The 52769-nt window shown below is 70.9% G+C and carries 46 protein-coding genes (1 of these 46 running past the window's edge); 22 read left to right on the top strand and 24 right to left on the bottom strand.

Features of this window, described 5'->3' with window-relative positions; all coding sequences use genetic code 11:
* Positions 1 to 43: 43 nt before the first annotated feature.
* Positions 44 to 1096 carry a CHRD domain-containing protein gene (locus tag ACPA54_RS30365; protein ID WP_423534596.1) on the bottom strand — a complete coding sequence of 351 codons (1053 nt, stop codon included), beginning with the start codon at positions 1094 to 1096 and terminating at the stop codon, positions 44 to 46.
* Positions 1097 to 1245: 149 nt separating this feature from the next.
* On the opposite strand from ACPA54_RS30365, the gene ACPA54_RS30360 reads away from it, so the two are divergent.
* Both ACPA54_RS30360 and ACPA54_RS30355 read left to right on the top strand, forming a co-directional pair.
* The gene (locus ACPA54_RS30360; RefSeq protein WP_423534595.1) at positions 1246 to 1902 is read left to right on the top strand and encodes a sigma-70 family RNA polymerase sigma factor; all 657 of its coding nucleotides are present in this window, start codon (positions 1246 to 1248) and stop codon (positions 1900 to 1902) included.
* The gene (locus ACPA54_RS30355; protein ID WP_423534594.1) at positions 1899 to 2747 is read left to right on the top strand and encodes an anti-sigma factor family protein; all 849 of its coding nucleotides are present in this window, start codon (positions 1899 to 1901) and stop codon (positions 2745 to 2747) included. The genes ACPA54_RS30360 and ACPA54_RS30355 overlap by 4 nt, the downstream gene beginning before the upstream one ends.
* Positions 2748 to 2761: 14 nt before the next feature.
* Here the strand turns inward: ACPA54_RS30355 and ACPA54_RS30350 are convergent, their stop codons facing one another.
* Positions 2762 to 3667 carry an AraC family transcriptional regulator gene (locus ACPA54_RS30350; RefSeq protein WP_423534593.1) on the bottom strand — a complete coding sequence of 302 codons (906 nt, stop codon included), beginning with the start codon at positions 3665 to 3667 and terminating at the stop codon, positions 2762 to 2764.
* A 143-nt stretch (positions 3668 to 3810) separates the two neighbouring features.
* Between ACPA54_RS30350 and ACPA54_RS30345 the strand changes: the two genes are divergently transcribed.
* The 4 genes from ACPA54_RS30345 to ACPA54_RS30330 all read left to right on the top strand — a co-directional run bounded on the left by ACPA54_RS30345 (position 3811) and on the right by ACPA54_RS30330 (position 10484).
* A complete protein-coding gene (locus ACPA54_RS30345) occupies positions 3811 to 4146 on the top strand; it encodes a putative quinol monooxygenase (protein WP_423534592.1) in 336 nt (111 codons plus the stop codon).
* Positions 4147 to 4237: 91 nt separating this feature from the next.
* Positions 4238 to 5221 (top strand): alpha/beta hydrolase, encoded by a 984-nt coding sequence (locus tag ACPA54_RS30340; protein WP_423534591.1) that lies wholly within the window; start codon positions 4238 to 4240, stop codon positions 5219 to 5221.
* Between the two features lie 61 nt (positions 5222 to 5282).
* A complete protein-coding gene (locus tag ACPA54_RS30335; protein WP_423534590.1) occupies positions 5283 to 6044 on the top strand; it encodes an SDR family NAD(P)-dependent oxidoreductase in 762 nt (253 codons plus the stop codon).
* A gap of 1575 nt (positions 6045 to 7619) precedes the next feature.
* Complete coding sequence (locus ACPA54_RS30330; RefSeq protein ID WP_423534589.1) at positions 7620 to 10484, top strand: hypothetical protein; 2865 nt, start codon at positions 7620 to 7622, stop codon at positions 10482 to 10484.
* 192 nt (positions 10485 to 10676) lie between these two features.
* Here ACPA54_RS30330 and ACPA54_RS30325 read toward each other — a convergent pair whose 3' ends face one another.
* From ACPA54_RS30325 to ACPA54_RS30295, 7 genes are all read right to left on the bottom strand, one after another.
* Positions 10677 to 11900, bottom strand: a complete 1224-nt coding sequence (locus ACPA54_RS30325; RefSeq protein ID WP_423534588.1) for a Gfo/Idh/MocA family protein — start codon at positions 11898 to 11900, stop codon at positions 10677 to 10679.
* Between the two features lie 77 nt (positions 11901 to 11977).
* Entirely contained in the window at positions 11978 to 13033 is a 1056-nt protein-coding gene (locus ACPA54_RS30320) for a substrate-binding domain-containing protein (RefSeq protein ID WP_423534587.1), read from the bottom strand.
* Between the two features lie 114 nt (positions 13034 to 13147).
* The gene (locus ACPA54_RS30315) at positions 13148 to 14278 is read right to left on the bottom strand and encodes an ABC transporter permease (RefSeq protein ID WP_423534586.1); all 1131 of its coding nucleotides are present in this window, start codon (positions 14276 to 14278) and stop codon (positions 13148 to 13150) included.
* The gene (locus ACPA54_RS30310; RefSeq protein ID WP_423534585.1) at positions 14275 to 15819 is read right to left on the bottom strand and encodes a sugar ABC transporter ATP-binding protein; all 1545 of its coding nucleotides are present in this window, start codon (positions 15817 to 15819) and stop codon (positions 14275 to 14277) included. Before ACPA54_RS30310 ends, ACPA54_RS30315 begins: the two co-directional genes overlap by 4 nt.
* A gap of 181 nt (positions 15820 to 16000) precedes the next feature.
* Positions 16001 to 17020 (bottom strand): sugar phosphate isomerase/epimerase family protein, encoded by a 1020-nt coding sequence (locus ACPA54_RS30305; protein WP_423534584.1) that lies wholly within the window; start codon positions 17018 to 17020, stop codon positions 16001 to 16003.
* Between the two features lie 127 nt (positions 17021 to 17147).
* On the bottom strand, positions 17148 to 18332 hold the full coding sequence (locus tag ACPA54_RS30300) for an ROK family transcriptional regulator (protein WP_423534637.1): 1185 nt from the start codon (positions 18330 to 18332) through the stop codon (positions 17148 to 17150).
* 122 nt (positions 18333 to 18454) lie between these two features.
* Positions 18455 to 18826: a TetR/AcrR family transcriptional regulator gene (locus ACPA54_RS30295; RefSeq protein WP_423534636.1), complete on the bottom strand. Its 372-nt coding sequence runs from the start codon at positions 18824 to 18826 to the stop codon at positions 18455 to 18457.
* 56 nt (positions 18827 to 18882) lie between these two features.
* Here ACPA54_RS30295 and ACPA54_RS30290 point away from each other — a divergent pair, with 56 nt between their 5' ends.
* Entirely contained in the window at positions 18883 to 19188 is a 306-nt protein-coding gene (locus ACPA54_RS30290) for an IS3 family transposase (protein ID WP_423534635.1), read from the top strand.
* Positions 19189 to 19574: 386 nt separating this feature from the next.
* A complete protein-coding gene (locus ACPA54_RS30285; RefSeq protein ID WP_423534583.1) occupies positions 19575 to 20540 on the top strand; it encodes a universal stress protein in 966 nt (321 codons plus the stop codon).
* Positions 20541 to 20720: 180 nt separating this feature from the next.
* On the opposite strand, the gene ACPA54_RS30280 is transcribed toward ACPA54_RS30285, so the two are convergent.
* Entirely contained in the window at positions 20721 to 22484 is a 1764-nt protein-coding gene (locus ACPA54_RS30280; RefSeq protein ID WP_423534582.1) for a GAF domain-containing sensor histidine kinase, read from the bottom strand.
* 425 nt (positions 22485 to 22909) lie between these two features.
* The gene (locus ACPA54_RS30275) at positions 22910 to 25240 is read right to left on the bottom strand and encodes a heavy metal translocating P-type ATPase (protein WP_423534581.1); all 2331 of its coding nucleotides are present in this window, start codon (positions 25238 to 25240) and stop codon (positions 22910 to 22912) included.
* A gap of 288 nt (positions 25241 to 25528) precedes the next feature.
* Here ACPA54_RS30275 and ACPA54_RS30270 point away from each other — a divergent pair, with 288 nt between their 5' ends.
* On the top strand, positions 25529 to 26011 hold the full coding sequence (locus tag ACPA54_RS30270; protein ID WP_423534580.1) for a DUF2231 domain-containing protein: 483 nt from the start codon (positions 25529 to 25531) through the stop codon (positions 26009 to 26011).
* 116 nt (positions 26012 to 26127) lie between these two features.
* Here the strand turns inward: ACPA54_RS30270 and ACPA54_RS30265 are convergent, their stop codons facing one another.
* The gene (locus ACPA54_RS30265; protein WP_423534579.1) at positions 26128 to 26355 is read right to left on the bottom strand and encodes a DUF1918 domain-containing protein; all 228 of its coding nucleotides are present in this window, start codon (positions 26353 to 26355) and stop codon (positions 26128 to 26130) included.
* A gap of 419 nt (positions 26356 to 26774) precedes the next feature.
* A complete protein-coding gene (locus ACPA54_RS30260) occupies positions 26775 to 27638 on the bottom strand; it encodes a universal stress protein (RefSeq protein WP_423534578.1) in 864 nt (287 codons plus the stop codon).
* 674 nt (positions 27639 to 28312) lie between these two features.
* On the opposite strand from ACPA54_RS30260, the gene ACPA54_RS30255 reads away from it, so the two are divergent.
* The gene (locus tag ACPA54_RS30255) at positions 28313 to 29191 is read left to right on the top strand and encodes a universal stress protein (protein WP_423534577.1); all 879 of its coding nucleotides are present in this window, start codon (positions 28313 to 28315) and stop codon (positions 29189 to 29191) included.
* Between the two features lie 300 nt (positions 29192 to 29491).
* Entirely contained in the window at positions 29492 to 30025 is a 534-nt protein-coding gene (locus ACPA54_RS30250) for a flavodoxin family protein (protein ID WP_423534576.1), read from the top strand.
* A 71-nt stretch (positions 30026 to 30096) separates the two neighbouring features.
* Here the strand turns inward: ACPA54_RS30250 and ACPA54_RS30245 are convergent, their stop codons facing one another.
* Both ACPA54_RS30245 and ACPA54_RS30240 read right to left on the bottom strand, forming a co-directional pair.
* Positions 30097 to 31566, bottom strand: a complete 1470-nt coding sequence (locus ACPA54_RS30245) for a sensor histidine kinase (protein ID WP_423534575.1) — start codon at positions 31564 to 31566, stop codon at positions 30097 to 30099.
* Entirely contained in the window at positions 31563 to 32333 is a 771-nt protein-coding gene (locus tag ACPA54_RS30240; protein ID WP_423534574.1) for a response regulator transcription factor, read from the bottom strand. Before ACPA54_RS30240 ends, ACPA54_RS30245 begins: the two co-directional genes overlap by 4 nt.
* 169 nt (positions 32334 to 32502) lie before the next feature.
* On the opposite strand from ACPA54_RS30240, the gene ACPA54_RS30235 reads away from it, so the two are divergent.
* The 6 genes from ACPA54_RS30235 to ACPA54_RS30210 all read left to right on the top strand — a co-directional run bounded on the left by ACPA54_RS30235 (position 32503) and on the right by ACPA54_RS30210 (position 37823).
* Positions 32503 to 33894, top strand: coding sequence for a ferredoxin reductase family protein (locus tag ACPA54_RS30235; RefSeq protein ID WP_423534573.1), 1392 nt, complete (start codon positions 32503 to 32505; stop codon positions 33892 to 33894).
* Positions 33895 to 33932: 38 nt separating this feature from the next.
* The gene (locus ACPA54_RS30230) at positions 33933 to 34400 is read left to right on the top strand and encodes an FMN-binding protein (RefSeq protein WP_423534572.1); all 468 of its coding nucleotides are present in this window, start codon (positions 33933 to 33935) and stop codon (positions 34398 to 34400) included.
* Positions 34393 to 35169 (top strand): FAD:protein FMN transferase, encoded by a 777-nt coding sequence (locus ACPA54_RS30225; RefSeq protein WP_423534571.1) that lies wholly within the window; start codon positions 34393 to 34395, stop codon positions 35167 to 35169. The genes ACPA54_RS30230 and ACPA54_RS30225 overlap by 8 nt, the downstream gene beginning before the upstream one ends.
* 29 nt (positions 35170 to 35198) lie before the next feature.
* Positions 35199 to 36263: a PI-PLC domain-containing protein gene (locus tag ACPA54_RS30220; RefSeq protein WP_423534570.1), complete on the top strand. Its 1065-nt coding sequence runs from the start codon at positions 35199 to 35201 to the stop codon at positions 36261 to 36263.
* Positions 36264 to 36484: 221 nt separating this feature from the next.
* Positions 36485 to 36781, top strand: a complete 297-nt coding sequence (locus ACPA54_RS30215) for an SHOCT domain-containing protein (protein WP_423534569.1) — start codon at positions 36485 to 36487, stop codon at positions 36779 to 36781.
* Positions 36782 to 36905: 124 nt separating this feature from the next.
* The gene (locus tag ACPA54_RS30210; protein ID WP_423534568.1) at positions 36906 to 37823 is read left to right on the top strand and encodes a universal stress protein; all 918 of its coding nucleotides are present in this window, start codon (positions 36906 to 36908) and stop codon (positions 37821 to 37823) included.
* Between the two features lie 34 nt (positions 37824 to 37857).
* Here the strand turns inward: ACPA54_RS30210 and ACPA54_RS30205 are convergent, their stop codons facing one another.
* The 6 genes from ACPA54_RS30205 to ACPA54_RS30180 form a co-directional block, all read right to left on the bottom strand.
* Positions 37858 to 38001, bottom strand: coding sequence for a hypothetical protein (locus tag ACPA54_RS30205; RefSeq protein WP_423534567.1), 144 nt, complete (start codon positions 37999 to 38001; stop codon positions 37858 to 37860).
* Positions 37998 to 38966, bottom strand: a complete 969-nt coding sequence (locus ACPA54_RS30200) for a universal stress protein (protein ID WP_423534566.1) — start codon at positions 38964 to 38966, stop codon at positions 37998 to 38000. The genes ACPA54_RS30205 and ACPA54_RS30200 overlap by 4 nt, the downstream gene beginning before the upstream one ends.
* A 34-nt stretch (positions 38967 to 39000) precedes the next feature.
* Positions 39001 to 39990, bottom strand: coding sequence for an Acg family FMN-binding oxidoreductase (locus ACPA54_RS30195; protein WP_423534565.1), 990 nt, complete (start codon positions 39988 to 39990; stop codon positions 39001 to 39003).
* Between the two features lie 150 nt (positions 39991 to 40140).
* Positions 40141 to 41184: a zinc-dependent alcohol dehydrogenase family protein gene (locus ACPA54_RS30190; RefSeq protein WP_423534564.1), complete on the bottom strand. Its 1044-nt coding sequence runs from the start codon at positions 41182 to 41184 to the stop codon at positions 40141 to 40143.
* A 133-nt stretch (positions 41185 to 41317) separates the two neighbouring features.
* Complete coding sequence (locus ACPA54_RS30185; protein WP_423534563.1) at positions 41318 to 41977, bottom strand: response regulator; 660 nt, start codon at positions 41975 to 41977, stop codon at positions 41318 to 41320.
* A 57-nt stretch (positions 41978 to 42034) separates the two neighbouring features.
* Positions 42035 to 42490, bottom strand: a complete 456-nt coding sequence (locus ACPA54_RS30180) for a CBS domain-containing protein (RefSeq protein ID WP_423534562.1) — start codon at positions 42488 to 42490, stop codon at positions 42035 to 42037.
* Between the two features lie 339 nt (positions 42491 to 42829).
* Here ACPA54_RS30180 and ACPA54_RS30175 point away from each other — a divergent pair, with 339 nt between their 5' ends.
* Together ACPA54_RS30175 and ACPA54_RS30170 are read left to right on the top strand one after the other, a co-directional pair.
* Positions 42830 to 43441 (top strand): hypothetical protein, encoded by a 612-nt coding sequence (locus ACPA54_RS30175; RefSeq protein WP_423534561.1) that lies wholly within the window; start codon positions 42830 to 42832, stop codon positions 43439 to 43441.
* A gap of 578 nt (positions 43442 to 44019) precedes the next feature.
* Positions 44020 to 44211 carry a hypothetical protein gene (locus tag ACPA54_RS30170; protein WP_423534560.1) on the top strand — a complete coding sequence of 64 codons (192 nt, stop codon included), beginning with the start codon at positions 44020 to 44022 and terminating at the stop codon, positions 44209 to 44211.
* A 63-nt stretch (positions 44212 to 44274) separates the two neighbouring features.
* Here the strand turns inward: ACPA54_RS30170 and ACPA54_RS30165 are convergent, their stop codons facing one another.
* Complete coding sequence (locus tag ACPA54_RS30165) at positions 44275 to 44784, bottom strand: CBS domain-containing protein (RefSeq protein WP_423534559.1); 510 nt, start codon at positions 44782 to 44784, stop codon at positions 44275 to 44277.
* A 459-nt stretch (positions 44785 to 45243) separates the two neighbouring features.
* Here ACPA54_RS30165 and ACPA54_RS30160 point away from each other — a divergent pair, with 459 nt between their 5' ends.
* Complete coding sequence (locus tag ACPA54_RS30160; RefSeq protein WP_423534558.1) at positions 45244 to 47034, top strand: glycoside hydrolase family 3 protein; 1791 nt, start codon at positions 45244 to 45246, stop codon at positions 47032 to 47034.
* Positions 47035 to 47355: 321 nt separating this feature from the next.
* On the opposite strand, the gene ACPA54_RS30155 is transcribed toward ACPA54_RS30160, so the two are convergent.
* On the bottom strand, positions 47356 to 48009 hold the full coding sequence (locus tag ACPA54_RS30155) for a TetR/AcrR family transcriptional regulator C-terminal domain-containing protein (RefSeq protein ID WP_423534557.1): 654 nt from the start codon (positions 48007 to 48009) through the stop codon (positions 47356 to 47358).
* A 376-nt stretch (positions 48010 to 48385) separates the two neighbouring features.
* Positions 48386 to 49612, bottom strand: a complete 1227-nt coding sequence (locus tag ACPA54_RS30150; RefSeq protein WP_423534556.1) for a family 1 glycosylhydrolase — start codon at positions 49610 to 49612, stop codon at positions 48386 to 48388.
* A gap of 682 nt (positions 49613 to 50294) precedes the next feature.
* Between ACPA54_RS30150 and ACPA54_RS30145 the strand changes: the two genes are divergently transcribed.
* Together ACPA54_RS30145 and ACPA54_RS30140 are read left to right on the top strand one after the other, a co-directional pair.
* Positions 50295 to 51824, top strand: coding sequence for an ABC transporter substrate-binding protein (locus tag ACPA54_RS30145; protein WP_423534555.1), 1530 nt, complete (start codon positions 50295 to 50297; stop codon positions 51822 to 51824).
* Between the two features lie 30 nt (positions 51825 to 51854).
* Positions 51855 to 52769, top strand: the 5' portion of a protein-coding gene (locus ACPA54_RS30140; protein WP_423534554.1) for an ABC transporter permease. Its footprint extends 33 nt past the window's final position; 915 of the gene's 948 nt are visible here — the first part of the coding sequence; its start codon is at positions 51855 to 51857; the stop codon falls past the right edge of the window.

Genomic DNA, 52769 nt, shown 5'->3' with positions numbered 1-52769 from the left:
GGGCCGGATCCTCACAGGCCGGTCCACCGCCGCGACGTCGCGGTCAGCCGAGTTGGCCGCGGACCGCGCCGCCCGGGAACTCGCCGGTGTGGATGTTGGTGTAGAAGCCGGACGGGTTCGCGGTCAGCGCACTCACGACCTCGGGCTTGATGTTCTCGGCCGTCCCGGCCAAGCCGGTGATCGACTGGGGCAGGCCCTTGTCGGCGGCGAAGAGCATGGCGACGACATCGCCGTTCGTGCCGACCGGCGCCTGGTGCACGTGGCCGAGGGTCGGCGGCGCGACGTTCTTCCAACGGAACGCGTAGTCGACGCAGTTGCCCCACGGGCGGATCGACGTCACCGCGCTGCCGTCCCGGTCGTTGACCGGCTTGTTCTCCTTGTTCGGAACCTCCTGCGCCCCGGTCGCGTTCGCGGTGACGGTGTTGTCGGGCTTTCCGGTCTTCAGGACGGAGTTCAGGTCGAACGGCTGGTCGAGCTTGGCCAGTTGGCCACGGACCGCGCCGCCGGGGAACTCGCCGGTGTGGATGTTGAAATACCAGTTCCCGGGGTTGTTCTTGATGCGGTCGAGCAGTCCTTGGTCGGCCACCGCGACACTCCCCGTCGCCGCGTGTGAGGTGTCGGGCAGCGGTGCGGCGAAGAACGGCACGACCACCGCACCGTTCGCGCCCTGCTTCCCTTGGTGGATGTGCGCGGCGGTCGGGGCCGCCATGCCTTCCCAAGTAATTGCGAAGGCCACCTGGTTGCCCTTGATGCGGACGTACGCCGTGCCCTTCGCGTCCTTGTCGCCGACCGCTTTGCCGTCGTTGCCCGGCACTTCCTCGGCCCCGGAGAGGTGGGCCACGAAGAACGCCTCGTCCCCGCTCACCGGCTCCTCCGCTCCGGAGTTCCTGGCCTGGTCGGCAGGCGCCTGGCCGGCGTCATGACCGCCGTGGTCCATCGACGGGGCACTGGTGCCCGGGGTGTTGGCGGCGACGGGGGCATTCTGCGGGGCCGTGCCCGACGACTTCCCGTCGCCCGACGACCCACATGCGGTCAAACCGGCCATCAGGGTCGCGGTGAGGGCGATTGCGGGCAGGGTGAACCTACGTTTGGCCATGAGGGGGCTCCCGAGTCGAGGGCGCCGCGTCGGCGGCGCGTTGTCGCCTCCCCGTACGGACCGCTCCCGTGCGAGGGTTCAACGACCGCGAAATTTCTTCCGTAGGCTTCCGAACCACGTGCGAGCCAACGAAACGAGGACACGGAGTCATGAAGATCTTCTCCGCCCGGGGCGGCCGGTCGCGGGGCCGCCGCCCGGGCGATTTAGCGGAAGAGCCTTCAACCGCTTCGGATATCCCGGCCGCGCGGACAGCGCCGGAGTCCTCGGCGCCGGAGTCCTCGGCGCCGAAGCCGGCCCACGCGCCCGACGTCGTCGAAGTGCTCTACCGGCGCTACGCGGTACCCCTGCTGTCCTTCTGTCTCAAGCAGACGGGAGGCGACCGTCAGTGGGCCGAGGACGTCGTGCAGGAGACGTTCGTCCGGGCCTGGCGCAATGCCGACCGGATCGATTCCGACGAAGAAGACCGGTCGACGATGCCGTGGTTGGCAACGGTCGCCCGGCCTATCGTGATCGACGACCGCAGAGCCAGAAGTGCCCGCCCGCAGGAAGTGAACCCGGAGCCGTTGGAGTACGTACCAGCAGACGACCAGGTCGAGCCGCTGCTGCGTAGCATGGTGGTGGCCGACGCGCTGCAGTCGCTGTCGGAAGCGCACCGCGAGGTATTGGTGGAGACCGTGTTGCGCGACCGCAGCGTCAATCAGGCGGCCGAGGCCCTCGGTATCCCGGTCGGCACGGTCAAGTCCCGTGTGTACTACGCCGTGCGGGCGCTCAAGCTGGCACTTGAGGAGAGGGGGGTGGAGTCATGAGTGCACCCGTCGACCACACGGACGTCGGCGCCTACGCCCTCGGCCTCCTCGAGGCGGCGGACGTCGAGGCATTCGAGGAGCACCTGGCATCCTGCCCCCGCTGCCAGGCAGAACTCGACGAACTGGGCGGCATGCGCGCTCTGTTCGCGGATGTCGACGCCGACGCTTTCACGGCACCACCGACATCGCCGTCTTCGGTCGGGGACGGCAGCCGGTTTCGCGTGGCACCCGCATCCGCACCCGCATCCGCATCCAAGGACCGCCGGGAGTCGACCGCGGACGCTCCGACGACGGCCACCCCCACGCCCTTGACCGACCTCGACGGGCGCCGTTCGGCGAGGAACCGCACCCGCCGCCGCGCCGCGATCGGCCTCGCCGCGGCCGCGGCAGCCGCCGCACTCGTCATCGCCGGCATCGGAATCGGCGGCGGCTTCGACGACTCCCGCTCCACGCCGGCACAGGCCCAGTCGCCCGACCACGTCATGCCTACCTCCCCATCCGGACAGCTTCTGCTCACCGGTGAGCGGCACCCCGCCGACGGCTCCGCGGCGGGGCTCGACGGAGCCAACGGCTACATCGCCGTGGAAAGCAAAGGCTGGGGAAGCCACGTCGGCCTGGAACTCAGCGGCGTACGCGGACCGTTGCGCTGCTCGTTGATCGCGGTGGCCAAGGACGGCCGCCGTGAGGAGATCGGGAGCTGGTCCGTCCCGGACAAGGGCTACGGCGTTCCGTCGAACCCGACCCCGTTGACCTTCCACGGCGGGACCTCACTGCCGAAGGACGCACTCGACCACGTGGAGGTCCGTGCGGAGGACGGGCGCACGCTCCTGACCATCCCGGTCTGACCGGCGGTCCTGCGTCAGGAAAGGACGCCTGCCGGGCGGCGCGCGACCTCCCGCAGCCGGACGGCGTCCCGGCTCGGAGGCATGCCGAACTGGCGGCGGTACTCGCGGCTGAACTGGGACGGGTTGTCGTAGCCGACGCGTTGCCCGACTCCGGTGACGTCACCGGGATGCGTGGCGAGCAGCAACCGGGCCTCCTGAAGCCGGATCTGCTTCTGGAACTGGATCGGGCTCATAGCCGTCACCGCCTGGAAGTTGCGGTAGAACGCCGAAGCGCTCATGCCGGACAGACGAGCCACGTCCTCGACCCGGAACGGCTGGGCATAGTGCTCGCGAATCCAGCGTACGGCGCGCGAGACGTGGCTGAGGCTGCTGTCGGCCAAGCCCAACTGACGCACGGTCTCGCCCTGTTCCCCGGTGATCACCCGCCACAGGATCTCGCGTTTGACCAGCGGGGCGAGAACGGCGCGGTCGCGGGGTTCGTCGAGCAGGCGCAGCAGCCGGACCACCGCGTCGAGCAGCGTCGGCGAGGCGTCGCTCACGGCAATTCCCGAAGGGGCCTTGGCGCCGCCGCGAGGTGTGTCTCCGGGGCCGGCCTGCAACAGCAGTTCGGCGACCGCGGACGGTTCGAGCACGAGACCGAAGCCCAGTGCCGGATGCTCGGGCTCGACCTGGAGGAACTGCCCCGTGACAGGAAGATCGACGGAGGCGACCAGGTACTGCCCGGGCCCGTACTCGTACACCCGGTCGCCCAGGGCGAGCCGCTTGGCGCCTTGGGCGATGACCGCCAGCACCGTGCCGGACATGGCGGGCGCCGACGGCTCCGCCAGGTCGACCTTCGAGACGAGGACGCCGTCGATGGCGGTGGTCCAGTCGGGACGTGCGTGCCGGTCCAACAGGAAGCGAAGCTCGGCGAGGCTCATGCGCCCATTGCAGCATCAGCCCTCGCCCGACTCTCGCCTACACGAGGATTGTGCACGTACGCGCGAGCATCGTTCTAACGTTTCCGCAGGTCAGGGCGCTTGACTGGAATCACTTCACGCCACCGCTCCGGAAGAGGGATTCCATGAACGTCAACCCCGTCAAATCCGTCGGGTACGGCTTCAACGCCACCCTGACCGCCAAGCCCGGCATGGGCAGCCACCTCGTCGACCTCCTGCTGACGGGCCTCGACGAAGGCCGCCCGGGTGCGGACGAACACTGCATCGTCTACATCGTTTCCCGATCCGCATCCGACCCCGATGTCGTCCAGGTCACCGAGGGCTGGACCAGCGAGGTGGACCACCACCGGATCTTCGCCGGTGAGGCCGCCCAGGCCATCGTGGCGCAGGTCGCCGGACTGCTGGCCGAGGAGTCCGCGTACACCGACTACGTCCCGGTGCGCGGCAAGGCCGCCTTCTGACCCTGCCGGGTCCGCGCACATCTGTCTGCCGGCGGCCTCGGCGCTCGTCGACCCGGCCGCGCCCACTCCCCCACCCGCGAAAGGCACCTCCATGACCTCCGCACGCCCCGCTCTCGACCCCGAACTGCACGCGTTGCTCGCCGACATGCCGCTGATGTCCACGCTCGACACGGAACTGCTCGGGCAACTGCGCCCGCATTCCTCGACGCCGGTCGAGCCCCTGCTCGCCGGCCGGCAGATCGAGCGGCTCGACGCCATCGTGCCCGCAAAAGACGGCGCCCCGATCGCCTTGTCGGTCTTCCGTCCTTCCCACCCCGCCCCCGCCTCCGACCGCATCGGCTCCACCGTTCCCTGCATCTACTGGATGCACGGTGGCGGCATGGTCATGGGCGACCGCTTCTCCCAGATCGACATTCCCCTGGAGTGGCTCGACCGGTTCGGCGCGGTCGTCGTCTCGGTCGACTACCGGCTGGCACCGGAGTCCACGGGCACCACGCCCGTGGAGGACTGCTACCGCGGGCTGCTCTGGGTCGCCGAGCACGCCGCCGAGCTGGGCATCGACCCGGCCCGGATCGTCGTCGCCGGCGCCAGCGCGGGCGGCGGCCTCGCCGCAGGCGTCACCTTGCTGGCCCGCGACCTCGGCACCCCGGCGATCGCCGCGCAGGTACTCGTCTGCCCCATGCTCGACCACCGCAACTCCACGACGTCCAGCCGCCAGTACGCGCACACGCCGGGCGTCTGGACCCGCGAGATGAACGCCTTCGGATGGCGATGCCTCCTCGGCGACCTCACGGACGGTGAGGTCCCCGCGTACGTGTCCCCCGCACTGGCCGACGACCTGTCCGGACTGCCGACCGCCTACATCGACACCGGCTCCGCCGAAGTCTTCCGCGACGAGGACACCGACTACGCCACCCGCATCTGGGCAGCCGGCGGACAGGCCGAACTTCACGTCTGGGCAGGCGGCTTCCACGGCTTCGACGCCCTGTACCCCCAGGCGCGCCTGTCGGTCACGGCCCGCCGCACCCGCACCGACTGGCTGGCCCGCGTCTTGCACCCGGACGCCGCCGCATAGCCCTCGATCCGACATGAACGCCCCAAAGCTTCGCAAAACGAACACACCCAGGAGAAACACCATGAAGGTCGCCATCGTCACGGGAGCCAGCTCCGGCATCGGACAAAGCGCCGCGATCGAGATCGCCAAGCGCGGTAGCGGAGTAATCCTGACCTACGGCACCAACCGGCAAGGCGGGCTGGACACTGTCGCCACGATCGAGAAAGAGGGCGGCACCGCCGTGGCGCTGCCGCTGGACCTCGGCGCATCAGGCACCTTCACGCCCTTCCGCGACATGGTGGCCGCCGCGCTGCGCGCCACGTGGCAGCGTGACAGCTTCGACCACCTGGTAAACAACGCCGGCTTCGCACAGACGTCGTTGATTGAGGACACCACCGAGGAGTCGTTCGACCATCTCATGCGGGTGCTGCTCAAAGGACCGTACTTCCTGACCCAAAAGCTCCTGCCTCTGATGACCGACGGCGGCGCCATCGTCAACACAAGCAGCAGCTCGGCAACGGCCACGACCGGTCTGGAGCGCGGCTACGCGGCCTACGCCACGATGAAGGGCGGCGTGAACGTGCTCACCCGCTACATGGCCAAAGAATTCAGCCCCCGCGGCATCCGCGTCAACGCCGTCTCTCCCGGGTCCACCCGCACGCGAATCGGCGACGACGCCTTCGCCCGCTTCCCCGAAGTCATCCCGGCTCTCGCCGGGAGGACCGCGCTTGGCCGCGTCGGCGAACCCGACGACATCGGTTCGATGATCGCCACACTGCTTTCCGACGAAAGCCGCTGGGTCACCGCCCAGAACATCGAAGTCTCGGGCGGCTACGACCTCTAGCGGACACGCCGGCCGCGCCTGCGCCGGCTTCGGAGCGGCGACACCAGGGCGGCCCCTGCGCTGTTCGCAGGCCGTGGATGGTGACCCGGCAACGTCCCGGCAGGGCGCGGATTGGCCTGGAAGCGCCGCGCCCGCACCACCGGATCGACTGCGCACCCCCGAGCCCCAGGGACGGGATGGAGCCCGCTTGCCGGCACAGCAAAGGGAGAGAGCCTACGATGGCCGAAGCCAGCAGCCGTTATCGATGCCGTGGCGCGGCCTCCGGACACAGTTCCGCCCGGAGCGTGGTAGACAGCGTCCTGGTGCGTCTCCTCGACGAACTGCCGGAACCGGAATGAGGTAGCGGCCGTCCGAGACAACCTGAAACGGCTGGGCGGCACTGAGCCGTGCCGTCGTCGACAGGAACGGGTCGCCTTCGTCGGCGGGCACCGGCTTGCCCACCGGCTCAACGCGGCCGCCCTTCGGCACCTGAACGCGCAAGCCGGCGATCAAGGCCGCTACCTCGTCAGCCGACCGTCCTACGGGGGCCGGCTCGTCGACGCCGGGTCGGACCGAACCCTGCCTGGGGGCCCGCCACTGCCCCCGCGCCTGACGCCTGGGCGTCGCCCCGACGAACGGCCGCATCGTCACCTGGCTGTTCCGACGGCGCCTCGCCGGCCAGAGCATGGTCCGCTTCACCCGCGCACGGAACGTCGGCGGCGCGGGCGAGGCGGTCGCGTAGTCGCGTCAGCCGGTCGATCTCCGCGTCGAGCGCTGCCAGACGGCGGAGCACGGCAGCCCCCGCGGGTGACCTCGCCGGCGCTCGTGCGGCCGCCGACGGTTCGGCGGGGCCGTCGGATGCCGCTGCGGTGGCGCGGCAACGCCGTTCCGGGTCTTCCGCGAGCAGCTCCAACCGCGAGACGAAGCCGCGTGTTCGGCCGATTCCTCGCCACCGCCCCCGCCCCCCCGTTCCGGCGCGAGTCGCGCCGCGCCGTTCGCGACCACGCGCGGCCACCGTCTCCCACCGCGCTCCCGAAGGAGCTGTCACGCGAGCCGGTGGCAGTCGAACACTCTGACGCCGGTCCTGCGGCCTTTATGCGGCTGATCGGTAGTCGTTGAGCAGCCTTCCGAGGACCCTGCGATGGCGGATGCGGTCGCTCGCGGCCGGGAACGCGACCACGGCCGGGTCGTCGTTCAGGCCCGCAAGTCCAGCCCGTCGCCTTGATGGCTGCGGCGCCGGCTTTCGACCAGTCACTCGGCGGCCAACTTCTCGGCTATCCCGCGCACCCAGGCGTCGATCCCGTTCCAGTCCCGAAGTCGCCGAACCGGGCGCCGAATAGGCGGATCAACGGGGATCCGCCCAGGCGCGGCCCGGCCCCACGGCTGAAGGAAGGCGTCGGAATCCGCCCGATGATGCCGGAAGCCGTCGGAAGCCGTCCGGCCTCGGACGGCAGCGGGCAGGCATCCCCGCGCCGAGGCGCGCGGAGGCGTAGGGGTCGGGGTTCGCGCCCCGTGTGCGCCCTGCCGCGGTTGCCGGGGACTTGGCTAGCCTGGTGGGTCTGGCCGGAGGGGAGACCGGCCGGGAGGGGGATCCGCATGCGCGACGAACACCGGACCTGGCTGGCCACGATCGCCGACCTGCTCGAAGCCTTCGAGGGAAAGCCGAGCGAGGCGCGGTTCACGGACATTATGGGCCAACTCACCGCCCTCATCTCGGAGATCGAGAAGACCGGGTACGACGGCATCGAGCTGACGATCCTGCGCCTGATGCGGACGATCCTGGCCGACGAAGCTCCCGTCCTGTTCGCCGGGGCGGGTGCCGTGGTCGCCGCGGCCAAGGCGGAGTGTCGGGAACAGGTCGGCGTGATGCGTGAGTTGGTGAAGCGGCAGCCGCGCGCCGCGTTCAGCCCTGACCCCGAGGTGCGCCCCTCGTCGCCGTCCACTATCGCCACCAACACTTACCACCACGAGGGCGACTACTTCTGGCGTGCCGAAGAACCCGACAGTCGGCGCAAGTACCAGCAGCTCACCCGCGTGCTCGCCCTCATGCGCGAAGAGGGCGCGGTCTTCCTCGACCTCGGCCGTTCCGGGGCGCTGACCCGGCCCGAGCTCACGCTGCTGTGCAACGTGGCCTACCGGTACTACATGTCCAACCACTTCCTGGCCGAGCTGATCTGCAATCTCGAAGTGCTGTCGGCGAACCGGCCGCCGATGTACGCGCGGCTCATCGTCACCCAGCACCGCACGCGGGTGCACATCTCCTTCGAGGCACGCAAGGTGCCGGCCGTGGTCACCACCGGCGTGACCATCGAGCACATCACCCTGCAACTCCAGCAGGACTTCGGAATCGGGGCCGTCACGACCGCCGCGGGCGGCGTGTGGACGGTCGAGCAGCTCATGGAGATCCGCGCGGCGTTCAGCCGCATCCCGCTGTGGGATCGGGGCTCTCTGCGCAACCTCGTCCTGCTGCGCCGCAAGCTGCCCGCCACCGACGCCTTGGATGCCACCAAGACGGCGGCCAGCTACAACGGTTCGACGCACACCCTGACGGTGCTGGACCACTGCTTCCAGGACCTCAAGGCGTTCGTCGGGGGCGGGCTCGACGCCATCCCCTACACCCACATGACCGTCCTCCACGAGATCGGGCACTCCCTGGAAGTCTGGTTCCAGACGGACAAGATCCCGAACGCGGAGCGCATCAAGTCGCTGGAGGCGGAGGTCGCCCGTATCCGGAAGCGCATGGCCGAACTGGGCGAGTTCCTCAACGACAAGAGGCTGACCGGCGCCAAGCGCGACGAAGTCCAGGCCGAGTACGACGCACTCGCACGGCAGTTGCCGGACACCGAGGTCACCTGCGCCCTCACCATCGCCCGCAGCTTGCACGGCAACGGATGCCTGACCGAGTTCATTCTCAAGGTCCAAGAGCTCGGCCTCCAGCCCATCACGCGCTACTCGTGGGGTGAATGGCCTTCCAAACCCTACGAGTTCTGGGCCGAGTGCTACTCGATCTTCCTCGCGGACCCCGCCGCTCTCGAATATGTCTCCCCGCCGCTGTACCAGTGGTTCCGCTCGGGTCGCTACCGGATCGGCGGACAGGCGGCGCAGCTGGTCGGCGTCGAGCCGGCGGCCCTGACCGGGCCCCAGATCGCCGCGATCCAAGGCGTGCAGACTGCCCTGGACGCGTTCTGCTACGAACTGGAGAAGGCGGGTGGTCCGTCACCCGAGTTCATCGCCCGGCTGCGGGCCCGATATGCCGCGATGGCACCCAAGTTCGACGAGCTCGGCAAGCAACTCGCCGGCATGCAGGCGGACGTCATCGAACGCGTCGTCATGGAGAAGGCGATGGACGCACTGGCCGACGAGATCGCCGCCCGCCTCGACCCCGACGCGGCGCCCGTCGCCGACCTCGCCGTGCTCAAGGCCGCCGCCGAACGAGAGCGTGCCGCACTCGCCGCGCTGCTCAAGCCGCCGCCGCAGCCCGCCCCCGCGCCGGCGAAGCGCCTCGGCGCACGAAGCTGCATCATCACCCTGGAGCCCGGCGGGGGCAGCGTCGCGGTCGCCCCGGGGAACGCGGCATCCGGGCAGCCGCTGGCGGCACTGACGGACTGCCTGATCACCCTGCGCGAACGGGGCTTTCGCGCGGTGCGGTTCCGCGGCTGCGGCGCCCTGTCCAAGGCGGAGCTCGCGTGGCTGTGCAACGCGGCACGCCGCATCTTCGCGGAGAGCGGCGCACGGCTGGGGATGGTGGTCGATGCCACCGTCACCGGCTCCGGGCCGGGCGCCACGGTGTACTACGTACGGGTCACCTTCAGCACCAAGGGCATCCTGGTGCTGCGCCTGGTCGGCACCCGGTCGGCGGCCGGTGCGGCGGCGGCGCGGATGACGGCGGACCAGGCGCGGGAACTGCTGCAGAAGCAGTACGGGATCTCCGAGATCACCGGTGTTGACGGCGCGCAGTGGACCGCGGCCGAACTCGTCCAGGTCTGCGACGCGTTCGCACGCGTGCCGGCCGACGACCGCCCCGCACTCCGCGGCTGCCGCCTGGTCCGCAAGCACGTCCCGAACGCCCAGGCCGAGGACGCCGCCGTGGAACGCCGCCGCCGCGGCAACTTCCAACCGGACACCCGCAGCATCGTGTTCCTCGACTCGGTCTTCACCGACGACCAGGGCTTCGTCGGCGACATCGACGACCCGCGCCCGCGCAGCCACTTCCACATCGTGCGCCTGGTCGCCTATGCGGTGCTGCACCGCAGCGGCGCCGGCGTGCTGACGACCTTCGCCGGCAAGGTGGCGGAACTCGAACTCCGGCACCTCACCGACGAGTCGCAGGACGCGGGCAACGCCGACATGGCGGACTTCTTCGCGGAGGCTTACTCCCTCCGCCTCAACGAACTCCCAGTCCTGCAGTGGTTCTCCCAGGCCCTCGCCGAATGGATGGAACGCGAGGAGTACCACTGGTAGCCCCACCCCTTGGCGGTCCCGTCGTTTCCGGCCGCAGGCGCGTCCGCGTGTGCGGCCGGTCCAGTACTGCAACGGGGTGTGCTCTGTCAGGTTGGGAGCGGGTGTCGTCGTCGTTTGTGGTGGCTGGTGCGACGAGCAGCGCCGGGTGGTCGGCCGTTGACGACTCAACCCCGCACGCGTTTGCGGTGGCAGTCAGGCCGCCACCGGCGTCCACAAGCTGCCGTTGGCCGCGCTGGTCTCCACCGCCGCAAGCACTCGCTGGACCCGCAGGCCGTCGTCGAAGGACGGCTCGGGCGCCGTACCGGACGCAATGGCCTCGATCAGGTCGCGGGCCTGGTGGGTGAAGCTGTGCTCGTAGCCGAGGCCGTGCCCAGGCGGCCACCAGGCGGCGGTGTACGGGTGGGTGGGCTCGGTGACCGGGATGCGGCGGAACCCGGCGGTGGCCGGCAAATCCTCGTGGTCGTGGAACCACAGCTCGTTCATGGCCTCGAAGTCAAACGCCACGCTGCCGCGCGAGCCGTTGAGTTCGATGCTGAGCGCGTTCTTGCGGCCGCTGGCGAACCGGGTGGCCTCGAACGTCGCGAGTGCGCCGCCGGTGGTCCGGGCCAGAAAGATGGCCGCATCGTCGACCGTCACCGTGCCGGTACCGGTACCGCTACCCGTACCCCCGCCCTCGCCGGCCCGGCCCCCGATGCCTGTGGCCGCCACACCCAGCGGGCGTTCGCGGACGAACGTCTCGGTGATCGCACTGACTCCGGTGATGTGGTCACCCGTCAGGAACTCGGCCAGGTCGATGATATGCGCGCCAATGTCACCGAGTGCGCCGGAGCCCGCCTGCTCCCGCACGAGGCGCCACACCAGCGGGTGCTGGGGATCGACGATCCAGTCCTGAAGGTAGCGAGCGCGGACATGGCGGATCGTGCCGAGCCGGCCCTCGGCGACGAGTGACCGGGCCAGCGACAGCGCCGGAACCCGCCGGTAGTTGAAACCGACCATCGCCAGTACGCCGTGCCCGGCCGCCTTCGCCGCCGCCCGTGCCATTGCTTCGGCCTGGGCGGGTGAGTTCGCCAGCGGCTTCTCGCACAACACGTGCTTGCCCGCCTCCAATGCGGCGATGGCGATCTCCGCGTGCGAGGACCCCTGCGTGCAGATGTCGATCAGCGCGATGTCGTCGCGGTCCAGGAGTTCGCGCCAATCGGTGCTCGCCTCGGCCCAGCCGAGACGGGCCGCGGCGGCCTCGACGCGGGTCGCGTCCCGGCCGGCCACGACACGCATCTCCGGCCGCAGCGGCAGGTCGAAGAAGGCGTCCACGGAGCGCCATGCGTGGGAGTGGACCCGGCCCATGAACGCGTGGCCGACCATGCCGATGCCCAGCGGCGGGCGCGCGGTTCGGGAGCTTTGGGGAAGTGACGACATGGGTGCCTTTCGGTTCGGGACGCCTGCGTGCGACGCACGCGGCGGCGGTCGGAACGCCGATCGCCGCCGCGGGTGGGCTACGAGAACGCCGTGGGCAGATAGCGGTCGACGTTCTCCTTGGTGACCACCGCCGAGTAGGTGGTGATCGACGCGGGCACCTCCAATTCGGCGAGGTCGCCGGGGGCCTTCGCCTGCCCGATCATGCGCGCCAGGATGATCGCCGACGACGCCATGCTCGGCGGGTACAACACGGTGGCCTTGAGCGGCGTGTTGTCCGCTTTGATGTCCTCCATGGCCTTCTTCGACCCCGCGCCGCCGACCATCAGGAACTCGTTGTCCCGGCCGGCCTGTTTGATCGCCGCCATGACGCCGATGCCCTGGTCGTCGTCGTGATTCCACAACGCGTCGATCTTGCCGTTGGCCTGCAACAACTGCGCCGTCACGCGCTGCCCGACCGCCGCGGTGAAGTCCGCGGCTTGGCGTGCGGCCACCTTCATGCCGGCCGCCTCCAGCGCGTCACGGAAACCCTGGCTGCGCTGCTGCGTCAGCTCCAGGTTGTCGATGCCGGCCACCTCGACCACGACCGGGTTCGCCTTGCCGGCCTGCTTCATGCGCGACGCGATGTAGGTGCCGGCGTTGACGCCCATGCCGTAGTTGTCGCCGCCGATCCAGGTGCGGTACGACAGCGCGTTCGCGAAGACGCGGTCCAGGTTGACGACGGGAATGCCGCCTTCCATCGCCCGCCGTGCCACCGCGGTGAGCGCCTTGCCGTCGTAGGGCAGGATCACCAGCACGTCGACCTTGGCGTCGATCAGCGTCTGTACCTGCTGGATCTGCTGGTTGACGTCGTTGGTGCCTTCGGTGGCCTTGAGTGTGACGTCGGCGAACTGCTTGGCCTGTGCCTTGGCGTTGAGGCTGACCGCGCCTGTCCAGCCGTGGTCGGCGGCGGGCGCCGAGAAGCCGATCGTGACGGGCTTGCCGGGCGCCTCGGGGCTGCCCGAGCCGGATGCTGGTGCCTTGACCTGCGGGCCGGTGTCGTTGTCCGACGAGTTGCCGGTACAGCCCGTGAGGAGGGCGCCCGCGCCGAGCGCGGCGCCGCCGAGCAGGAAGCCTCTGCGATGGAGCTGGGACATGGGTGACTCCCGAAGGGATGAAGGTTGGGGACCGGGCGGGGTTGCGCCGAACGACGAGGGCCGGGTGTGCGGGTCGGGCGGTACGGTCGCCGCCGGCCCGCAGGTCTGGGTGTCCTATGCGGGCAGGCGGCGGATGCCGCCCCAGCGCTGGATCAGCAGCACCGCGAGGATGATCAGGCCCTTGGCGATCTGCTGGATCGGCGAGGCGAGGTTGTTGAGGATGAACAGGTCCTGGATGGTGGTGAACACCAGGACGCCGAGGATCGACCCCACGACCGACCCGAAGCCGCCGGTGAGCAGCGTCCCGCCGATCACCACGGCGGCTATCGCGTCGAGTTCGTAGAGTTGGCCGTGCGTGCTCGCGCCGGTGTTCGCCTGCGCGGTGAGCATGATCGACGCGATGCCGCAGCACAGCCCGGAAACGACGTACAGCAGGCAGGTGTGCAGGCGGACGTTGATGCCCGCCAACCTGGCCGCCTCCGGGTTGCCGCCGACCGCGAACGTCCGGCGGCCGAACGTGGTGCGGTTGAGCACGATCCAGCCCACCACCACGACGACCAGGAACAGGTACACGTGCATCGGGATGCCGAAGTACTTGTCCTCGGCGATCCGCAGGAAGCCGTCGACTTTCACCAGTTGCGACTTGCGGTCGGAGATCTGCTCGGCGAGGCCGCGTGCCGACACGCTCACCGCGAGGGTGACGATGAAAGCCACCAGCCCGCCGAACGCGATCAGCACCCCGTTGAGCAGGCCGCATACGACGCCCACCACGATCGCGGTGAACAGCATGCCGAACAGGCCGGTGTCCTGGGTCGCGACGGTCGTCGACCACACCGACGAGAGCGCGATCAGCGCGCCCACCGACAGGTCGATGCCGCCGCCGATGATGACGAAAGTCATGCCCACGGTGATCACGCCGACGACGGCCGCGAGGGACAGGATCGTCACCATGTTGCTGCTGGTCGCGAAGCGGTCCCCCTTGGTGGTCAGGCCGATGACGAACAGCAGGGCCAGTGCGACCAGCAGCGCGATGTGCTGCCGGGCGCCTGACGCGCCGGCGTGCGCGAACAAGAAGCCGAGCGGGCCGCGCCGGGCCCCGCCCACGTCGCGTTCGGCATCGTCCGCCGAGGCCGGCGGGAGCGGCTTCGGCGGGAGCGGCTTCGGCGGGTCGGTGGTCGCGTCGGCCGCGGGGTCCTCGGTTGCCGGGAGGTTGGTTGCGGGGTCGTCCCGTACGTCGCGGTTCACAGGCTGCTGCCTTCCATGACCAGGTCCAGTACGCGGTGTTCGTCCAACTCGCCCGCGGGGGCGCGCTCGATGATGCGGCCGTCCCGGATCACCAGCACTCGGTCGGACAAGCCCAGGACCTCGGGTATCTCGCTGGAGACGACCACGATCGCGATGCCGCTGTCGGCGAGCGTGCGCATCTGTGCGTACAGCTCGCTGCGGGCCCCGATGTCGACGCCACGCGTGGGCTCGTCCAGCAGCAGGAGCCGACAACCGTGCAGCAACCAGCGGGCCAGCACCGCCTTTTGCTGGTTACCTCCGGACAGCGTGCGGATCGGGCGGTGTGGGTCGGCCGGCCGGATGTCGAGGGCCGCGGCTTGCCGCCGGGCGTCCTCGGTCTCGCGGCGCCGGTCGAACCAACCGAACCGGGCATAGCGGCTCAGCGACGCGACGGTGATGTTGCGTCCGACCGTGTCGAGCATCAACAGGCCCTGTGACTTGCGCTCTTCGGGAGCCAGGCCCATGCCGCGCCGGACCGCCGCGTGGGTGCTGCCGGGGCGCAGCGGCATACCGTCCAGGAGCACGCGACCCGAAGTCGGCCGGATGGCACCGTAGATCGCCGCCAGGATCTCCGACCGCCCGGAGCCCACCAACCCGGCGAGGCCGACGACTTCCCCGGCGTGCACCGAGAAGGACACATTGTCGAAGCGGCCACGCAGGGACAGGTTCTCGACGCGCAGGATCTCGGCGGATTGGTCCGCTTGGGGCGGCTTGTCACGGGCAGCGCGCGGCGCGAAGGCGTACTCGATGCGGCGCCCGGTCATCAGGGCGACCAGCTCCTTCGTGGGCGTCTCGCGTGCGGGCAGGCCGGATGCGGCCGTCCGGCCGTCTTTAAGCACCGTGACGCGGTCGCCGATCTCGCGGATCTCGTCCAGACGGTGGGAGATGTAGACGACGGCCACCCCGGCGGAGGTGAGTTCCCGCACCGTGCGGAACAGGCTCTCCACCTCGTCGTGGGCGAGTGCCGCGGACGGCTCGTCCATCACGATCAGCCGTGCGTCGTGGGACAGTGCCCTGGCCATGCTGACGATCTGCCGCCCGGACGCGGGCAGCCGCCCGACCGGGGTGGTCGGCGGGATCTCGCCGTGGCCCAAGCGGGCGAGCAGTGCGGTGGTGGCCCGGTTGGTCTCGCCGCGCCGGGTGAGCCCGAACCGGGCACGTTCGTGGCCGAGGAAGACGTTCTCCGCCACGGACAAGCCGTCCACCAGGTCGAGTTCCTGATAGATCGTGGAGATGCCGAGCCGGATCGCGGCGGTCGGGTTGCCGGGCCGCACCGGCTCGCCGTGCCATTCGAGCACCCCCTCGTCGGGCCGGTGCGCGCCGGCGAGGATCTTGATCAGCGTCGACTTCCCGGCGCCGTTCTGCCCGAGCAGGCAGTGCACCTCGGCCTCGCGCACCTCCAGCGAGACACCGTCCAGCGCACGCACTCCCGGGAATTGCTTGACGATCTCACGCATGGCCAGCAGTGGCGGAGCGGGTGGGGCGGAGGAGGCCGTGGGCATGGAGGCTCCTTCTCACGAGCGGTGGCGACGGCCGTGCGGGGGCGGTGGAGCGGGGCCGAAAAGATGCGCGTTGTGAGGGGCGCGGTGCGATGGGCGCGGTGTTCTCTGCGGGGCGCGGTGTGATGGGGCGAGGGCGCGCGGTCCGCGGGCGTGGAGGCGGCCTGTGCGGGCGGTGCGGCGGTCAGGAGTCGCGGCGGTCCGAGGCGAAGGCGCTGTCGAAGGAGGCCGAAGGCGGCTCGATCGCGGCGAGACGGCGGACGAACGCGAGCGCCTCGGCTGCGCCGTACAGCCGGTCCATGCCGGCGTCCTCCCACTCGACCGAGATGGGTCCCGTGTAGCCGATGGTGTTCAGCGCGCGGAAGCAGTCCTGCCACGGCACGTCGCCGAAGCCGGTGGAGACGAAGTCCCAGCCGCGGCGCGGGTCGCCCCACGGGAGGTGGGAGCCGAGCCGCCCGCGGCGCCCGTCGCCGGTGCGCACCCGGGCGTCCTTGCAGTCCACGTGGTAGATGCGGTCGCGGAAGTCCAGCAGGAAGGCGGCCGGGTCGAGGTCCTGCCAGATGAAGTGCGAGGGGTCCCAGTTCAGTCCGAATGCCGGACGGTTGCCGACGGCTTCCAGCGTCCGCACGGTGGTCCAGTAGTCGTACGCGATCTCGCTGGGGTGGACCTCGCACGCGAAGCGCACATCGACCTCGTCGAAGACGTCCAGGATGGGGTTCCACCGGTTGGCGAAGTCGCGGTAGCCGGCCTCGATCATCGACTCGGGGACGGGCGGGAACATGGCGACGGTGTGCCAGACGGACGAGCCTGTGAACCCGACGACAGTACGCACTCCCAGCCTTGCGGCGGCTCGTGCGGTGTCCTTGAGTTCCTGCGCGGCACGCGTGCGCACCCCCTCGGGCGAACCGTCGCCCCAGACGCGGGCGGGCAGGATCGCCTCGTGCCGCGCGTCGATCACCGCGTCGCAAACTGCCTGCCCCACAAGGTGGTTCGAGATCGCCCACACCTTGAGGCCGTACTTGTCGAGAACCGCCAGACGCCCGACGACGTAGTCGTCGTCCTCGAGGGCTCTGCGTACGTCGAAGTGATCGCCCCAGCAGGCGATTTCCAGGCCGTCGTAGCCCCAGCCGGATGCGAGGCGGCAGACTTCCTCGAACGGCAGGTCGGCCCACTGGCCGGTGAACAGCGTGATCGGTCGCGCCATCGTGCCTTCTCCCTGGTCCGGGCCCGGAGCTGCAACGGGCCGTGTCGGGTGGGGTCGTGCGGATCGCGTGGTGCTTGTGGGCTGTCGGGTGGGTGCTGTGGTGGCGCTCGTACGGTCGAGAGGGCTGTCAGGGGGCCGAGAAGACGTGGTCACTGATGCCACGTGTGGCACCGATGACCCCGGCGCTGTCGCTCAGCTCGGACAGGACGATGGGCAGGTTGCCGGTCGCGAGCGGCAGCGACTGGCGGTAGACGACGCTGCGGATCTCCGCGAGCAACGGGTGCCCGAGCAGGCTCGGCACGCTTCCGCCGAGCACGATCAGTCCCGGGTTGAAGAAGCTCACCAGGCCGGCCAGGACCTGGCCGACACGCTGGCCACCGGCGCGTACCAGGCGCATCGCGGCGGCGTCGCCCGCCATCATGGCCTGCGCGACGTCCTCGACACCCACCTTGCCGGCCTCCGCGAGCCGCGCGGCGAGGTAGGGGGATTTGCCCGAGCGGGCGGCGGAGGTGGCGTCGCGCTTGAGTGCCGTGCCACCGAAGAACGCCTCCAGGCACCCGACGTTGCCGCACGCGCACGTGGGTCCGCTGGTGGCGACGCGGATGTGCCCGATGTCGCCGGCGCTGCCCGAAGCGCCGCGGTACACGCTGCCGTCCACCACGATGCCGCAGCCGATACCCGTGCCGATCTTGATGAACAGGAAGTCGTCCACCGAGCGGGCCGAACCGGCGTGCTGCTCGCCGACGGCCATGATGTTGACGTCGTTGTCGACCTGAACCGGGCAACCGAGTTCGCGGCTCAGTGCCTCGCGTACCGGGTAGCGGTCCCAGCCCGGCATGATGGGCGGCGCCACCGGGACACCCTCGCGGAAGCTCACCGGACCGGGTACGCCCAGCCCCACGCCGTGGATCTGTGGCAACAGGCCCTGGTCACGCACCTTGGCCACCAGCGTGAGGGCGAGACCGAGTACCGCGTCTGGGCCCTGCCGCACGTCGCAGGGTTCCTGCAGCCGTCCCAGGACGCTGAGTTCGCCGTCGGTGACGGCGACGGCGATCGACGTCGCGCCGATGTCGATCCCGACGAACCGCAGCGACGGAGACAGGCACACGATGCCGGACCGTCGGCCGCCGCGCGACGCCGCGAGCCCCGCGTTCTGGATCAGCCCGAGTTCGGTGAGCCGGTCCAACTCGACGGCGACCTTGGACCGCGACATGTGCACCAGGTCGCCCAACTCGGCGCGCGACCGTGGGCCGCCGTCCCGCAGGAGTTCGAGGAGCCGCGTCTGGTGCGCGTTCTCCGGCCGGGTCGTCACGCGCATCGCATCGGCCTCCGCAATACCCGCCCCATCGCGCACCAGTCCCCCATGAGTTGCCTCGGACGACCGAACGCCGCCCCAGTCATGCCAAGTGCGATCAGGCGCGAATCTAGCCACTTTCACTCCTGAGTGGAAGAAGTTTCAGCACATAGACTCAGAGATTCTTTTCTTCCAGGACAAAGTCCGGCGCGGGGGTAGTCGGTGTCCTGGATGTCGGCCCTGGTCTGAGCGGCCCAGTCCATCGAGACGTGATGCGGGATCTGGTCCTTGGAGACGAAACACCGGTACACGATGTCGGGGGTCGTTCCCGAGCGAGCCGCGATGTCGCGGACGGTGGTGGCCGCACAGCCGCGTTCCGCCGCGAGACCACGCACGGCGGCGGCGATCGTGTCGCGGCGGCGCTGCTCGGCCGGCCCGAAGGGGTGGGCAACGGTTAGGCTCCGGTTTGCGGTCGACGGTTTGAACACCCTGCTGCGGCAGGACGTGGACATCCTCAAGCGGGCCACGGCTTTCTTCGCGCAAGAGACCCGGTGACGGTGCACCCGTCATCGAGGCAGAGAAAACCGCAGGCCACAGCGTCAAATATGGCTGTGAACTGCTCAAGGCCTCCCGAGCCGCCTACTACCGCCGCCGCACCGCGGCCCCCGGTCCGCGCGCTGTCCGCGACGCCGAACTGACCGAACGCATCGCCGCCGCCCATCGGGCTTCACGCGGCAGCTGCGGCGCCCCGCGCGTCCACGCGGTCCCGGTCCGCGGCGACGCCCGGGCCGGGCGCCGCCGCGTCGCCCGCCTGATGCGCCAGGCCGCGCCGCGTCGGACGCGTGCTCGCGCAGTTCGTATGCCAGGTGGGTGAACGTGTGGCCCGGTGTGGCTATGACCGCCACATGCAGCCGGTCCCCGACCGCGACCACATCACCGTCGCGCACCAGTACACGCCCGAACGCCACGTCCTCGTCCGCGTTCACGTGATAGGCCGCGCCGGTGGCCTGCGCGAACGCGAAGCCACCGGTCACGGAGTCATTGTGGATGCAGGTCTCGAAGAGGTGCGTGATCGTCACCCCGGCGCCAACCGCAACGCCGCTGTACACCTCCGCGCGTGGAGGAGCGCAGTTCCGCGAGCAAGCCATCAATTCCCCTCATGGGGACCAACGGCCCTGTCGTTTGCCGCTCCGCCGGTAGACGCTGTCGGTGAGACGTCTCCTCGAACCCGGGTGGATTCCTCCAAGAGAGGTGCCGACCATGACCGGAACCGTCACCGGACGTCCCGTGGTCGCCGGAGTGGACAACAGCGAATCAGCACGCACCGCCGTTCTCTGGGCTGCCGACGAGGCGATGCTGCGGGGCCGCGGCCTGCGGCTGATCCGAGCGCTCGACTGGCCGGCGGGCGCGCCCCGGCCGGACGAACCGTACCGGCGCGAAAATGCTCCGCGGCACCGCGGAAGCCACCGTGCGCACGCCACCTCATGGTCCGTGCAAACCTACGAAGACCCCGACCGGACTCCGCCGGTGCACGGCTGGGGCGGCCGCTTCCGCGATGCGGCGGAAGCCGTCGTGGTCGAAGCAGGGGCGCTCGCCGCCGCGCGGCATCCGCAACTCGAGATCATCGAAAGCCTGGTGGACGGCAAACCGGTCGACGTTCTGAGGGCCGAATCGGAGCATGCCGCCATGCTCGTGCTCGGGTCGCGGCGGCTCTCGTCGCTCACCGAGATGCTCACGACGGGAAGCATCGCCGCTCCGGTCGCCGCCCACGCACTGTGTCCTGTGGCCGTTGTCCGGGAGCGTGAGCACGATTCATCGGTCAGCCCCTCGGTCGTCGTCGGCGTCGACGGCTCCGCGCGGTCCGAAGCCGCCATTGCCTACGCCTTCGACGACGCGTCACGCCGAGGCGCATTCCTGACCGCGGTATTGGTCGTCCGGACCACCGGTCCGCACGTCTCCGAGCGCGCCACCGCCGACGGCGAAGTGCGGCTCGCGGAGAGCCTCGCCGGGTGGAAGGCCAAATATCCGGACGTCACGGTACGTCCGCAGGTCACCACAGGCCACACGGTCAAGGCTCTCGTGGACAAGTCGGAGCACGCGCTCAGCCTGGTCGTCGGCACCCGGGGCTTCGGCGGATTCCGCGGCATGGTGCTCGGTTCGGTAAGCCACGGCTTGATCCATCACGCCAGATGCCCATTGGTCGTGGTTCCCAGCGGCGACGCCTGAGGGCGACGAGGCGGGTAACGCATGCCTCCCCGAAGGGCTGCTGCCGACCATCACCTGACGGGTCGCCGCATCACCCACCTGTCACCAGGCCGGTCGACGATCCGATCAGCTCTTCGAACTCCCGGAGTGACGCCGCACCTCCGACGACGCCCAGGCTCTCACGAGCACGGGCCCGTCCCATTAGTTCTCCGTCGCGCCTGCCTCTCCCAGGTCCCGGCTCGGCGCCCCCGTGCTGCCCGAGGTTCGCGGAACGGTCCAGGTGAGCACGGTACCCGGACCGCCATCGGTCGGCGCGATCCGGAAGGTTCCGCCGAGTTCCCGGGCGCGGGCGTCCAGATTGGCCAGGCCGCTGCGTCGATCGGGAGGCACCGAGATCCCGACTCCGTCGTCCTCGACGGTGAGGCGCAAGTGCGTGGCGGTCACTTGGACGGCGACCTCCACGTGTGCGGCGCGGGCGTGGCGGGCGGCGTTGGACAGTCCTTCGCGGAGGACTGCCAGGGCGTGATCCGCGAGATCCTCGGGCACAGCGGTGTCGAGCGGGCCTTCCAGGCGCACCACCGGCGCGAACCCGAGGTTCTGTGCGGCCTCGTCGGCGAGGCGCAGGATGCTGCCGCGGAGTCCTGTGGAACGCGTGCGATCGCGGTTCTTGAGGGTGAAGATGGTCGACCGGATGAGCCGGATGGTCTCGTCCAGATCGTCGACGGTGTGCATGACGACGTCTTGGACGTCGGGGTTGTCGACGAGCCGGGCGACGCCTTGCAGCGTCATTCCGGCCGCGAAGAGCCGCTGGATGGCGACGTCGTGCAGATCGTGGGCGATGCGGTCGCGTTCCCGGAACGCCGCGATGAGTTCGCTGTCGCGACGGCGCTCCGCGATCTCCAACGCCAGCCCGGCGTGTCCGGCGAACCCGCAGACCATCCCCACAGTGGCGTCGGCGAAGCCGGTCCGGCCGGTGTGCGCGATCACCTGGAGCACTCCGCGGACGTGGTCGCTCGTACCCAGGGGCAGCATGAACGCCGGCCCCATGGTGGCCGACACATTCTTCTGGGCAGCGTGCACACGTGGGTCGGTGGAAAGATCTCCGACGACGACCGTCTCCCCGGACGCGTAGACCTTGCCTGCCAGGGATTCGCCGCTCGGCAGAACCAAGCCGCGGACCAGGTCCGCATCGGCGTCGTCGACGGCATCCACAGCCTCGACGACAAGGTCCTCGCTGCCGGGAACCGGCACGACCACGGTCACCAGGTCGGCCTCGGCCATCCTGCGCACCATCGTGGTGAAAGCGCGCAGCACCGCGGCGGGGTCGTCGCCGGACAAGAGGCTGCGGGTCAGCTCCGCCGATGCGGCCAGCCACCGCTCGCGGCGTCGTGCTTCCTCGTACAGCCGCGCGTTGTCGATCGCCACCCCGGCCGCGACCGCGAGCGTCCGCAGCAGCGCTTCGTCGTCCTCGTCGAAGTCGACGGCGCCGCGTTTCTCCGTGAGGTACAGATTCCCGAACACTCTGTCGCCCACCCGCACCGGAGCTCCCAGGAAGGACCGCATCGGCGGGTGGTCCGGCGGAAACCCGAACGACTCCGGGTGGGCGGTCAGGTCGTGCAGGCGCAACGGGTGCGGCTCGCGGATCAGCAGTCCCAGGATCCCGCGGCCGGAGGGGTAGGGACCGACCGCTCGGATGGTGTCCTCGTCCATGCCTACCGTGAGGAACCTGGCGATCTCGTCTTCCTCACCGATCACTCCCAGGGCCCCGTAGCGGGCGTCCACCAGGGACACGGCGGACTCGACGATCTTGCGCAGCACCGCTTCCAGCTCCAGATCGCCGCCGACGGTCAGCACCGCCTCGAGCAGCAGGTGAATCCGGTCCCGCGAGCCGCGGACTCGCTCGATGTGCGTCTGCAGCTCGTCCAACCGCATCCGCGGCACCGGCACGTCGCCTTCCGCAGTCACGGACCGCCCCGCCTGGTCCTCTTGCTCTTCGCTTTGCATCGCGCAGTCCTACGTGCCCGGATCAGCCCCGCACTCCGGCGCCTTGCGTTCCCGTCCCGGCGAGGGCGTCTCACGAGCCTTCGCCCGGCTTCCTTCTCAGCCTGCACCCGGACGGTCCACCCCACCCAATGATGCGACGGAGAGTGACTGGGGGGCATCGGGAGGTGTGGGGCGCGGCATACGGTGCCTGGCTCCACACCTCTGCCGAGCGTGCGCTGGACATCGATGTCGACATAGCCGAAGGGGAAGTCGTGGGGGCCGCGGATCGGCAGCCGGTAAATCACGGCGGCCGAGCAGCCCCACGCTCGCCCGCACGCGCCGACAGGACCCGGGACCGGGTTCGGCGTTGTCTGCCGTCCGTAACTGAAGACTTTCTCCGAGCCGTCTCACGGGGCGAGGGAGAAGTAGTTCTCTTCTTCCTGGGTGAAGTGGAGGCGCAGCACGGTGTTCAGGCCGTAGAGGCACGCGCGCAGGTCGTCGAGTTGTTCGGGGGCCAAGCCGCCGTCGTTGTGGGCCAGTTGCAGGTGTGTGGCGATTCGGTGGGAGAGGCGTTCGATCTCGGTGTGGGCGCGGCTCATGGTGGCGGTGGCCTCGGGGCCGCCGAGGGTGGGCGCCAGGGCCGGGTAGAGCTGGTGTTCCTCGGCGTACTCGTGCGGGAGCAGCCGTTCGGTCAGGAGTCGGTGTGTCTCCTCGACGGCGGCGAGGGCCTCGGGGCCGGGGCTGTCGGAGAGGCGGTCGGCGGCGTCGTGTACGGATTCGAGGACGTCTTGGAGGTCGTCGTGTTCGGCGGCGAAGCGGTGGATGAGTGCTTCCGCGGCTGGGGTGACGGCCGGCCGGGCGTTCCGGTCGGCGCGCAGAGCGCGCAAGGCGTTGAGGATGACGGCGACGTCGATGCCTTCCTGGAGGAGTGCACCTGCGGCGGGCGGGAGCAGGCCGACGGCGGCCGCGGCCATGGCGGCCAGGGACATCAGCATGCCGCCGGCTGCGCTTTGGACCGCGATGCGGCGGGCGCGTCGGGCGATGGTGACGGCGTCGGCGAGGCGGTCGAGCCGGTCGGCGGTCAGGACGATGTCGGCGGCTTCGGAGGACGCGGTGGAGCCGCGGGCGCCCATGGCGACGCCGATGTCGGCGGCGGCGAGAGCGGGGGCGTCGTTGACGCCGTCGCCGACCATCACGGTGACGGCTTGTTCGCGTTCGGCGCGTACGGCGGCAACCTTGTCGGCCGGGCCGAGGCCGGCCCGTACGTCGTCGAGGCCGAGGACCGCGGCGACTTCGTGGGCCGGGGCGGCGCGGTCCCCGGTGAGCATCAGCAGGCGCCGGATGCCGACCGCCCGCAGATGGCGCAAGGTGCGCGGGGCGTCGTGGCGCAGGGGGTCGCGCAGCAGGACGGCGCCTGCCGGGTGCCCGTCGACGGTGAGCCACGCGACGGCCGCGCCGTCGAGGAGGGCGCGGTTGTCGACGGCTTTGGCCCAGGTCGGCCGGGTATCGGAGGTGCCGAGGCGGCCGATCGAGATGCGTTGCCCGTCCACGGTGCCGGTGGCCCCTCGGCCGGGTTCTTCGGTGACGTCCGTCGGGACCGACAGCTCCAGTTTGCGTTCCCGGGCGGTGTCGACGATGGCCTGCGCCAGGACGTGGGGCGAGTACTGGTCGAGCGAGGCCGCCAGGCGGAGGACCTCCGCGGGTTTGGCGTCGGGGGCGGCGATCACGTCGAGGACGCGGGGGCGCCCGCGCGTCAGAGTGCCGGTTTTGTCGAGCAGGAGGGTGCGGGCCCGGCCGAGATTCTCCAGGGCGCCGCCGTCGCGGATGACCACGCCGAGGCGGGATGCCCGCGACAGACCGGAGACGATCGCGACGGGCGCGGCCAGCAGGAGCGGGCACGGCGTCGCGACCACGAGGACCGCGACCGCGCGCACCGCGGAGCCGCTGATCGCCCAGGCCAGACCGGCTGCGGCGAGGGACACGGGCAGGAACCAGGCCGCATACCGGTCCGCGAGCCGCACGACCGGTGCGGACTCGGCCCCGGCCTGCCGGGCCAGCCGCACGATGCCCGCGTACGTGCTGTCGTGTTCGCTCGCGGTGGCGCGGAGTTCGAAGGCACCGCCGGCGTTGACCACGCCGCTGCGTACCGTTTCGTCGCGGACCCTCTCGACGTGGAGGGGCTCGCCGGTGAGCACCGACTCGTCGAGGACTGCCGCGGCGCTTTCCACGCGGCCGTCGACGGGGACGACTTCACCAGGACCGACGACGAGCAGGTCGCCGACGGCGACCTCGCGCAGCAGCACCGTGGCCACCCCGGACTCGGTGCGGCGGCGGGCCGAGCGCGGCGCGTGTTCCAGCAAGGCACGCAGGTCGTGCGAGGCGCGCTGCTGAGCCGCGGCCTCCAAAGTGCGGCCGGTCGCGAGCATGAGCGCGATCAGGGCGCCGGCCAGGTACTCGCCCACGGCAAGGGTGCCGCCGAGCGCGAGTACCGCGATCAGGTCCACACCCGCGTGCCTGCGCCGCAGGGCCGCCAGCACCCAGCCCACCGCGGGCACGATGGCGGACACGGTCCCCAAGGCCCAGAACAACTCCGCGAGGCCGCGGGCGCCGGTGAGCCAGGCGATGCCCCCGCCGACCAAGGCGGCCGCGGTTGCGGCCAAGAGGACAGGTTCGAGCCGCAGGGCCACAATTGCGCCGGTCAAGCGGTGCAATCGTGCGGGGCGAGTCGAGCGGTTCATGGCACCTCGGCCAAGGTCGGCGCGGAGACAGCCGGAGCGGTCCTCTCTCCAGCACAGCGCGCAGCCGCCCCGGACGGCAGAGTCATCCGGCCCTGGTCGGGGTGGTTCGTCCCGAGGGCACAAGTGCGCCACGCATCAGGCCGCTTGATCAGCCAAGCCACGAAAGGCAAAGGGCGGGGCCGGACGGGCGCCGGTCTTCAGACGAAGCTGAGAGCTTCCTGTGCCAGGCTCCCGGCCTGATCGACGCGTGACAAACGCGTGACACCAACCCCGCTGGAGAAGCTCCCCATGAGCCTGATCAACGGCCTGCCCGCGCACGTTCTGCTCGTGCACTTCGTCGTCGTGCTCGTCCCGCTGACCGCTCTCGCCCTCACCGTCGGTGCCGTCTGGCCGAGCGCGGCCAAGCGCATGGGCATCGTGCTGCCGGCGCTGGCCCTCGTCACGCTCGTGAGCGTCCCCCTCACCAAAGAGTCCGGAGAATGGCTGGAACAGCACGTCGACGGCAATGAGTTGGTGCGCCGTCACGCCGAACTCGCCGACGGTCTGCTCCCCTGGGTCGGCGGCCTGTTCGTTCTGGCGCTCGCCGTCTGGTGGGCGGTCCGCCGCGCCGGCTCAGCCGAAACCTCGCGCAGCGCAGACCGGTTCGCGATGCCGCTGCGCGCCGCGACCGTGGCACTGTCGCTCGTCGTGTCCGTGGGAGCCGTCGTGGACGTCTACCGCATAGGCGACTCGGGTGCGAAGGCCGCCTGGAACGACAGTTTCTCGAAGTAAGCGGGCTGGCACCGACCGCCAAATCGTGCGGAACGGGCACCCGGCGGTCGGCCCGCGTCTTCGACTGTCCGCGTGCTCCGACGCCTGTCCGGCTCTGCCCACTTCGGCGATGATGATCACCCGAGGCCGTGGGAGGTGCGGGCGTCGCGCGTCAGCGCTTCGTACATCTCCACATGGGTTTCGGGGCCGGGGAAGAACAGGGTCTGGCGGTCGTCGTCGGTCCAGCGCACCAGGTAGGGCGGCGTGCCGTCCGGGTGTCGGACTTCCACCACCTCGCCGATGCGGCGCGGCCCGCCGAGGTGGACGGACTCGACGACAACCCAGTCACCAACCTTCGCGCGCATCACGTCACCGCCTTCACGAGCTCGGAATCCGGTTTCGGTCCACCGCTCTCTCCGCCGCCCCGGTTTCGCCTGCGCCGCGGTCGGTCAGTTTCGCGCCGGAGGCACCCGTACCGGGAGGCGTGCGTCATCCAGAGCTGCCAAACGCCAAGCAAACCTCGCTCCGCGGCCTTCGGCCAGGGCCTTTCGCCCCTGCCGACGGATCACGAGGGCTCGCCTGTCGGCGAAACGGTCTTCCGTTGCCGTCACGGCCACCGTGGTTGCGGCCGCCGCTGCGTTCGCGCAACCCGCCCACGCCGCCTCGCTCCTTGACGGCATCTGCCGGTTCGCGGCGTTCAAGGACGACACATGCCCGGTATGCCCCAGACTGCACAGGAACAACGGCGCCCGGGACTCGTGGTGACGCAGGCACCCGACTGGTCCTACCGGTACGGCACGACCGCAACCGGGCCACGGGCATGCAGCAGTACGGCGTGGGCCACCGGCCCCAGGCGCAGACCGAGGGCGGTGCCCGTCACGCGGCGCCCAACGACGGTCAGGCCTGCCGTGGTCGAAGCGTGCACGAGAGCACCCGCCGCGCTCTCGGGCAGCAGTTCCCGGCTGACCCGGACGTGCGGATACTCCGCGGCCCGTCCCGCGGTCGCCTCGGCGAGCCCGCGCTCGGCGGCGGCTCGGACGTCGGCGGCGGTGAAAACCGGACCTGCACCGTCCGGCGACCACGCCTCGGGGCGCCAGCCGTACACGACCCGCAACACGCTGCCGGGATGGAGCGCTGCCTCGGCGAAGGCGAAATCGAGGACCTCGGCCGCGGGACGCAGCGCGTCGACACCGACGACGACAGGCCCCTCCGCCTCCGCCGGTGCGCCGCGAACGACGACGACCGGGCAGCGGGAGACGGCAGCCGCGGTCAAACCGGTCGAACCGAGCAGCAGGCTCCGGAAGCCGCCCCGACCACGCGACCCGAGCACCAGCATCGCCGCGGTCTCGCTTTCGGCCGCCACCGCGGCACCGGCGACGTCGAGGTGGTCCACGACCGCGACGTCCAGATCAGGCACGCAGGACAGCGCACGTGCACGCGCCTCCGCCAGCAGGCCGCGGGCATGCTCGTGTCCCGCGGCCCGCCCGTCTCCGGGCAACGGCAGCCAGGCATACGCGACACGAAGCGCGAGCCCGTGCCGGCGCGCTTCCAGAGCAGCCCAGCGGAGCGCCGTGTCCGCCCCCTCGGAACCGTCGACGGCCGCGGTGATATGCGCATGCTGCCGCTGTCCGACGTCGCTCGATGCCATAGGACTCACCTCGTACTCCAGGGGTGACTCGCGCTCCGCCGCGGCAGGCGCCCTTGGTGCCGACGGCCGGGAAAGCCACGTCGCCGACCAGCTCTTCCCGCCGCCACAACGTCCTGCACCAAACCGCGCTCCGGGGATTCCCAGGCCGCCCCGCGCAACGCGGCGCCGGCGCCGCTCGGGCTGCCCACGCTCACCACGAGCCGGCCGTTCCGGTACCCGGACAAGCGCTCACAGGGCACTCCCCACATCTCGGAGCCCCCTTCGTCGCGCATCGCCGCTCCCCAGCATCTGCACAGCTGTCCATCCACAGCCGACGGGAGATATCCGTGACCACCCCCGCTTCCACCCTGCGACGCGGGTGCGGCTGCCGCCACCGGGCGAGAGGCCGGGCGGACCGGCAGGCTTGAGGATCCGCCCGGCGGCGGACTGGGGCCGTTCCAAGCATTCGCGCGCTGCGGCCCCGCATCCCGCAGCCGCTTTCATGCCATCCGGCCGACGTCGGCGGCCGTCGTGCTTGCCCATGCCTGTCCGTCGGGCCGCGGTGGTGCCGCCTGTGCAGAAGCACGTCCTCGTGCGGCGCATGCGAGCGCGAAGCGCACGACAGCTCGTTCCCGGCGGGATTGACCGCGGAAACGTGCGGGTACGCGCCCCCGCACGTCATCCGGGAGAACACGATGAACGACCACCGGACCGGACCCGCGGACATCCTCGTCGGCTTCGATGCCTCCGCCGGCGCCCAGCGCGCGCTCTCGTGGGCCGTCGACCACGCCGAAAGGACGGGCGACCGCGTCGAGCTGATGATGGCCGTGCCCGAAGGCAGCGGCCGCCATCAGACCCGGTACGCCGACATCCACGCCGCGGCCGAGGGAATCGTCGACATCGCGCTCACCAACCTACGCGCCGACAGACACGGCTTCGAGGCCCATGGTTCCGTCCGCTACGGGGCCGCCGCCGACGTGCTGATCGAGGCGTCGCGGCAGGCAGGCCTCCTCGTGGTGGGCCGACGCGGGCACGGCGAGGTAACGGACGCGCTGCTCGGGTCTGTGTCGATGCGGGTCTGCGCGCACGCCCTCTGCCCGGTCGTGGTGATCCCGCCGGGCTGGGCAGCGCAACCCGGCGGCACCGTGGTGGTCGGTGTCGCCGACGCCGACGACCGCCCGGCCGTCGCCTTCGCCGCGGACTACGCCCAGGCACTCGCCGGCGACCTGCTGGCTGTGCACACCTGGAACCTGCCCGTGTCGGGCTTCTCCCCGGAACTGATGATCCCCCTGGTCAACGACGCATCCGACATGACCGTCGCCCGCGACCGGGAACTCGACGACGCACTGGCCCCGGTACGCGAGCGGAAACCGGGACTGCCGGTCGCCACCTCCGTGGTCGAAGGGATCCCGGCACGCCGCCTCACCGAAGCCGCGCGCCACGCGGCACTTCTGGTGGTCGCCGCGCACCGCGAACGCGGCCGCTACCCCCTCCGCATCGCACCCACCGTGCACGCGGTCCTCCACCACGCACCGTGCCCCGTCGCCGTCGTCCCGATCGCGGGTACCCCGTGACCCCGCCGTACTTCCCGCACCACCGGGAAGACGGTGGCGAGAACGTCAGGCCCGCGCGGCGACCGCGGACGCCGCCCGGCGCGAACGGCTCCCTGGCATCCACCAACTGTGGGTCGGCACCGCCGGCGCCCACCGGCCGAACGGCTGGGGCGACCAAACGGGGAGGCCGTTCGGCCCATCCGTGCGATCCGTCGGCCGTGCAGACTGGATGTATCAGCCACAGGACGGAGCCTGCCCTGCTCGGCCGATGGCCATCCGGTACGCCGACACAGGGCCGGCCGGAAAGGGAGACGAGTCGTCATGCGCGTCGTGATCGTGTACGAGAGCCTCTTCGGCAACACCCGTCGGATCGCCGAAGCCGTCAAAGAGGGGGTACGGCAGTCCCATCCCGGCGCGGACGTCGACTGCTTGCGCGTCCAGGAAGCAAACTCGGAACTGGTCGAGGCGGCCGATCTGCTCGTCGTCGGGGGCCCGACTCATATGCGGGGCATGACGTCCCGGATATCACGCAAGGCCGGCTTGCATACGATCAAGAAGGAAGCCGAGCAGAAGAAGCCACACCACGAGACCGAGCCCGACGCGGAGGGGCCCGGCGTGCGCGAGTGGTTCCAGCACCTGCCGAAGACCCACGGCAAGCTGCATGCCGCAGCGTTCGACACGCGCGCGGCCGCGCCGATGTCGGGCGGCGCCGCCCGCGGCATCGCCCGGAAGCTACGCCACCACGGATACGAACTCGCCTCCGAACCGCAGGGCTTCATCATCGAAGACGCGGAAGGGCCGCTGCGCGACGGCGAGCTGTCCCGAGCGCAGGCGTGGGGCGCAACGCTGAACTGACGGCGCGACGGGGCGACCGGGTACGCGCCGACGACCGCGGCGGCAGAGCCGGGTCGAACGGCTCCGGGACGTCACGCCGGAGCGCCGTCGGTCCCCTCTGCCGGCAGCCGGAGCCGGAACCGCGTGCGGCCGGGCCGGCTCGTCACGTCCACGGTTCCGCCGTGCGCCCCGACGACCGCGTGGACGATGGCGAGGCCGAGCCCGGTCCCGCCGCCGGTGCGGGTGCGCGACGCGTCGGCTCGGGTGAAGCGCTCGAAGAGGTTCGGCAGGAGTGCCTCGGGGATTCCCTGGCCGTCGTCCTCCACGGTCAATTCCACGTGTCCGACGGGGCCTTGGTGCGGTGTCGGCGGCGACAGCGCGACCGTCACCGTGGTGCCCGCCGGGGTGTGGGTGCCGGCATTCGCCAGCAGGTTGGCGACGACTTGGTGCAGGCTGTGCGGGTCGCCGGAAACTTCGACCGGCTCCGCGGGCAGGTCCAGGACCCAGCGGTGGCCGGGGCCGACCGTGCGGGCGTCGTCGACGGCGTCGAGGACCAGGCGACTCAGGTCGACGGGCTCGCAGGCCAGCGGGCGTCCGGCGTCCAGGCGGGCCAGCAGCAGGAGTTCGTCGACGAGGACACTCATCCGCCGCGACTCGGACTGGATCCGGTGGAGCGCGTTGCGGGCTTCCGTCGGCATGGGCTCGGGTCCGCGCAGCGCCAGTTCGGCGTGGGCGCGCACCGTCGCCACGGGGGTGCGCAGTTCGTGGCTCGCGTCCGCGGCGAAGCTGCGCAGGCGCTCCTCGCTGGCTTGGCGCCGCCGCAGCGCGTCGCCGACGTGGCCCATCATGCGGTTGAGTGCGGTGGCGACCTGGCCGACTTCGGTCCGCGGGTCGTCCACCTCGAGGGGGTCGGGCATGGCCACGTCGCCGCCGGCCAGCGGCAGCCGGGTGACCGCGGTGGCGGTGGCCGCGACGCGGCGCAGGGGGCGGAGGGTGAAGCCGACCCACCAGGCCGCCGCCGCGCCCGCGGCGATCAGGGCGATCCCGAACACGACGATCTCCACGGCCTCCAGCTTGTGGAGCGTCTCCTCGACCGGGTGCAGGGGGAGCCCGGTGACCAGGACGTCCCCGTCGTCGCCGGCGACGGCTTGCACGCGGTACTCGCCGAGGGCGGTGAGGCGGATGCTGCGGGCGGTGCCGTTCGGTGCGAGTCGCGCCAGTTCGCGCTGGTCGCCGGGGCTCAACGGCACCGCGACGTCGCTGCGTTCGCGCACCACAGCGGAGTCGGTGACCCGGCCGTCGAGCAGGCGTGCGCCGAACGTGCCTTCGGCCTGGCCGCGGGTGTCGGGGATGTTGTCGGCGTCCGGGCGTTCCTCGTGTTCCAGGCTGGCGGCGAACCGCCCGCCTGATGCGGTGAGCTGCTGGTCCAGGCGGCGGACGAGGAATCCTTCCAGGGCCAGGACGGTCGTGACGCCGACGGCGGCGCAGGCGAGCGCGAGCAGCACCACCAGTCCCGCGGTGAGTCTGCCACGGAGCGAACGCGGGAACCGGGGGCGCTTCACCGCGGAGTGCCCTTGGCATCGTGCGGCGGATCGTCGTTTGGTGTCTCCTTCAGGACGTAGCCCATGCCGCGGACGGTATGGATCAACGGGGGGCGCCCGGCGTCGATCTTCTTGCGGAGGTAGCTGATGTACAGCTCGACGACGTGCGCGCGGCCGCCGAAGTCGTACGACCACACGCGATCGAGGATCATTTCCTTCGGCAGGACGCGGCGAGGGTTGCGCATCAGGAACCGGAGCAGTTCGAACTCGGTGCGGGACAGGTCCACCGGACGGCCGCCGCGGGCGACCTCGCGGGCTTCTTCGTCCATCACCAGATCGGCGTACACCAGGCGCCGGTCTCCGGGGTCTCGGGTCATGCCCGCGCGCCGCACCAGGCCGCGCAGCCGCGCGAGCACCTCCTCGAGGCTGAACGGTTTGGTCACATAGTCGTCGCCGCCCGCGGTGATGCCCGCGATGCGGTCCTCGACGGCGTCGCGGGCAGTGAGGAAGAGCACGCACACCTCGGGTGCCCGTTCTCGGAGCCGGCGCAGCACGCTCAACCCGTCGGTGTCCGGGAGCATCCAGTCCAGGACGACCGCGTCGGGCGGCACCCGGGTGGCGCTCGCGACTGCGGACGCACCGTCGGCGGCAGTCTCCACCTGCCAGCCTTCGGCACGCAGGGCCGCACCGAGGACGGCGGTGAGGTCGGGTTCGTCGTCGACGACGAGGACGCGGACGGGGCTGCCGTCGGGGCGCCGCAGTATCGGGGCGAGGGGCGGTGTCTGCATGGTCTCCCCAGCATCGCGCGTCACGGTCGCCGTGCCCGGCTGCGAACCTCTGAGTTTCTTCTGAACAACCGGGACGGCCCCGGATTCACAGGCTTCTCTGAGGAACGCCGGGAAGGCTGGGAGCCAGTCGGCGGTCACCCGGACCACCCGTGCGGGTCGAGGAGGCGCCATGGCGAACCCGGCGCAGGCGGGGCATGCACCCGGGCCCCGACCGGGCACGCCCCGGCGGCATGCCGCGCCGGGCCCGGTCCCGGCGGCGCGGCGGATGGTTCCGGCCCTTGTCCAGGCCGCCATCTGGGGCGGTGGCGCCGCGGTCCTCGGACTGTGGTGGAGGCACACCCCGGCCGTGGTCGGCGCGGCCGACTGGCTGACCGGTGCGGGACGCCTCTTCGGGCTGCTCGCCGGCTACGCGTGCGCGATTCTCGTCCTGCTGATGGCGCGGATACCGGTCCTCGACCATGTGATCGGCACCGACCGGCTCGCCCGCTGGCACGCGACGGCCGGCCGCTTCACGATCGCGTTCATCGTGGCGCATGCCTTCTTCATCACCTGGGGCTACGCGGAAACGGACCACCGCGGGTTGGTGCCCGAAGGTGTCACGATCATCCGCGACTACCCGGAGATGCTCAAGACCGGGCTGGCCTTCCTGCTCTTTCTGGTGACCGCGGTGGTCTCCGCACGCTTCGCCAGGCGGCACATGCGGTACGAGACCTGGCACCTGCTGCACCTGGCCACCTACGCCGCGATCTTCCTCGCCTTCAGCCACCAGCTCGCGCTCGGCGCCGAATTCGTGGGCAACCGGGCGGCGCAGGCGGCGTGGTACGGCCTCTACGGGTGCGCCGCGGGCGCGGTGCTCTGGTACCGGTTCCTCACGCCGATCCGCTTCTCCCTGCGCCACCGCCTCCGCGTCACCGCGGTCCGGCCGGAAGCACCCGGCGTGGTCTCCGTCTACCTCACGGGTGAGCGGCTGGACGAACTGACCGCGCAGCCAGACCAGTTCTTCCGCTGGCGCTTCCTGGCGCCCAAGCTGTGGTGGGCGGCGAACCCGTACTCGCTGTCCGCGCCGCCGGACGGCCGCCACCTGCGGATCACCGTCAAGGCACTCGGCGGCCACAGCGCCGCGCTCGCCCGGCTCGCGCCGGGCACCCGGGTGCTGGCGGAGGGCCCGTACGGCGGCCTGACCGCGGAGCGGGCCCGTTCCGCGAAGTCGCTCCTGCTCGCCGGCGGTGTCGGCATCACCCCACTGCGTGCCCTCTTCGAGACGCTGCCCGGCGACGTCGTCCTCGTCTACTGGGCCCGCACCGCGCACGACCTGGCGCTGCGCGGCGAGTTGGACGCGATCGCCGCCGCGCGCGGGGCCCGCGTCTTGTACTCCGTCGACGAGCCGGCCGGATACCACCTTCCGCTCACCACCCGGACCTTGGCCCGGATGGTGCCGGACGTCGCCGAACGCGACGTCTTCCTGTGCGGCCCGCCCGGCATGACCGACGCGGCCCGTGCGGCCGTGCGGGACGCCGGAGTCCGGAGCGACCGCATCCACTACGAATCGTTCGCCCTATGAGCAGGCCCGGCATCCGCCGGCCGTGAGGAGGTCCGCACATGCGCGCCACCACCGTCGCCGCGGTGTCCAGCGCCGTGGGCGTCGTGCTGCTGCTGTCGATGAAGCCGCACCACGTGGCCACCGGCGCGGCCGCGTCGGGCCCGGCGACCCCGACAGGCAACAGCGCGGCGAACCCGCAGCCCGGCGCGTCGTCGACCACCGCGCCCGGCGGCGCCTCCTACGGCACCCGCACCGGCACCTTGACCGGGGACACGATCGACACGCGCTACGGCCCTGTCCAGGTCGCCGTGACCCTCACGGACGGCAAGGTGACCGGTGTCCAGGTCCTGCAGGTCCCCTCGGAGAACGGGCGCGACCGCAGCATCGCCGCGTCGGCGGTACCCAAGCTGACCAAGGAAGCCCTGGCGGCGCAGACCGCGCGCATCGACACGGTCTCCGGCGCCACCTACACCAGCGAGGGCTATATCCAGTCCTTGCAGAGCGCATTGGACCAGGCCCATGCCTGACGACCCGCCGGCCCACGGCACCACAACTGATCCGCTCCCCGGGTTCCGGCACGTGGAACACGTGATGGGCACGGTCTTCTCCTTCGACATCCGCGACCCCGACACACCCGCTCGCCGGGCCGCGCTCCGCGAGGCCGTCGCCATGCTGCACCGGGTGGACGAACTGTTCTCGACCTACAAGCCGGACAGCGTGATCAGCCGCCTCGCGCGGCACGACGTCACCCGCGGGGACATCCCGACCGTCGTGCACGAGGTCCTCGAACTCTGCGCGGAAGCGCACCTCCGCACCCGCGGATGCTTCAGCTACCGCCCCGGCGGAACCCTCGACCCGTCGGGCTTGGTGAAGGGCTGGGCGACCGAGCTGGCGTCCACGTTGCTCTACGCCTCCGGCGCCGTGAACACGAGTGTCAACGGCGGCGGTGACGTCCAGGTCCGCGGCGAAGCCGCACCCGGGCGAGCGTGGCGCATCGGCATCGCCGACCCCCGCGACCCCGCCCGGATCCTCACCACGGTCACCGGGCGCGACATCGCCGTCGCCACCTCCGGCACCGCCGAACGCGGCAGCCACATCATCGACCCGCGGACAGGTACTCCGGTGCCCGGCCTGGTCTCGGCCACGGTGACCGGCCCCCACTTGATGTGGGCCGACGTCTACGCCACCGCCGCGGTCGTCCTCGGCGACGAAGCCGAAGAATGGCTCACGGGCATCGACGGCTACGCACTCGCGTCGTTCGTCACCGCCCCGTCGCCCTGCCCGCACAGGGAGTAGAAGCAGCTCGGGACAAGGAGTACGGCCCCATGGCCAAACGCCGGTATCTGCGCGGAATTGCCGGTGCGATGCTCGCAGCGTCGGCCCTCGCGGTGCCCGCGGGACCCGCGTTCGGCGTCCCCCGGCCCCCGGCACCACCGACGAACCTCGCGGCGGCCACCGCAGTCGGGACCCACAACACGTACGCCCAGTCCGCTTACCACGTCCTGGCCCAGGCCTTGGACGCCGGCGGGAGCCTGATCGAGATCGACGCCTGGGCCCACCCGGCGCGCGGGGACTGGACGGTCAGCCACACCCGTATGCAGGGCAACCAGAACAACTGCGTCGCGGCGCGCACCGCGGGCGGCCTCTACACGGGCGCGGACGACCAAGGACTCGGCACGTGCCTGGACAACCTGCGGATCTGGCTCGACACGCACCCCGACCGCGGCCCCTTCCTGGTCAAGATCGAGCTGAAAGACGGCTTCGCCGGGGCGAACGGCAACGGCCCCGCCGCACTGGACGCCGTGATCGCCGGACACCTCGGCAGCCACGCCTTCCGGCCCGTGGACCTCCTGCGAAGCCCCTCCGGCGGCATGTTCCCCGATCCCACGACCGCCGCGCAGGCGGACAACTGGCCCGCCAGGACGGCACTCCGGGGCAAGGTGATCGTCGAACTGATCCCCGGCACCTACGAGCGGAGCACCACACCGCCCGCCCAATGGTCCGACGCCGCCTACGCCACCAGCCTCCGCAACCGGGCCGCGACCGGCACCCTCGCCACCGCACAGGCATTCCCCGCCGTGCTGAACGCCCAACCCGGCGATCCCCGCACCCGCTACCCCGACGCCTCCATACGGCCGTGGTTCGTCGTCTTCGACGCCGACGCCGACGTCTACCTCGACCACGCCGACACCACCTGGTACGAACGCAACCACTTCCTCGTCGTCCTGACCAACGCCCACGATCCCGAGCCCGCGATGAACCGCACCCAGCCCAAGGCCGCTGCCGCCGCGGCCCGGGTCGCCCGCCTGGCCGCCGCCGGGGCGTCCTTCGTCTCGACCGACTGGAGCACCACCCACCCGGTGCTGTCGGCCCTCCTCCCCCGCGGCTGAAGCCGGTCTCCGACCCTGGTCATCTCGCCGGCCATCGGCCCCGACGGCCGTTCCCTCGCCGCCGGGGGGCAGGTAGGCGGCTCAGTCCGGGAGCGGCGGGTTCGCGGTGACGCTGCGCGGAGGCCGCCCTGCGATGGGCACTTCGGCCCTTCCGCGGCCCCGGGTGACGGGCGACGCTGAAAACCTGGCGAGGCTCGGAAATGATCCGGGAGGTGGCGGACATGCTGACATCGGCAGTGTCTGCGTACGGCGGCCATATGGACGGAGACGGCACCGCGTGGATGTGGGTGGTGGGGCCGCTGATGATGGTGGTACTGCTGGCCCTGCTCGGCGTGCTGATCTGGTGGCTGGTCGGACTCGCGAACCGGCGGACGGAGCAAGCCGACACCCCCGTCCACCCGCAGCCTTCCACCCCCGAGGACATCGCCGCGGCACGCTACGCCCGCGGCGAGATCGGCGCCCAGGAGTACCGGGACATCATCGCCAACCTGCGCGGCCGCCCCGACGGTTCGCCCTGACGATCCCGCGAACGCGCGCCCGAACGGCCCGGGCCTCCGGGCCGTTCGGCCCTGATTGTCCGGGGCCGCGCCTCGCAGACTGGATTCCGCAAGGCAACTCCCATCACCACACTTGGAGTTCGCGATGATCGAGCCTACCGGCCTGCTTCGGGGCCACGTAGTCGCCGCGGTCGACGGATCGCCTGCCGCCGACAACGCCGTCGACTGGGCCGCCGACGAAGCCGCCGTGCGCGGCGTCCCGTTGGAACTGCTCCATGCCTGGGACTGGAAGGCATACGAGGCAAGCGACTGGTACGGCCACCACCTCCACCACCAGGGCACCGAGCTGCTCCGAGCCGCCGCCGAGCGCGCCCGGCACCGCCGCCCCCAAATCGAGGTCACCAACTCGATGCCGCACGGCCCCGCGGACGAGATCCTCGACGAGGCGGCAGGCCGGGCAGGCCTGCTGGTCATGGGCAGCCGCGGGCTCGGCGGCTTCTCCGGCCTGCTGCTCGGCTCACGCAGCCGGCATGCGGCGGCGCAACGGCTGTGCCCGCTCCTGGTGGTCCGAGCCGGAGCCGACGGCGACACGGAACCGCCCTACGACGAGGACTACTTCCGCATCGACAAGGACGCGGTCGTGGTCGGCGTCGCCGATGATTCGTGCCGTCCGGCCGTCGAAGCCGCATTTGCCGAGGCCGCGTGGCGCGGCGCGCGCGTTCACGCGGTCCACGCCTGGTCGTTCCCGGACCTGCCCGCGTACGGCGCCGCTGCCGCATTCGCACCCACCGCCGACGCCGTCCGCACCTGCGAGGCCAACGGCGAAGCCGTCCTCGCGCAGACCGTGGACCCGGTACGGGAGAGCCATCCGGACGTGGAGGCCGTCGCGGACGTCGTCAACGGGCACCGGGCCCGCGTCATGGTCGACGCTTCGCGCGGCGCGGCCATGGTCGTCCTGGCCGCCCACCGGCGCCCGGGCCGCGTCGGGCGCCAACTGGGCCCGGTCACCCACGCGCTTCTCCACCACGCGCACGCGCCGGTGCTGCTCGTCCCCGTGGACTGAGAGCGTGAGCGGTGGGCCAAGGCGGGCCAAGCAGTCACGCATCCCCCCTGTGCGCCCCGGTCGGCACCAGCCGCACCGGGGCGTCGGCGTGTTCCAACAGCGCGTGCGTTCCGGGACCGAGACGCCGGGCACGCTCGCCGCGCCGCGGATGCGTGGCGATGACGACTCGCACGGTCATCGCAGACTCCGCACCGGTCGGGTTTCGGTCGGCGTCTCGGTTCGCCGCCATCGCGGCTCCGGCCGGTCCGGCGCCGGCAGGGGAACCACCAGCACCGGGCACTGCGCGTGCCCCAGCACAGCGCGGGTGACGGGGCCGAGATGCGGCCCCGGATGCGGCCCGGGACCCGGCGGGCGGCGTGCGCCGATCACCAGCAGGTCGGCCGCGCGGGACGCGGCGACGAGGGCGTGCTCGGCGCTGTCACGGACGACGTCCTCGCGGATCCGCACACCCTCCGACGGGGGGAGTGCCTTCACAACCGCGGCAAGACGCATGCGGGCCTGGGCGCGGGCCACCGCGGCGAAGTCGATTCCGCGGCGCGCGAGGCCACGGGCGCGCATACCCGCGGGCACGGTCCACGCGTGCATGGCAAGCAGCCGCATGCCGCGCAACCGTGCTTCCTCCAACCCGAGTTCCACGGCAGGTCGACAGGCAGCGCCGGAGACTCCGACGAGTACCCGGCGGCGGAATCGCGCGGGGGCGCCGCCGTTCCCGCGCACGATGAGGACCGGGCACGACGCGTGGCCCGCGAGGGACCGGCTCACCGAACCGACCAGCAGGCCGTGTGCGGTGCCGAGTCCGCGGGCGCCGACCACGACGAGCGCGGCGTCGCGTGCGGCGTCCAGCAACGCGCCCACCGGAGTCGCCCGGACGACGGCCGTCACGACCGGGGGCGGGCGCTCCCCCGCCCGGGCCTCCGCGGCGGCACGGTCGACCACGCCGTGGGCCGCGGCGTACCCGGCGGGAGCCGGTCCGCCCTCGTAGACGGCCGGATCGGCGGCGTGCAGGACGATCAGCCGGGTGCCGCGACGTGCGGCCTCCTCCGCGGCCACCGCGACGGCGAGATCCGCGGACGGCGAGCCGTCGACGCCGACCACGACGGGGGCTTCCGGACGATCCGGCGGGGGTATTGCGGAGCGGTCCATGACGGGGGTTCCTCGGGAAAAGAGCGGCGGGCAGCTACGACGAAGGCGCGTCCGCCCTCGCGCGGACGACGTCGTCCAGACCACGCCGCGGGGTCGGGCGGACGTCGACGCCCATGCCGAGCCGGAGGATCATCTGCGGGTTGCCGTAGTGCTTGGCGCCGGAACCGATTTCGACCCGCAGGTCCGGGTCTTCGAGCGGCTGGTTCGCGAACGACGCGGCGATGCCGTAGCGGGTGCCGACGGCCAGGACGTGGAGCAGCGCGCGTCCGGCGGTGACCCAGTCGCGCGGGCCGTCGCCGGAGGTTTCCAGGACCGCGAGCACCGGACGCTGCTCGAACGCGGCCGTGCCGCGTTCGGGTACGTCGTGGCCGGCGGCCAGGTCGCGGACCGCCCCGGTCGGCTCCGCGGGCAGCGGGCCGAGGCTGCCGGCCGGGACGCCGTCGAGCCGGTGCGCTTGGTCCGGGGGGTCGATCCAGTGGTCGCGCTCCTCGCGGAGATGCTCGGCCTCCCGGCCGGTGGCCTCGCGGATCGCGGTGAGCAGGGACTCGTAAGCCGGTTCGCGTTCGACCACCCGCAGCCAGGTTCCTTCGTCGCGCGCGGCATCGCGCATGCGTTCGAGGAACAGGGGTGCGATCGGTTCGTCGCGGAACGGGGCGCGGTTCGTGCGACGGCTCGGCAGCGCCCAGTAGAGCGGTTCGAGGCGCGGGTCCGGGAGGGCCGCGGTCACGCGCAGCCGTGCCGAGAACAGCGGATCGTCGGCCTCCGGCACCAGGTCCGTCTCGGTGCCGAGGCCGAGCGATGCGTAGCCGAGCTGGGCGCCGAACGCGGCCGCGCCGCAGGCGATGTGCGCTTCGCGGCCGCTCGGGTCGCTGTGCGTCAGGACCCGGTCGCGGTCGACGTGGATCTCCACGTCGTCGCCCTCCCAACGGAACCACCATGGCTGGGTGTTGTGCTTCGACGGGGCCGAGGTCGCGGCCCGCAGGATGCGTTCGCGCTGCTTCGGGGTCAGGGTCGAGGTCGTCATGGTCCACCTCCGGCGGGCTGCGGAGACTCGGGGGCCTCCGTCTTTCCAACATGCCTCGGCGGGCTCCCGGCCCCCCAGGGGCGACCCGCCCGGCCGACCGGGCCGAACGGCCCGGCGGCGATCCGGGTCGAAGGCCGGGTCCACCGGGGATCAGCCGCGGAACAGGACGACCTTCAAAGCCCCCGAGTCGGCCGCGCGTGCGAACACGTCGTAGGCATCCTGCATCTCGTCGAGCCCGAAGCGGTGGGTGACCAGTCCGGAGGTGTCCAAGCGCCCGGCCGCGAGCATGTCGAGGAGCATTGGAGTGCTGCTGGTGTCGACCAGACCTGTGGTGACGGTGATGTTCTTGATCCACAGGTCTTCGAGGTGCAGCGTGGCGGGCCGTCCGTGCACGCCGATGTTGGCGATGTGCCCTTCCGGGCGGACCAGGCGGGTGCACAGCTCGAAGGTTTGCGGGACGCCGACGGCTTCTATCGCGACGTGCGCGCCGAATCCGTCGGTGGTCAAGGCCCGCACGGTCTCCTCGGGGTCCTGCTCGGGCGTGATCGTCACGTCCGCGCCGAACCGCTTGGCCGCCTCCAGCCGCCCCGCGTCGGGGTCGACGGCGATGATCCGCGCGGGCGTGTACAGGCGCGCCATGATCACGGCGGCGAGACCGATCGGCCCCGCGCCCACGATGACCACGGTGTCCCCGGGGCCGACGCGGCCGTTGCGGATGCCGACTTCGTACGACGTGGGCAGGATGTCGGCGAGCAGCACCGCGGCCTCGTCCGGCACGCTGTCCGGCAGCTTGTGCAGCGAGTTGTCCGCGAACGGCGTGCGCACGAGTTCGGCCTGTGTGCCGTCGATCCGGTGGCCGAGGATCCAGCCTCCACCGCCCGTGCATTGGCCGTAGGATGCCGCCTTGCAGTAGCGGCAGCGCCCGCACGCCGAGATGCACGAGACGAGGACGCGGTCCCCGGCCCGGGCGTTCCGGACGGCGGACCCGGTCTCGACCACCGTGCCGACCGCCTCGTGGCCGAGTACCCGGCCCGGTTCGACCTCGGGCACGTCACCCTTGAGGATGTGCAGGTCCGTTCCGCAGATCGTGACGGCGTCGACGCGGACGATCGCGTCCTCCGAGTCCGTGACGACGGGATCGGCGACGTCTTCCCAACTGCGGCGGCCCGGCCCGTGGTAGATCAGCGCCTTCATGGGGATCACTCCGTTCGAGGCGGCGCTCTCGTTTCCCGGCCCCGGTGGCCCCGCCCCGGGTCCTGATTCGAGCGTCTCGCCGAACGTCCGACGGTCGTAGGGCCGATCGGCCCACGGCATCGGTTCCCGCGGGTCAGAGCGGGCCGTGCGGGTGCGCCTGATGCACCTCGGTGGCGAACACGGCGGCCTGCACGCGGCGTTCCAGGCCGAGCTTGCCGAGCAGGGCCGAGACGTAGTTCTTGACGGTCTTCTCGGCGAGCTGCATCTTCTGCGCGATCTGCCGGTTGGTGAGGCCCTCGGTGACGAATTCCAGGACTTCGCGTTCCCGCGGCGACAGGTCGGCCAGCCGGGGGTCGACGGTGGTGCCGGTGCGCACCCGCTCCAGGACCTTCGCGGTGATGCCGGGGTCGAGCAGCGACTGCCCGGCGGCCACCCGCCGGATGCCGTCCACGAGGTCGGTGCCGCGGATCTGCTTGAGGACGTAGCCGGCCGCCCCGGCCATGATCGCCGCGAACAGCGCGTCCTCGTCGTCGTACGAGGTCAGGATCAGCGCCTGGATCTCCGGGAACCGGGACCGCACTTCGCGGCAGACGTCGATGCCGCTGCCGTCCGGGAGCCGCCCGTCGAGGACCGCGACGTCCGGGCTCAGCGCGGGGATCCGTCGGATCGCCTCTTGCGCGGACGCGGATTCGCCGACCACCTCGATGTCGGGTTCGGCGCCGAGCAGATCGGCCAAGCCGCGCCGGACGATCTCGTGGTCGTCGAGCAGGAACACACGGATTGGGGCGCTCATCGCTCCTCATCTCTTCCGCTGCCGCGGCTTCCAGTCTCTCAGGACGGTCCGGTGCGGTCACGCATGAGCGCGGATCAGCACCGCGAGGACGCCGAGCAGGTCGTGGTCGGTGACCACGCCCAGCGGCGCACCCGTCGACGCGACCACCACGAGTGCGTCCACGCCCAGCTCGCGCATGCGCACCGCCGCGGCGACGACGTCGGTGTCCGGGGAGAGGAACACCTGCTCCGCGGGTGCGGCCGTCCGCCCGGCCTGCCGGTTCTTCAGCCCGATCGGGTCCATGGCCCAGGTGGCCGCGACGTCGCGGTCGGACAGGATCCCGTGGGCACGGCCGCCGCGGGTGACCACGAGGTGGCGCAGACCGCGGGTCAGCATGACGTCCATGGCCGTCCACAGGTTGTCCGACGTGTCGACGGCGACGACGGGGCCGTGCATCACGTCCGAAACCCGGGGCGGCGCGGCCCGCGTCGGAGCGGTGCGGGTGGCCGGCTCGGGTGCGGTGGTGGTGTCCATGGTGTTCTCCACGCGTCGCGGACGGCGGGTCCGCCGTCATGCTTCGAGCCTCCCGCGCGCGCCGCACCGCCTCCAGGGCCGTTCGGCCCTGTCCGGTGACGACTCGCCCGAAATTCGCGACGGGAGGGCCAACCGGCCATTCGACCCGAAGCCGCAGGCCGATCTCCCCTGCCGACGAACTCCCTTGCGGCCACAGAGTTTTGCCCGGACAGGACGGAAGGCGCCAATCCACACGGCCCTCACCGTCCGCGCACCACCGCTCGGAACAGCGCGACCCGCCGCTCATCCGACCCGCTGCCGGGCCCCACGGCCCAGCGGCCCGCGCAAGGGGGAACCACCATGGCCACACCGCACACCCCACACCTCGCCGGCCGGCTGCACCTGCCCCGCCGCACGCGTACGGCCGGCGGTCGCGCGGCCGCCGTCAGCACCACCGCGTTCCGCGACGCGGCCGTCGCCGGGTTCCGCGTCGTCCTCGGCTTCGTCTTCCTGTGGGCTTTCCTCGACAAGTCGTTCGGCCTCGGCTACGCGACCCGAGCCGGACGAGGGTGGGTCGACGGCGGTTCGCCGACCAAGGGGTTCCTCAGCCACGTCGACGCCGGACCCATGGCATCCACCCTGCGCGGCTGGGCGGGCGAGACCTGGGCCGACTGGCTCTTCATGGCCGGGCTCCTCGGCATCGGAGTCGCGCTGACCCTGGGCATCGGGCTCCGCATCGCCGCGGTGTCCGGCACGGCGATGATGGCGCTGATGTGGATCGCCGAATGGCCGCCCGCCAAACACACGGGCGAGGGCACGCTCACCGCGTCCACCAACCCGTTCGCGGACTACCACTTCGTCTACGCCTTGGCCCTCGTCGTCCTCGCCGCCGTGGCCGCCGGCAGCCGCTACGGACTCGGCGCCTGGTGGGCGCGGCAGCCGCTGGTGCGGCGATACGGCTGGCTGCGCTGACACCCCGGTGCCCGGGCCGATCGGCCCGGGCACGGCAGGCCGTCCGCCCCAAGCCCACGGCTGCGGCCCCGGCAAGACTGGAAACAGAACGAAGGCAACCGCGCCACGGCGGCCGACCACTGCCCGCCGCCAAGCCTTCCGACGGCACAACTCGACCTAGGGGTCCGCCATGAGTGCCAAGGACGAACGCCCGAGGCCCCGCCCTCCGGGTCGGCTCCGCCGCCATCTGCGCCGCAATCCGCTCCGCACGCGCGCCCGGACCTGGCACGAGATGTTCGCCGTATGCATCGTCCTGCTGGCGCTCGCGCTGCCCGTTCTCGGCGTCCTGGCAGGCCGCGCCCAAGCGGGCGACGAAGAGGCCCGGCAGCGTATTCTCCGTCAGCACCAGCGCCCGGTGACCGCTGTGCTGCGGGAAGATGTGTACACCATCGGCATGTCCACGGCCGCGACGACCGAGTCCGAGGCCACGGTGTCGTGGGTCGCCTCCGACGGAACTTCGCACACAGGCCAGGCGATGGTCCGGGCGCGGCCGCGTCGGGGACACCACCACGATCTGGCTCGACGCCGCGGGCCGCCCGGTGACTCCGCCGCCGAGCCACGACCGGATCGTCATGGACGCGGTGGGCATCGGGATCGCCACCACGATAGGCGGGGCAGGAGTCTTGGCCGTGGTGTACGGCGCCGAAGCCGCCCTCTTCATGCGCTTGCGCGAGGCCGCATGGGCGAAGGATTGGTCCCACACCGCGCCGTTGTGGACCAGCAGGGCGTAGCTCGAAGCGGCAGAACGGACTCGATGGGCTTGTCCCAGGGCCTTCCCGCGGTCTCGCTCGCGGTCAGTCCGGGAGCAGCCGTGGACGGCCCGACCCGTGATAGCGCGGCTCGGCGTCGGTCACGCCCGCACCCGCGCCGCCGAGCAGCGCGGCGAGAATCCCGAGCATGTCGTGGTCGGTGACGACCCCGAGCGGCCGTTTGGCCGAATCCACGACCACGAGTGCGTCGACACCCGCCGCCCGCATGCGGTTCGCCGCGGTCAGCACGTCGACGTCCGGACTGACGGACCGGCTTGCCGGGCCGACGATGTCACCGACGCGCGTGTGCTTGAGTCCCAGCGGGTTCACCGCCCACACCGCGGCCAGCTCGCGATCGACCAGCATGCCGCGCACCTCGTCGACTTTCACCACGACCAAGTGGCGCAGCCCACGGTTCAGCATCAGGTCCATCGCGTCCCACAGCATGCCGTCGGCGTCCACCGACACCACGGGACCGTGCATTACCGAGCCGACCGAGGGCACTTCGATCCGGGGTTCCGAAGACCGAGCCGGCTTCTCGACTGCGCTGCGCATGGCGGCCTCCTCGTACGGCCCCGAGGGCACCCCCTCACCACCAGCGTCCGGAGTCCGCGGCCGCTCCGCCAGGGCCGAACGGCCCGGCATGCGGCCGGGCCCGTGCCTACGCCGGTTCCCCGCCCCCGTCCACGACCCACGCGGATGAAGAACTCCGCTGTGGCATCGGCGTCTTCCGGGTCCATGACGAGATTTCAGCGGCCTGGGGCGCCGGAGGAATCACCCCCGAGCGGTGTGGCGCATGCAACACTTATTTACAGGCGTCAGATAATTATTGACCGTGGGCGCCGGCGCCGCTTAGGTTCACGGGGAACACGAGGCACGCGATTCGTGCGACCTGCGTCAACCGTCGCGCGGAGCCTCGTCGGACGGAGGGACGCACCGATGCCGTCCGCCTGACACTTGCGGCCAAACGACCTCGGACCACCAGCCCTCCCCTGCCCAGATCGGATACCTCGCATGTCGTCTGACTCCACCCCGGTCGTCGACCCCACCTACCTCGACGCGTCGCTGCCCGTCGACGAACGAATCGCGAACCTGCTCGGCCAGATGACCCTGGAGGAGAAGGCCGGCCTGTTCTTCCACACCGTGGCGGTCCCCGGACAGGACGGCGCCGTGGTCGAGGACGACCCCGTCTTCGGCATGACGTCGGTAACGGAGCTGATCGCGGCCGGTCTCAACCACTTCAACCTGCTCGGCTCGGCACCGGACGCCCGTGCCATGGCCGCCTGGCACAACACCGTCCAGCGTGCCGCCGCAGAGACCCGCCTGGGCATCCCGGTCACCATCTCGACCGACCCGCGGCACGCGTTCAGCGACAACCCCGCCGCGGCGATGATGGCCGGACCGTTCTCGCAATGGCCCGAGCCGCTCGGCCTCGCCGCCATCGGCGACCCGGACACGGTCGAGCGGTTCGCCGACATCGCCCGGCAGGAGTACACCGCGGTCGGGATCCGGGTCGCCCTGCACCCGCAGATCGACCTGGCCACCGAGCCTCGCTGGTCCCGCCAGAACCACTGCTTCGGCGAGGACGCGGACCTGACGTCCCGGCTCGGCGCCGCGTACGTGCGCGGCTTCCAGGGCGGTGCGCTGGGCACGGAGTCGGTCTCGGCGATGGCCAAGCACTTCCCGGGCGGCGGCCCGCAGAAGGACGGCGAGGACCCGCACTTCGCACACGGCCGCGAACAGGTCTATCCGGGCGACAATTTCGACTACCACCTCAAGCCGTTCGAAGCCGCCTTCGAGGCCGGGGTCTCGCAGATCATGCCGTACTACGGCATGCCCGTCGGCACCGAGTACGAAGAGGTCGGATTCAGCTTCAACAAGTCCGTCGTCACCCGGCTCCTGCGCGATCGCTACGGATTCGACGGCATCGTGTGCACCGACTGGGGCCTCATCACCGACCGCGAGGTCTTCGGTCAGCCGTTCCCGGCCCGCGCCTGGGGCGTCGAGCACCTGAACGAGCGCGAGCGCATGCTCCGGCTTCTGGACGCGGGCGTGGACCAGTTCGGCGGCGAGCAGAACGTGGGCATGCTCGTCGAACTCGTGCGCTCCGGCACGGTCGACGAGCAACGGCTCGACATCTCCGCGCGGCGCATCCTGCGGGAGAAGTTCGTCCTCGGCCTCTTCGACCACCCCTACGTGGATGAAGGCAGGGCCGAACGCGCTGTCGGCTCAGCCGAGTTCCGCGCAGCCGGTGCCGCGGCACAGCGTGCGGCGTTCACTGTGCTCACCAACCGGCAGGACGCGCAAGGTACTCCAGTCCTGCCGCTGGCCCGGGGTAGCCGGATCCACGTCCGCGGTATCGATCCCGAACTCGCGGCGACCTACGGCACGGTGGTGGACGATCCTGCTTCCGCGGACGTGGCGATCGTACGGATAGCGGCCCCGTTCGAACCGCGTACGGACATTCTGGAGAGCATGTTCCACAGCGGGTCGCTGGACTTCCCGGCCGAGCAGCTGGACGAACTCCGCACCCTGGCCCGTACGGTGCCGACCGTCCTCGACATCTACCTGGAGCGTCCCGCCGTCCTCACCCCGCTCGTCGACGAAGCGGCCGCCATCGTCGTCGACTTCGGCGCCGACGACAAGGCGGCGCTCGACGTCCTGTTCGGCATCGCCGAGCCGCGCGGCGCCCTGCCGATGGACCTGCCGCGTTCCATGGACGCGGTACTCGCGTCGCGGTCGGACGTCCCCTTCGACACGGCCGACCCCTTGTTCCGCTTCGGCCACGGGCTGCGCCTGCGCTGACGCCCAGCGGGCTTCGACGAGCTGTGCCTGGTGCCCACCACCGACGTCACCCAGCCGGTCAGGACTCGCGAAGCGCTCGGTATCCGATCGCCGCCGGCACGTACGAGCGTTGGCCCCTCCGGAGACACACCGGAGGGGCCGGCGCATAGGCGATCGTCGCGGGCACTTCTCTTGCCTCAGTCGCAGGCGCCTCCCGCGAGTCATTGCCGGAGCCGACTGCGCCGGGACCGACATCACCCGGCACTCGTGTCATCTCGCAGCCACCTACCGGAGGCCGACGCCTGGGCGGATGCGCCGGGACAGCATGCCCGCGGGCAACCGTCACCGACGCATGTGTTCGAGTGCGGTGAGTGCGGCTTCGAGGTCGAAGTCGAACTGGACGCCGGCGTCGTAGCCTTCCGCGCCCACGGCACGGAGCGCCGGGAAGGCTTCGGGGTCCTGGGCGACGACGGCGGCGACGGAGGCGCGGTGGGGTTCGGCGTCGTGCCGACGCAGGACGAGGACCGACCGAACGTTGGCGTGGACGAGTTCCCCGACGAGGGTGACGGCAAGTCCGGCGGTGCGGGCGGCGAAGCCGTCGCGCAGTAGGACCGCGAACAGCCTTTCGACCTGGTCGAGTTGGCGTCGGCCCACGGAGCCGACGAACAGCTGGTACTCGGCGGGCTCGGTCAGCTCCAGCAACGACTCGCGAGAGGTGCGTGCGAACGCTTCGAGCCAAGTGCGCCAGTCCGCGTCGTCCGCAGGCATCCAGGACTCGTCCATGGCGTCCTCGATGCGTGCGGCGGCGACGAGGGCCACGAGGGCATCGCGGTCGGCGACGTGGTGGTAGAGCGCGGGACGCTGGACGCCGAGGCGGTCGGCGACGGCCTGCATGCTGAGCGGCCGCCCGTCCTCCTGCAACGCGAGCGCGACCTGGACGATCCGCTCCCGGTCGATACGAGCGGGCCTACCCCGACCGCGCTTACTGCCGTCCAAGACTGCTTCCCTTGCCGTTCGGAACCGGACGACCGTCATTTTACAAGGGTAAGAAAAGCCGCGCAGCCGGAGGTTCCGGCGATGGCCCGTACGTCGCCGGAGCTGGACGGCCAGTCCTTGACGCCCAGTTCGCGGTCAGCCCGTCGTCGCAGCCGCCGGGGCCGAGGCCGGACCGGTGAGCTCGCGCGTCAAGGCCGGGTCCGCGGGTTCCACGGTGCGAGCGCACATCTGCACTGCGGCGTGGTTCCAGCAAATGACGTGCTCTTCGGACGGCGCCGTGGACCTCACCAGGTCGCGACGCCGCAGGCACGGGGCGTCGTGCCTGCGGCGTCGAAGACGGCGGCCCGGGACGGGATGGCGCCGTTCAGGCCGCTGGTCAGCTGTTCAGTTCGCGTGCGATGCCGCCGAGCCAGTACGCCGACGGCTTGGGTGTGCGCGCGAATGACGCGCGGTCGACATGGATGAGGCCGAAAGTGAAGTGGTACGAGCCCCATTCGTAGTTGTCCAGGGCCGACCAGTGCAGGTAGGCACGGACGTCTATCCCGTCGGCGCTTGCCGCGGCCAAGCCTTCGAGGGCGCCTGTGGTGTAAGCGATGCGCTGGGTGTCGTCGTCGGCGGCGATGCCGTTCTCCGTGACGAGGATCGCCACGTCCGGTCCGACCACCGCGGCGGTCTGCCGGACGGCCTCGCCGAGTGCCGGAGGGTAGTACTCCAGACCGACCAGGGTCCGGGGAGTGTCCTCGGCGTGCGGAATCGGCCCGTCCTTGCCGAGGCGGGTGCGGGAGTAGGACTGCACGCCCACCCAGTCGTCGTCCCGGGAGACGTCGAGGAACACCTTCTCGCGGGGCCAGGCGTAGGCCGCGGCCTCCGCCTCGGCACCGGGCTCGGCCTGGAAGACCTGGCTGGCGATCGTCCAGCCCAGTTTGAGGTGCGGGTGCACGGCCTTGACGGCCTTGACCGCGGCTTTGTGTGCCCGGATCAGGGCGTCGGTGCTCGGCTGATGCGGTACCAGCGCGGCCATGGTGGGGACGTCCGGGGTATCGCCGTCGGGCGCCATGAGCCCGTTCACCAGTGTGATCATGTTCGGCTCGTTGATCGTGGCGACGTACTCGACGCCTTCGCCGAGGATCTCCGCTACGACGGCCGCATAGTTCGCGAACACGTCGGCGGCGTCCGGCGCGAGCCATCCGCCGCGTGCGGCGAACCAGTGAGGCGAGGTGAAGTGGTGCAGGGTCACCACCGGGGTGAGACCGCGCTCGACGGCGCCGCGGATCATGCCTCGGTAGTGCTCCAGCATCGCACGTGAGATGTTTCCGGGTTCCGGCTCGATGCGAGCCCACTCGATGCCGAACCGGTAGGCGTTGAAGCCGAGATCGCGGAGCAGGTCCATGTCTTCGGGCCAGCGGTGGAAGTGGTCCACCGCGTCGCCGCTCGGTTCGGTGATGGGAATCGGACCCGGATTCCCGCTGTGCTCGCGCACCCACCAATCGCTCGACACGTTGTTGCCTTCGACCTGGTGCGGTGAGGTCGATGCGCCGAACAGAAACCCGGGGGGCCAGTCGAACCCGTCCGGTGTCTGCGGACGATGCGCCGGGATGGTCATGGGAACTCCTTGGTTGTGTGCGGCGCCGCGCTGTCGACAGCACGGGCAGTGGGTGAGCAGCTCGGAGCTGCTATGCGGGTGCCGGGCCCACGAGCCGCCATGTCCACACGTAACGGCCCGGCCCCGCACGGAACGTCGACCCGGGCAACGCCGCAGGGACTTCCACGTCCTCAACAGGACTGCGTCTCGGGCCCCGCGGGTGGCCCCGGCAGTCTTCGGGAGTTCGACGAACGCGGCGATGCCGTCGCTGATTTCGAGGCAGACGGGAAACGGTCCGCGGCGTCACATCAGCGTCGGCGTCCGCCTCCGCGGGCTTCGGGATGGTTGCGGCCCCGACCGTAGACGCCTGCCGGACGCACCGTCAACGATTTTCTCACGGCCGCGAGAAAATAGGCCGGACCAGGCCGCGCAACCACCCCGTAGTCGCGGCCGACCGGGGCAGGCGCCGGCACAGCCAAGGGCGGACGGGCAGGACACAGTATTTTTTACACCCGACGGAAAATCACTTTTCGGTTACGTGTCGACAAAGGCAGGCCGCTGCTCTTGCCGGATTCACGTGCGTGAAAAAAGATGTCCGCACGGTCCGGCCTCGAGAGACGCCTCACCGCACCACCGCGGAGCGTTAGGCCGCGCCGGCGGTCGAGGACCGGCGATCCCCATCCCCCTTCGTTTGGAGAGATCCATGCGCACGCAGCCCTTGCCGAGAATCGGCGCCTCGATTGCCGCCAGTGCGCTTCTGCTGACCGGGTGCGCCGGCGCCGGCACCACGGCCGGCAGCACCGACAGCCTGAACATCGGTTCGCGGACGGCACCGCAGGGCTTCGACCCGGTGAACGCCATCGGCAGCGCGCTGCCGTACTACCAGGCGGTGTACGACACGCTGATCAAGCGCGAGCCGGACGGCAGCTACAGCCCGATGCTCGCCACCGCGTGGGATCTCGACCCGACGCGTACCACGCTCAGCCTGACCCTCCGCCAAGGCGTGGCCTTCGGCGACGGCACGCCGTTCAACGCCGAGGCCGTCAAAGCGAACCTCGAACGCTTCAAGAACACGCCCGGCTCCAACACCCGCTGGCTCACCGACCTCGACGCCGTCGACGTGGTCGACCCCGCGCATGTCGAACTCAAGCTCAAGCAGCCCAACCCGGCCATGCTCTACTACCTCAGCGACTCGGCCGGTCTCATGGCCAACCCGGCCAAGTTCGCGCAGCCCGAGAGCCTGAAGGCGGCCCCGGACGGTACGGGGCCGTACAAGCTGAACGCCGCAAAGACGGTCACCGGCACCAAATGGGTCTACGAGCGCAACGACCAGTACTGGGGTACGAAGCTGCCCTACAAGACGGTGACGTACAACTACTTCGACAACGAGACCGCCATCGTCAACGGCCTCAAGTCGGGCCAACTCAACGCGGCCGTCCTGCTCGACGCCGACCAGCAGCTCGCCGTGGAATCCGGCTTCAAGACCAAGTCCACGCCGCAGAACTTCGACTTCTCCTGCCTGATGCTCCTCGACCGCGACGGCGTCCTCACCCCGGCACTGAAGGACGTGCGCGTGCGCCAGGCGCTCAACTACGCCGTCGACCGGCAGACGATGCTCAGGTCACTGCAACGGGGCAAGGGAGAGGTCACCAGCCAGGTATTCGGCACGCAGGCGCCCGGATACAAGAAGGAACTCGACGGCTACTACACCTATGACCCGGCCAAGGCCAAGGCTCTCCTCGACCAGGCCGGCTACGGCAAGGGCTTCACCCTCAAGCTGCCGCGCCCCGTCGGCATGGTCAGCGACGCCCTCGCTGCCTCCCTCCAGACCGATTTCAAGGCCATCGGCGTCACCGTGGTCTGGGACCAGTTCGACCCCACCCAGCTCGTCCAGAAGGTCTTCACCGGCCGCCAGTACTCGGGGCTCGTCATGAACCTCGGCCAGTACTCGAACGACTGGGCGGTCGCGAACGACTGGGTCGCGCCGGGACCGTTCAACATGTTCGGCAACACCGACCCGACCATCCAGGACCTGATGGCCAAGATGAAGACGGACACGGGTGACCAGGAGAAGGCCGACGCCCAGGCACTCAACCAACGCCTCGTCGAGCAGGCCTGGTTTCTGCCCTTCTACCGCGTGACCTACCTGCACGTCACCGACGGGACCGTGAGCGTCGTTCCCCAGGACGGCATGGCCAGCCCCTCGATCTACAACTACACCCCCGCCAAGTGACCGTTCCTCGGGTGCCGAAAGCCGACCGCCATGCTTCTTTTCACCGCGCGGAGAGTCCTGTCCGGACTGTTTCTCCTCTTCGTCATCTCGTTCCTGGCCTACCTGCTCCTGTCGGTCCAGGACACCGACGTCGGACAGCAGGTCTTGGGCATGGGCGCCCGCCCCGACCAGATCGCCGCGAAGAACGCCCAACTCGGCCTGGACCGCCCCCTGATCGCCCAGTACTTCGACTGGCTCGGCCATGCCCTGCGCGGCGACCTGGGGACGTCCTGGTACACGGGTGAGGACATCAACCAGACCGTCTCCACCCGGCTTCCGGTCACCCTGAGCCTCATGGTCGGCGTCACCCTGGTCAGCGGCGTGGTCTCGTTCCTCGCGGGCACCTGGGCCGCACTGCGGCAAGGCGGCGTCGTCGACAAGGGCATCCAACTCCTCGGCGTCCTCGGATACGCCGTCCCCGGGTTCCTGCTGACCCTCGTGCTCGTGCAGATCTTCGCGGTTCAGCTCAAGTGGTTCCCGGCCATCGGCTACACCCCCTTCGCCGAATCGCCCAGCGGCTGGCTGTCCACGATCACCCTTCCGGTGATCGCCCTGTCCACCGGCGCGGTCGCGGGCGTCTCCCAGCAGGTCCGCGGCGCGGTCGTGGACGTCCTGCGCCAGGACTATGTCCGCACACTCCGCGCCCGCGGCCTCCCGCCGCACCGCGTCGTCCTCAAACACGTGCTGCGCAACGCCTCCGCACCCGCACTGTCGGTGCTCGGCATGCAGTTCGTCGGTCTCATCGGCGGCACCGTGCTCGTCGAGCAGATCTTCGCCCTGCCCGGGATCGGCAGTATGGCCGTCACCTACACGGCACGCGGCGACGTTCCCGCGATCATGGCCGTCGTCATGGTCAGCGTTATCGGTGTCGTCCTGATCAACCTGCTCGTCGACCTCTCGATCGGC

Origin of the sequence: Uniformispora flossi (assembly GCF_049534875.1) — a bacterium.
In the GTDB taxonomy this organism is placed as follows: domain Bacteria; phylum Actinomycetota; class Actinomycetes; order Streptomycetales; family Streptomycetaceae; genus Yinghuangia; species Yinghuangia aomiensis.
Note: the sequence above shows the minus strand (reverse complement) of the source record. Positions and strands in the feature narration are given on the sequence as shown.

What these genes read in the sequence shown, in the direction of transcription:
- ACPA54_RS30305 (WP_423534584.1), bottom strand. Translation starts at nt 17,020, where the DNA reads ATGGCGCGACCGATCACGCTGTTCACCGGCCAGTGGGCCGACCTGCCG.
- ACPA54_RS30235 (WP_423534573.1), top strand. Translation starts at nt 32,503, where the DNA reads ATGGCGAACCCGGCGCAGGCGGGGCATGCACCCGGGCCCCGACCGGGC.
- ACPA54_RS30285 (WP_423534583.1), top strand. Translation starts at nt 19,575, where the DNA reads ATGACCGGAACCGTCACCGGACGTCCCGTGGTCGCCGGAGTGGACAAC.
- ACPA54_RS30345 (WP_423534592.1), top strand. Translation starts at nt 3,811, where the DNA reads ATGAACGTCAACCCCGTCAAATCCGTCGGGTACGGCTTCAACGCCACC.
- ACPA54_RS30165 (WP_423534559.1), bottom strand. Translation starts at nt 44,784, where the DNA reads ATGCGCAGCGCAGTCGAGAAGCCGGCTCGGTCTTCGGAACCCCGGATC.
- ACPA54_RS30365 (WP_423534596.1), bottom strand. Translation starts at nt 1,096, where the DNA reads ATGGCCAAACGTAGGTTCACCCTGCCCGCAATCGCCCTCACCGCGACC.
- ACPA54_RS30275 (WP_423534581.1), bottom strand. Translation starts at nt 25,240, where the DNA reads ATGAACCGCTCGACTCGCCCCGCACGATTGCACCGCTTGACCGGCGCA.
- ACPA54_RS30180 (WP_423534562.1), bottom strand. Translation starts at nt 42,490, where the DNA reads ATGGACACCACCACCGCACCCGAGCCGGCCACCCGCACCGCTCCGACG.
- ACPA54_RS30255 (WP_423534577.1), top strand. Translation starts at nt 28,313, where the DNA reads ATGAACGACCACCGGACCGGACCCGCGGACATCCTCGTCGGCTTCGAT.
- ACPA54_RS30320 (WP_423534587.1), bottom strand. Translation starts at nt 13,033, where the DNA reads ATGTCCCAGCTCCATCGCAGAGGCTTCCTGCTCGGCGGCGCCGCGCTC.
- ACPA54_RS30175 (WP_423534561.1), top strand. Translation starts at nt 42,830, where the DNA reads ATGGCCACACCGCACACCCCACACCTCGCCGGCCGGCTGCACCTGCCC.
- ACPA54_RS30230 (WP_423534572.1), top strand. Translation starts at nt 33,933, where the DNA reads ATGCGCGCCACCACCGTCGCCGCGGTGTCCAGCGCCGTGGGCGTCGTG.
- ACPA54_RS30225 (WP_423534571.1), top strand. Translation starts at nt 34,393, where the DNA reads ATGCCTGACGACCCGCCGGCCCACGGCACCACAACTGATCCGCTCCCC.
- ACPA54_RS30240 (WP_423534574.1), bottom strand. Translation starts at nt 32,333, where the DNA reads ATGCAGACACCGCCCCTCGCCCCGATACTGCGGCGCCCCGACGGCAGC.
- ACPA54_RS30335 (WP_423534590.1), top strand. Translation starts at nt 5,283, where the DNA reads ATGAAGGTCGCCATCGTCACGGGAGCCAGCTCCGGCATCGGACAAAGC.
- ACPA54_RS30215 (WP_423534569.1), top strand. Translation starts at nt 36,485, where the DNA reads ATGCTGACATCGGCAGTGTCTGCGTACGGCGGCCATATGGACGGAGAC.
- ACPA54_RS30150 (WP_423534556.1), bottom strand. Translation starts at nt 49,612, where the DNA reads ATGACCATCCCGGCGCATCGTCCGCAGACACCGGACGGGTTCGACTGG.
- ACPA54_RS30360 (WP_423534595.1), top strand. Translation starts at nt 1,246, where the DNA reads ATGAAGATCTTCTCCGCCCGGGGCGGCCGGTCGCGGGGCCGCCGCCCG.
- ACPA54_RS30210 (WP_423534568.1), top strand. Translation starts at nt 36,906, where the DNA reads ATGATCGAGCCTACCGGCCTGCTTCGGGGCCACGTAGTCGCCGCGGTC.
- ACPA54_RS30160 (WP_423534558.1), top strand. Translation starts at nt 45,244, where the DNA reads ATGTCGTCTGACTCCACCCCGGTCGTCGACCCCACCTACCTCGACGCG.
- ACPA54_RS30145 (WP_423534555.1), top strand. Translation starts at nt 50,295, where the DNA reads ATGCGCACGCAGCCCTTGCCGAGAATCGGCGCCTCGATTGCCGCCAGT.
- ACPA54_RS30295 (WP_423534636.1), bottom strand. Translation starts at nt 18,826, where the DNA reads ATGTCCACGTCCTGCCGCAGCAGGGTGTTCAAACCGTCGACCGCAAAC.
- ACPA54_RS30310 (WP_423534585.1), bottom strand. Translation starts at nt 15,819, where the DNA reads ATGCCCACGGCCTCCTCCGCCCCACCCGCTCCGCCACTGCTGGCCATG.
- ACPA54_RS30340 (WP_423534591.1), top strand. Translation starts at nt 4,238, where the DNA reads ATGACCTCCGCACGCCCCGCTCTCGACCCCGAACTGCACGCGTTGCTC.
- ACPA54_RS30265 (WP_423534579.1), bottom strand. Translation starts at nt 26,355, where the DNA reads ATGCGCGCGAAGGTTGGTGACTGGGTTGTCGTCGAGTCCGTCCACCTC.
- ACPA54_RS30350 (WP_423534593.1), bottom strand. Translation starts at nt 3,667, where the DNA reads ATGAGCCTCGCCGAGCTTCGCTTCCTGTTGGACCGGCACGCACGTCCC.
- ACPA54_RS30330 (WP_423534589.1), top strand. Translation starts at nt 7,620, where the DNA reads ATGCGCGACGAACACCGGACCTGGCTGGCCACGATCGCCGACCTGCTC.
- ACPA54_RS30250 (WP_423534576.1), top strand. Translation starts at nt 29,492, where the DNA reads ATGCGCGTCGTGATCGTGTACGAGAGCCTCTTCGGCAACACCCGTCGG.
- ACPA54_RS30220 (WP_423534570.1), top strand. Translation starts at nt 35,199, where the DNA reads ATGGCCAAACGCCGGTATCTGCGCGGAATTGCCGGTGCGATGCTCGCA.
- ACPA54_RS30200 (WP_423534566.1), bottom strand. Translation starts at nt 38,966, where the DNA reads ATGGACCGCTCCGCAATACCCCCGCCGGATCGTCCGGAAGCCCCCGTC.
- ACPA54_RS30205 (WP_423534567.1), bottom strand. Translation starts at nt 38,001, where the DNA reads ATGACCGTGCGAGTCGTCATCGCCACGCATCCGCGGCGCGGCGAGCGT.
- ACPA54_RS30185 (WP_423534563.1), bottom strand. Translation starts at nt 41,977, where the DNA reads ATGAGCGCCCCAATCCGTGTGTTCCTGCTCGACGACCACGAGATCGTC.
- ACPA54_RS30190 (WP_423534564.1), bottom strand. Translation starts at nt 41,184, where the DNA reads ATGAAGGCGCTGATCTACCACGGGCCGGGCCGCCGCAGTTGGGAAGAC.
- ACPA54_RS30270 (WP_423534580.1), top strand. Translation starts at nt 25,529, where the DNA reads ATGAGCCTGATCAACGGCCTGCCCGCGCACGTTCTGCTCGTGCACTTC.
- ACPA54_RS30260 (WP_423534578.1), bottom strand. Translation starts at nt 27,638, where the DNA reads ATGGCATCGAGCGACGTCGGACAGCGGCAGCATGCGCATATCACCGCG.
- ACPA54_RS30195 (WP_423534565.1), bottom strand. Translation starts at nt 39,990, where the DNA reads ATGACGACCTCGACCCTGACCCCGAAGCAGCGCGAACGCATCCTGCGG.
- ACPA54_RS30325 (WP_423534588.1), bottom strand. Translation starts at nt 11,900, where the DNA reads ATGTCGTCACTTCCCCAAAGCTCCCGAACCGCGCGCCCGCCGCTGGGC.
- ACPA54_RS30355 (WP_423534594.1), top strand. Translation starts at nt 1,899, where the DNA reads ATGAGTGCACCCGTCGACCACACGGACGTCGGCGCCTACGCCCTCGGC.